The organism is Methylobacter sp. S3L5C (genome assembly GCF_022788635.1).
In the GTDB taxonomy this organism is placed as follows: domain Bacteria; phylum Pseudomonadota; class Gammaproteobacteria; order Methylococcales; family Methylomonadaceae; genus Methylobacter_C.
In genome coordinates, this window is the sequence record NZ_CP076024.1 from 4,438,781 (window position 1) to 4,495,061 (window position 56,281).

Sequence of the window (56,281 nt, forward strand, 5' to 3'; positions counted from 1 at the left end):
TTGCGAAGGAAGATAGCCCATTGGCAATTTTCCGGAATATCAGGCGTCTGACGCATGATATCGACGATAGGATGTCGATCTTCCTGAGCGATGGCCATGTACATCCTTGGCATCAGCGGAAAATGATAGGCCATCTGGCATTCATCGCCGTCACTGAAATAGTCGCACACATCTTCAGGCCACTGGTTGACTTCAGCGAGAAACACCACATTCGGATAATCTGCATCAAGCACCGCGCGCATTTGTTTGATAACCGCGTGAGTTTGGGGCAGGTTTTCGTTTTGGGTGCCCTCTTGCACACACAGATAGGGGATAGCATCCAGACGCATTCCGTCCACACCCAGATCCAGCCAAAAGCGCATCAGCCGGATAATAGCCTTGACCACCTGCGGGTTATTGAAATTAAGGTCGGGCTGATGGGAGAAAAAACGATGCCAGTAATAGGCTTGAGCCTGTTCATCCCAAGCCCAGTTGGACTGCTCGGTATCATTAAAAATGATGCGGGTTTCGGGAAATTTCTGCTTGCTATCGCTCCAGACATAAAAATCCCGCTTACTGGAGCCTTCCGGCGCCCGACGCGCCTCCTGAAACCAGGGATGCTGGTCGGAGGTGTGGTTAATGACCATCTCGGTGATGACCTTGAGGCCACGGCGATGAGCCTCTTTTATAAATTTCTTGAAATCAACCATCGTGCCGTATTCGGGATGGATGTTGCGATAGTCGGCGATATCATAACCGTCGTCGCGCATTGGCGAGGGATAAAAAGGTAATAGCCAGAGCGTATTAACCCCCAAGTTCTGTAAATAATCGAGCTTTTGTATCAGCCCGGCAAAATCTCCGGTGCCGTTATTATTACTGTCAAAAAAAGCTTTGATGTGTAGCTCATAAATAACCGCATCCTTAAACCAGAGCGGGTCCTTCATCCAGGTGGTATTGTCTGTGAGAGCATGAGTTGGCTCGCCGGGTTTGGATTTGTGCATGGTTGCCCCTTACAAAAAATAATCGAAATCGTGTTCGGTACGAATTCGCCTGCGCAATTTAAAAATATGCGCGGGCGCTACCTGGGGATTTATGTCTACGAAGTTACGCGGACCATTCCACAAAAAACCTGCGGACGTCAACAGATCCTGTACCTGATAAGAATGTTCTGCATCCAGACCAAGACTCGTCAGCGGCAGGGTGACCCAGCCGGATTGACTATGCTGCGGATCCAGATTAGCGACCACCAGAATTATTTCTGGCGTTATCCGGCGTCGTCTTTGCGTAACAAAGTAGGTTATCGTTGTCCACATGAAAAAATTGCAGGCTCTTATTCTGTTGCAGTACCTCATTTTCCTTGCGTATCCTGTTTACACGAGTGATAAAATCTTTTAGCGTATCTTCACGATCAAGCTTCCAGCTGCGCACCTGGTATTTTTCGGAATCAAGATAGTCTTCTGATCCTGTATCGCGCGGGATCGCCTCCATCAACTCGTAAGCCGGGCCGTAGATGCCATAATTTGCGCCCAGGGTAGCAGCCAGCACCAGACGTAACATGAACGCCGGGCGACCGTCAAACTGCAAGTATTCAGGCAAAATATCCGGTGTATTCGGCCACAGATTGGAACGGAAATAGTCCGAGACTTCGGTGCGGGTAAGTTCGGTGAAATAGCTGACCAGTTTGCGTTTAGTATTGCGCCAAGAGAAATAAGTATAGGACTGGCTAAAACCAAGCTTAGCCAGACGGTAAGTGACTTTTGGACGGGTAAAGACTTCAGCCAGAAAAATCGTCTCGGGGTGCTCGCGTTTTACTTCGGCTATCAGCCATTCCCAAAACGGAAACGGTTTGGTATGCGGGTTGTCAACACGAAAGATGCAAATCCCTTGCTTGATCCAGAACAAAAATACCTCCAGCAATTCTTGCCATAACTCATTCCAGTTATCGCATTCGAAATTGAACGGGACTATGTCTTCATATTTCTTTGGCGGATTTTCAGCATACTGGGTGCTGCCATCTGCCCGGTGGCTAAACCATTCCGGATGCTCGCGCAGATAGGGATGATCAGGAGAACACTGAAAGGCGATATCGATGGCAATAGCTATACCCAATTCCTTAGCCCTGCTAACCAGGCTCTTGAAGTCGTCCAGCGTACCTAGTTGCGGATGGACTGATTTATGCCCGCCTTCTGCGGAACCTATTGCCCACGGACTGCCAACATCGCTTTTACTGGCGAGCAGTACATTATTTGCTCCCTTGCGTTTGCTCAGGCCAATAGGATGTATCGGTGGTAAATACACCACGTCGAAGCCCATTTCGGCGACATAGGACAAGTGCTTTTCGCATGCCGCGAAGCTACCATGATTCATGTCGTCGCCGACGCAAGAGCGAGGGAAAAATTCGTACCAGCTGCTGAATTGCGCTCTTTTCGGCTCTGACCACACGCTCAACTGCGTAGGATAATCCGTTGTCAGACTGCGATCCGGATAATGCTTCATCAGGCTAGACAGGGTTTCGGACAGTGCCAGGGTTGTTGCTGCCTCCACGTTGGCGCTGCGCAGTTTCTTAGCCAGTTTCTGGAGCTGTAATTGATACTCGACATCGCTAAGCCTCGCCGCTTCTTCGACCAGCTTGGCGCCGCCCCGTAACGCTAAGGTAATATCTTGGGCATATGTTCGGGCGACAAAATCATGCTGCCAGGGGAAAAAATGATCGATCCACGCCGTAATCGTATAGACATAGCATCCAAGTTCGGTCAGAAGGAATGATGCACTCCAGCGATCACTTCCCAACGGCAGCATTGCTACTTCTCGCCATTCGTTTTCCGAGTGGTGACGATAACGTAGCACACAAGATATTCTATCGTGACTATCAGCGAACGCATTCGCCATTACTTCCACGTTCTATCCCAATACCCGCTTGAGTGGGAAGCGCCCGTCATCGATTTCAGGTTGCACATTTTCTATGACCACACGACGTCTGCCATCGAGTCTTTTCGGAATTTTCATAATCCACTTCCCTGCTTAAAGAACAACACACCGAGTGGCGGTAACCGAAGCATTACTGAGTGATACATTTCACCGATAGAGACAAGGTCAGCCTCAACACCGCCAAAATTGCCTACGCCACTGCCGCCATAGAGTTCAGTGTCACTGTTCAGTACTTCAAACCAGTAGCCGCCTTCGGGCACGCCGACCAGGTAATTCTCGCGGACGACAGGCGTAAAATTACACACCACCAATAGCGTATCGTCAGGATTGTGACCACGGCGCACAAAACTGATCACGCTCTTTTCAGTGTAGTTACAATCCATCCATTGAAAGCCGTCGCGACTAAAATCCTGCTGATATAGCGCAGGTTCAACCCGGTAAAAGCTATTCAAATCCTCGACCCAGCGTTTTAGTCCCGAGTGTCTGGACGAATACAAGGCCCCCCTGCGTCAGAATAGTTGTCGCCTCAACTTTTAAGAAAAAATAAAATTTGAGAGTAGAAATGAAAAAATATAAAAGGTATTCAGTAGGCTTCAGAGAGCAGGCCCTGGTAAAAGTATACAATCGTAGTAATGACCAATCAGTTCAGTCCGTCGCAAACGAATTGAATATCCATTTAACAACCTTGAAGGCTTGGATGAAACAGAAGGAACAGGACGTCAAACTTGCACCGCTAAAATCAAAGCGTCCCGAAGATTGGAGCTCTGAAGAACGCTTTACTGCTTTACAAAAAACCTATAATTTGATCGGTGAAGACTTAAATGCCTGGTGTCGTGAACGCGGCGTTTTTATTCATCAGTTGGAACAATGGAAAGCTGATTTCTGCCGCCAGGATGACTTAGTAGACAAGCGTGAAGAAGCGCGGGTCCTGCGTATATTGAAAGAAGAAGTCCAAAGCCTTGAGCGCAATTTATTGCGTAAAGACAAAGCCTTAGCAGAAGCCGCAGCGCTGTTGGTACTGCAAAAAAAGTTCCGGGCGCTCTTGGGGGGAGAGGTCGAATGACTGGCCACGAAGAGCGCGAACAAGTGATTGCTTTACTTAATGAATCAGTAACTGCGGGAGCACGTCAAGCTAAAGCCTGTGAAGTATTAGGACTTAGTGAGCGTACCTTACAACGCTGGCAGACAGGTGAGACGATTCACTGCGATCAACGCCCCTTGCGTGACTATCAACCGCCACACAAACTAACAGCAATCGAGCGTGCCGAGGTGCTGATCGTCGCTAATTCAGATGAATTTGGTCATCTGCCACCGAGTCAGATCGTGCCACGACTGGCCGACCAAGGTAGCTATCTGGCGTCTGAGTCGACCTTCTATCGCATCCTGCGCGAGGAAAAACAGCTTACCCATCGGCGTAGCGAACGTCCGGCTCAAACACGAACAAAGCCACGCGCGGCATGTGCTACAGCACCTAATCAACTGTACAGTTGGGACATTACTTATCTGCCATCACTGATCCGTGGACAGTTTTTCTATCTGTATCTATTTGTTGATATTTTCAGCCGAAAGATCGTCGGTTGGCAGGTGTATGAAGAAGAAAACAGCGCCTTGGCTGGCGAATTGTTACGTGATCTCTGTCATCGTGAAGGGATACAGGCAGAACAGCTTATCCTGCATTCTGACAACGGCAGTCCGATGAAGGGATCGACTATGCTGGCGACCTTGCAACAACTGGGTGTCATGCCTTCGTTTAGTCGGCCATCGGTTAGCAACGATAATCCGTACTCAGAATCGTTGTTTAAGACCTTGAAATATCGTCCTAACTATCCGCTAAAGCCGTTCGCCGATGTTACGGAAGCGCGTCAGTGGGTCACAAGCTTAGTGGAATGGTACAACCATGAGCATCGTCACAGCGCTATTCGGTTTATTACTCCAGCGCAACGCCATGAAGGCTTGGACGACAAGCTTCTGGATAACCGTAAAGTCGTCTACGAAGCAGCACGTGCTAAACATCCGCAACGCTGGACTGGAAGTTCCCGTAATTGGGAAAAAATCCAGACAGCCCACCTTAACCCAGACAAGGTCTAAACAAAAAAATGCTACCAAGGAAGTGATTATTTAGAAAACAAACCAGAGTAAGATTTAACCGTCGAGGCGACAACTACATTGACAATTACCGAAGGCCTCCCAGTCCAGAGCTGCTTCGTGCTGCCACTCTGCTTTTTGTCCGAATTCGCAGCCCATGAATAACAATTTCTTACCGGGATGGCCCCACATATAACCATAGAGCAAGCGCAGATTGGCAAACTGTTGCCATTCATCACCGGGCATTTTTTCAAGCAGCGAACGCTTGCCGTAGACCACTTCATCATGGGACAAAGCCAGCACGAAGTTTTCCGAGAACGCATACCATATGCTGAAAATAAGCTGGGCATGATGAAATTTCCGGTTCAGTGGATCTTCTGAAAAATAGCTCAGCGTGTCATGCATCCAGCCCATATTCCACTTCAGACCAAAGCCCAGTCCACCTTGATTAACAGGACGGGAGACCATAGGCCAAGACGTTGATTCTTCGGCAAAAGTCTGGGTATCGGGATAATCACGATAGATAGCCTCGTTTAGATTGTGCAGGAAGGTAATCGCATCCAGGTTCTCGCGGCCGCCCAAGCTGTTTGGAATCCATTGATCTTCCTTGCGCCCATAATCCAGATAAAGCATCGCCGTCACTGCGTCGATGCGTAGTCCGTCAATATGATATTTATCCAGCCAGTACAACGCACTACTGGTCAGAAAAGCGCGCACCTCGTTTCGGCCATAATTGAACAGCAAACTATGCCAGTCCGGTTGAAAGCCTTGGCGTGGGTCAGCGTGCTCGTAGAGAAAAGTGCCATCAAAATGACCAAGGCCATGCGCGTCATCCGGGAAATGTGCCGGAACCCAGTCCAGAATCACACCTATACCTTGCTGATGTAGGGTTTCGATCAAAAACATGAAATCCTGTGGCGTACCGTAACGTGCTGTGGGCGCGAAAAAACCGGTGGTTTCATAGCCCCAGGAGCCATAAAAGGGATGCTCTGTGACCGGCATGAACTCAACGTGGGTAAAATTCATTTCTGCAACGTAACGCGGCAAGTATTCTGCCATCTCGCGATAGGTGAGGGAGCGGTTGCCATCTTCAGGAACTCTGCGCCAAGAGCCCAGATGCACTTCGTAAATCGAGCAGGGTGAACTGAGCCGATTTTTTTCACCACGCTGCGTCATCCAGTCCTTATCGTTCCAGGAATAATCAAGTTTCCATACACGGGACGCCGTTAATGGCGGCAACTCCCCGTAGAATGCAAAGGGATCGGCTTTGTCGGCGGTGTTTCCGTCGCGGGCAACGATGCGGTATTTATACAACGCCCCTGAGCTGACCTCGGCCACAAAGCCTTCCCAAATCCCCGATTCGTCGCTGCGCAGTTGTAAGGCATTCGTGACTGAATCCCAGTGATTGAAGTCACCGATGACCGAAACCGCAGCAGCATTGGGTGCCCATACAGAAAAGTGAGTGCCTGTTACGCCATTGACGTTAATAAGATGCGCCCCCAATTTTTCATACAGACGAAAATCGTTGCCTTGTTTAAACAAAAAAATATCGAGATCCGTTAGTAGTCCGCTTGCGGAGTGTGCGATTTGAGGATTTGTTAAGGTGGACATTGGTTAGCCTTCATTGTTTAGTTTTTTTCGGATTCAACTTTTAAGACCCGAACGATTAGCATAGACATGTTGAGCTTCTGTGGTTGCGGACAGCTCCTCCTCTTGTTGCCGCCTACGAAGACTCACTTTCGCTTTGGTAACCGATTGGCCCCCGCTTGCTTCAGATTCCTAATTAGCCCTCAATCACCGCGCTTCCCTGTTGGGTAGCTATCCAGAGTTTCTTTGGACACTCTTGCCTTCACCTATATTCTTCATTCTCACACAGGAGGGCAAGGCAATGGCTGGACTTCCACCAGTTAGTTGACTACCATGCCAGTCGCACCATGATATTCAGAGAACGGTGGGACCATAAGCAACGACCTTAAGATTTTTTCGATAATATAATTTTGGCAATTCTTAATCAATTACCCCCACGCTTTTTAGTTTGTCGTCTATTTTGTTAAGCTAGCCCGATAGTCCGACTGGCGATCTTATCGACGGATCCATGGGCGACATGAGAAGCTTAGTCTGTGCTTCTCATGAGGTTTTCTTCTTTATTTAAGACGCATGTCATTCTTGACCGAACTCACGCCAGGGATACTGCGTGTGAGTTCGAGTGCTTTATTGATGGCCACACGGGATGTTACAAAGCCGCTTAATTGAACCACGCCCTTGAAGGTTTCAACGTTAATTTCGGCAGCGCTCAAGATAGGATCTGCCAGGATGGCCGTTTTTACCCGGGTGGTGATAACTGAGTCGTCTACATACTCACCGGTGCCTTCTTGCTTTTGTATCGATGCACAACCTGAGGCAGACAGTAAGGTCAGTGCCAAAAAAAATGCAGAACAAAATTTAATTAGATGTTTCATGGGTAAATTTCCAGTAATACATTAAGAAAATAAGAAAGATTTGTATAACTAAATCGGGACTAGGGTTATTTTTAGCTTTGAGCATATTTTAAGCATAAAACGGGAGGGAGTATGTACGGTGCCGCACACAGGGAACTGATGTATCAAAACTTCTCCGGACACAAAGTTAAGTAGTTTTTAGCTGTATTTCGTAGTCCACTGGCGACAAATAGTTATTCATACGATCACCACCTACTTGATGTCATTGCAAGAGACCACTGCGCTGGTGTGCCAGTTGAAGCGCATGCTGCGAAGTTGGGCGCACTACTTTCAAGTAGAGACGGTCAATCACGCATATCGTGCGCTCAAAAATTACGCTGCGGCGCGATTGTATAGGTGGTTGCGCAACTAGTATAAAGTTAGGCGGCGTGCGGACGGAAGCTATCCACCTTCGTACCGTTACGGGACTTTGGGTCTTGTGCGCCTGCATGGCACTATTTCATTCGCGCATATACTCTTCAATACCGGTAGTCGATAGCATCGCTAAGTGGATGTGTTCCGGTACGCACCAGAAGCAATAGGTGGTAGTGGGTGAAATCTGTAATTTTCAATATACTTGAAGTTATGACATTTCGATTAAAACCCATAATATTGACCATGACCTGTTATCAACAAGTTACCTGTCGCCAGTGTAACAGCAACCATATTTCGTCAGCCGGATATAATGCGCACGGTGAACAACGTTACCGTTGCCGAGAGCCAGATTGCCCAACTAAAACCTTTATGCTGAAATATCGTTACCGAGCCTGCGAGCCAGGAATAAAGAAGCGGGTGATTGATATGGCAATCAATGGCAGTGGTATTCGTGATACGGGTCGTGTGCTAAAAATCGATAAGAATACGGTTATTAACACCAATACCTTCGCCAATTGACATGAGTAATTTATAGATGTCGGAGGAAGGAAAAAGGTCAGAGAAGGTAGAATACCGCTTCTAACAGAGCATTCGCACCCAAACTGACCATGAATGAAATCATAGCAATACTAAACACCGCACCGTGAGTCCACACTTAAAAGCCCGCACGCTAAAGTAGTTGACCCTGCTTATTGAAGCCATGCTGTCAATGACGGGGCGAGTAACCATGCTGAGTTTGTCGCGTTGGACTGAAAAGGGTGGCAGCTATCGGACGGTACAGCGTTTTTTAAAGAAAAAATAGCGTGGTCGGCGTTACGTTGGCAACTCATAAAGCAACATACACAGGAAACTAAAGGTATATGGTTGCTGATTGGGGATGAGGTCATGGTGACCAAATCAGGGAAAGAAACGCATGGCTTAGGGGTTTTTTTTCTTCGATTTACAACAAGCCATTGCCTGAGCTGTGTTTTTTAAACCTGTCATTGTTATCTGTCGAAACGCGTACGGCTTACCCTTTAATCACCGAACAGCTGGTGCGCGGCGATGTTCAAGCCAGTGCGCCCAAGGCCGTTATACCAAAAAACTCGAAACCTGGCAGGCCTAAGGGTAGTGTTAACAAAAATCGGAAAGTTGTTAAACTATCGTCTTTTCAACGACAGTTGCAAGCCTGTATTAATGCGGCATTAACGCTGATAGGGTTGAATTTGGGAATCGTCTATTTTGTTTACGATGGCGCGCTGGGCAACAATGCAGGCCTACAAACCGTTATACAAACGGGGCTACACCTTATTTGCAAGCTACGCCATGATTCAACGCTTTACTTGCCCTACTCGGGCGAGTATTCAGGAAAAGGTAAGCCGCGTAAATACGGTGAAAAACTAACACTGGAAACATTAACGGACGCGCATCGGAAATCCGAGGCCGTGGAAAAAGGCATTCAAACGTGTATCTATCAGGTGCACGTTTGGCACAAAAACTTTCCTGAATTGCTCAATGTCGCCATCATTGTAAAGACCAACCTAAAAACAGGACGGATCGCAAAGGTACTGTTGTTTAGTGATGACCTAAAGCTTGCCAGTGAAAAATTGATCAGCTACTACGCTTTGCGGTTTCAAATCGAGTTTAACTTCCGCGATGCCAAGCAATATTGGGGGTTGGAAGATTTTATGAATGTCAAAGAAACGCAAGTCAATAATGCGGCTAACTTCTCCTTGTTCATGGTCACTTTTTCACCGCTTTTATCGGCAAAAATAGAGGGAACCAACAAGGGCAGTATGCTGGATTTAAAAACCATCTTCAGAGCCCGAAAATACACGCAGCGGATTATTAATTCGTTGGACAAAAATGATGACACATTTTTAATCGACGACCGTATCTTCCAAGCCGCAGAAATTGGCAGGATTCATGCAAGAGCTGCTTAAATTTTGGCGAATGTACTGTAACACGTTGAGAAATAAAGCCGTCAGTCTTGTTCAGGTTAATCCCAAAATATTTGAGCTGAGTGCCAGCGGCGAACTGAACGTCAGGCTAGAGGACGCAGGTTGTGAGGAAGAACTCGACGAACAGTGGTCTTATGTCGGAAATAAATCCAACCAACGTTGGCTCTGGCACGCTGTTGACCACGCTACCAACACCGTGCTTGCCTATATGTTCGGCAAGTGTAAGGATGTGGTTTTTCAAAAACTCAAAGCGTTACTTGAACCATTTGGCATCAAGCGGTACTACACAGATAATTGGGGTGCCTATGAACGCCATCTTGATGCCGATAAGCATGAAATTGGTAAGCGCAATACCCAAAAAATAGAACGTAAAAATCTAAACTTTAGGACGTGGATTAAACATCTGGTACGCAAAACAATTTGCTTTTCGAAGCTGGAATTGATGCATGATACGGTCATCGGATTATTAATCAATAAAGTTGAGTTTGGACTTGATATTTACATATGATTACAGATTTCACCCACTACCAATTTTTGATCCATTTCTGATTTAAGTTTCCAGAAAAAAACCCTTTATTCACAATTTCTTACATCCTTGGTAGTGATTATCAATAGTTTCATTTTATTGCCCATCCCATGATTCAGTGGTTTTAGGAAGCCGGCCAAAGTCATCAACTACCCGAGCTGCATTCGGTGCTGAAGCAGACCATTGCCATAAAACCAGGTTTTGGTTTTTGGCTGTGCAACCGGGTGCAAAACTTCGGACCAATACCCCCACAATATCAAAGGTGCGTAATCGTTCGGCTAATCGCCATGTCGGCGGTTCAAGCTGTTGAGTCGCCAAATCTTCCCAAGAGCAGCCCAATTCTTGTGACGAGCTACCCATATTCGCCACGACGCGACCTTCGTCTCATCAGATTCATCACCGGAAAGCGGTTAATCAAATCCTATTCCTGAAAGCGGCCGTTCGTCACTGAGTTCAATCGATCCACAGCTGTCATTCGCCCTTAATTTTCGGATGACAGATTGCTCACGAAAAGCAGCCAGTCCATTTTAGCGAATTAGTTAGCACGATCATGCACAATGTGTATAAGATCCGTTACCAATAGTAAATATGAAAAAACATGCATTTTTGACCACTCACAACTTGCCTATACTAATCTGCAAAATAATATCTTGTAAAGTTAACGTTTGTAATATAAGTTAAAAATAAACCTTATTTTACACGGTATAATGGGATCTGACAGGTGCGAAGTGAAAAAATGTACACTTCATTTATGTTTTGTATTACTGAATTATTATGTTTTATTTGGTGGTGAATTTCGGTTTACCTATCGAAACTTCATGACCATAAAGACCACTTCGCCTGAGTCAGGACTAAAATAGCAATCAGTGCATTTGTCGTCATGTGAGCAACGACCGCATCGCCAAACTGCTTGCGGTGGTAAAGAGCCAAGGCATAACCCATTCCTGCAAAAATTCCAGCCATCCAACGATCATGTAATAATCCGAAAAGCACTGACGTAAGGATAAATGAAAACCATGAAAATTGCCCGAACGGTACATTTTCAAAGTCTCTCTCAATAAATTTGCGCATTAAGTAACCTCGGAAGGCAAGCTCTTCGGCCAAAGGCACAGCGATTACCGACCCAAGCACACGGAAAACTATCCAGACTGCTGCTGCTCCACTGGTAAGTTCGGCCAACCCTTGAGATAACGCCGTCTTGCTGCTATCAACATTTGGCTCTAATAGTATCCATATCATGAATACCGCTGTCCCGATTGCTGGTGCTTGCCAAGTCCATTTCCAATCAAGGCCATTATAAGACTTGCGAAAATAGTAAATTACCATGGTAATAGCCACAACACGTAGGGGATATAGGATGTCAAAACTGCTGGAGAATGCTGATGTCAGCATGATGGCAGCCATTAGAACCAATAAAGGAACGAGCAAAGCGGCAGCAAGAGGTTTGCTGCTCCTAACAACTGAAAAATCCGGTTTGGTAATGGTAAAGAACTGCATCCGGTTCGACATGGCAATCGCACCAACGGCAATTAGAGTAAAGGCTATCCAGCCGGCTTGTTTATGAAAACCCTGTAGCGCTACTTCAGGCGAAAAGGATGACCCGATTGCAATTAGCATTGCGATACGCACGGTATTGGCTAGCCAAATAATAATTATTCCAAAAGGAAAAAGCCAGAAGGCTTGCGGAAAACGCAGTTCCTTACGGAACAGCCAAAGATAGATCGCAAGAAATATGGTAATCAGGGAAATACCTTCTAGACCGGAACAAGAGGAAAAAATTTCAACCTGGAAAGAGACTGTACCCAATAAGAAATTTTCCGGTTGATAGACAAGGTCCGAATAAAACCAACTGAGAAGTAAATAGACAAGCTGCATTGTGGGTTTAGCCAGATTGTTCCAGAATTCTTCTTGGCCGAGAGGGTTTTCTTGTCGCTCGAGCATTCCTATCAGCATCCAGGCGCATATTCCCAGTACACATCCCATGAGCAATGCCGTGTACTCCTGGCGAATCAGTCCTAACCAAAAATGACCTGGAACTAGAGCAAGCAACCATAGCAGTAGTGTTACGCTGGTCAGCCCAAACCAACCGGCAAACCAGGAGGCCGAGAGACGCGCCGGATTGGCGGGTATGCCGAATATGAGTTCAGTGACAACTGCGAATGCCGCGAAAGCGAGGAGGTGGAATATCAGCCAGGACAACCAGCGATGTTCGCTCGACTGCTCCTGTAAATCGCTGAGAATCACCTTAAGCCGAGGGCTGAGAATAAGGAGAAAAGCGCTAATAATCCACAAACTTGCAGGCCAAATCTCTTTCGAAAAATGAAACAGCCACATTGACCAACTGATATTATTCAGCGAAAGAGGCGAAAAGAGCTGAGGCGCTTCATGCCGAGTGGTTATTACTATAATTTCCAGTGCCAGAATCGTTATAAGCAAAATCCAACGAATCTCTAATTGCTTTGAGGTTGTGAGTATATTGAAACGCATCAAATATTAAGCAGCCATTTATTATATGAATTTAACCAGCCTTTTTAAATAAGAAAACTGGATGAGTCTTTAAGATTAAATTCCTGACAATATTCAAAACCCATAAAACCGCCCAAAAGGACGGTTTTATTAACCTCAGATTAAAACCAGATATTGTTGTGTTTAATGTTAAAAAATACCCTTCAACGCTAAAGCTTAGTTATTCATCAGATTTAGATGAACGTTTAGACCGAACTCTTTCACCTGCCAGCAATAAAACGCCACTTAGCAGAGCAATTGCAGTCGTTCCTGATGCTGCATCAATTTCGGGTGCTTGCCGGTAATTGTCAATGTAGTTGTCGCCTCGACGGTTAAATCTTACTCTGGTTTGTTTTCTAAATAATCACTTCCTTGGTAGCATTTTTTTGTTTAGACCTTGTCTGGGTTAAGGTGGGCTGTCTGGATTTTTTCCCAATTACGGGAACTTCCAGTCCAGCGTTGCGGATGTTTAGCACGTGCTGCTTCGTAGACGACTTTACGGTTATCCAGAAGCTTGTCGTCCAAGCCTTCATGGCGTTGCGCTGGAGTAATAAACCGAATAGCGCTGTGACGATGCTCATGGTTGTACCATTCCACTAAGCTTGTGACCCACTGACGCGCTTCCGTAACATCGGCGAACGGCTTTAGCGGATAGTTAGGACGATATTTCAAGGTCTTAAACAACGATTCTGAGTACGGATTATCGTTGCTAACCGATGGCCGACTAAACGAAGGCATGACACCCAGTTGTTGCAAGGTCGCCAGCATAGTCGATCCCTTCATCGGACTGCCGTTGTCAGAATGCAGGATAAGCTGTTCTGCCTGTATCCCTTCACGATGACAGAGATCACGTAACAATTCGCCAGCCAAGGCGCTGTTTTCTTCTTCATACACCTGCCAACCGACGATCTTTCGGCTGAAAATATCAACAAATAGATACAGATAGAAAAACTGTCCACGGATCAGTGATGGCAGATAAGTAATGTCCCAACTGTACAGTTGATTAGGTGCTGTAGCACATGCCGCGCGTGGCTTTGTTCGTGTTTGAGCCGGACGTTCGCTACGCCGATGGGTAAGCTGTTTTTCCTCGCGCAGGATGCGATAGAAGGTCGACTCAGACGCCAGATAGCTACCTTGGTCGGCCAGTCGTGGCACGATCTGACTCGGTGGCAGATGACCAAATTCATCTGAATTAGCGACGATCAGCACCTCGGCACGCTCGATTGCTGTTAGTTTGTGTGGCGGTTGATAGTCACGCAAGGGGCGTTGATCGCAGTGAATCGTCTCACCTGTCTGCCAGCGTTGTAAGGTACGCTCACTAAGTCCTAATACTTCACAGGCTTTAGCTTGACGTGCTCCCGCAGTTACTGATTCATTAAGTAAAGCAATCACTTGTTCGCGCTCTTCGTGGCCAGTCATTCGACCTCTCCCCCCAAGAGCGCCCGGAACTTTTTTTGCAGTACCAACAGCGCTGCGGCTTCTGCTAAGGCTTTGTCTTTACGCAATAAATTGCGCTCAAGGCTTTGGACTTCTTCTTTCAATATACGCAGGACCCGCGCTTCTTCACGCTTGTCTACTAAGTCATCCTGGCGGCAGAAATCAGCTTTCCATTGTTCCAACTGATGAATAAAAACGCCGCGTTCACGACACCAGGCATTTAAGTCTTCACCGATCAAATTATAGGTTTTTTGTAAAGCAGTAAAGCGTTCTTCAGAGCTCCAATCTTCGGGACGCTTTGATTTTAGCGGTGCAAGTTTGACGTCCTGTTCCTTCTGTTTCATCCAAGCCTTCAAGGTTGTTAAATGGATATTCAATTCGTTTGCGACGGACTGAACTGATTGGTCATTACTACGATTGTATACTTTTACCAGGGCCTGCTCTCTGAAGCCTACTGAATACCTTTTATATTTTTTCATTTCTACTCTCAAATTTTATTTTTTCTTAAAAGTTGAGGCGACAACTATTCTGACGCAGGGGGCTTGCGCTGTCTGCCCTCCACCACAACTATTACCTTGGCAGTTATTACCTACGCCATTATTACCGTTTACCCCACCTGCCCAAGCAGGCATTGTCGCTAGCAGCATAATTGTTGCGCCAGTAAATGCTATTTGTCGTATATTCATAGGGATGGCCTCATTTTATAATTACCGAATAGAAAAGCTGTACGATCCGCTGCGTATTGACACTGTTGCATTCGGTTCCTAGGCTTTCCTCGACTCGCTTCATTCCATCCAACGCTTTAAGCCAGTAGATATAGCATATCAAAACCTAATCCACGAATGAAAAGCTTTGGAATTGTAGAAACATCTATAGGGTAAAGAAAAAAATTATTATTACAATTAGTACAAATACGTATTCGGATGAAAATGTGAATTCGATGGTCATAAGCCCTGTTATTTGAAACATTTTTGTAGTTGTTGAAAGGCCGCTTTCTCACGTATTGCAGACGTTGGTTGAGAGTATCCGTCGGACCTCATTGGCCGTGATCTGACGATCAATTTCAACGAAAATCAACACACTCCGAGATAGGCTTGATGCACAACTTGTTTCCATTGATTAATGGCCGAACAGGTCCAAAATGGCTCAATTCTATTGGCCATTGACAGGGTGTGAAAATAGCAAGAAAAGTGTAGCATCACACCAGTAAAATGTAATAATCGTACACAAGAGTATTCATGGGAAATAACCACAAAACACAAAGTGATTCAAGCGAGATAATCGTGCTGTCGATCATTAACTCATCGGTTTGCTCGGAATTAGGATTGGTAATGAGAGGTTGCGGTAACCTCACGGTAAAATCGTTATATCCACACAATCCACTGGCTACAATCGTTATAATTTCTCAAATAAAGGCACAAAGCTGTACGCTATTTGACGCTTTGTCGAAAAACTATCCTGAGAGTTGATGATTATCAATTCACTTATACCCCGCCAACTCAACATAACCCTGACCAGAAATAAGCTTGCCGTTTTTAGTGCCTTTAATGCTGACAGCGCCTTCCCAATACCGATAACTAACATTGAGTTCCTGATCATTTAGTAATGGAATAATTTCAATCTCAAGATTCTGATTCGGAATACTCAAATGCCAACGCGATGGATAAGTGATTTTTGAATGGGGACTTTTCCAGTTATCGAGAATTTTAATGGCGACATCCCTCTCTTTCAAGGGTATTTTTGCGTTGTCCGCGCGCACAAAAGAACCTGAACTGTTGCTATCCGGTTGGCCGTCTTTACGCCGCAATTGATAAAACATTAACTCGCTGTTATCGGACAATTGCAAGGCAAACCAGTCCCAGCCGCTTTGCTCCTCTGACAAGGCGCTGGTGCTCCATTCCCTGTCCATCCAACTGGCACCGGTTACTGAAAATTGTTCACTGGCAATTGTGACAGCACCTTTAGTTTCCAGTCGCGGGTAGGAATAATAATACGAGGCATTGCCTGGTTTCAAGCTTTTCTGGCTTAAGCCTTGGTCGCCTTGTAAAATGTAACTTTTTTGTGACGTTAATAATAAATCAATACCAAAGTCATCTGTTTTGGCGTGTAACCGCAACGGAAAATCTGCGTCACCTTCTGTTTTTGCCGACCAATCATACAGCCAAACCTGATATTTTTTAGTTAAGGCACCGGCAAGATCATTGCCAGCCCGGCTAAATCGCTCATCCGTATAAAATCGGCTCTTCTCTACATCGGTCAAGGTTAAGTGCGCCATGTATAGTTGATTGCTTCGCCAGGCAGATTTTGATTCCGGTGTTTCGGGGTTAAGCGCAAAACGAAAAAATGTCAGCTCGTAACCAAATTGCCGACCTTGGGTGTTTTTTAAATTACCGGTAAAATACCACCATTCAGCCCGATAGGGATTGTGTGGGCCGTGGTCGATTGGGAAGGTAAACTTTTGCGGTGTTAACGCCCTCGCAAAACCAGGATCATCTTTGGATAAAAAATGACTAAAAGCGTCATCTTTTTTAGCAAGTGTGGTGCTAAAAAATCGCTCAGTAATCCGTTTTATATCAGAAGGCGCTATAAAAAATTGCCACCCAACAATCACCAGTAAAAGCATCAGACCTAAGGCAACCCACCCTTTCCTTTTCATTCGATACGCAACGCTTCGGCGGGTTTGGTCCGTGCCATTTTTATAGCCGGAAAAACACCGGCAAGCAACGCGGCAACAAACGCCAGGGCCACACCTTGATACAGAACGCCTGCATCAACATAAAAGGCCATAGTCCAGCCGAATGAGCGTTGATAAACTACAAAAATCAACACATAAGCCACGATAAAACCAACCGGAACAGCCAGCAATCCGGCAACCAGTCCCATCAATCCGGTTTCACTGATAATCAGTACCGTTAACTGGCGGGAGGTTATCCCTATTGCCCGTAAAATACCCAACTGGCGTGTCCGCTCAAACTGCAAGGCCATTAAGGCACTAAACACACCCACAAAAGCAATGCTGGCAGACAGCCAGCGCAAGGTTTCGGTAATGGTAAAGGTTTGCTCAAATATTTCCATGGAGGCTTTATAAATAGCCTGATCAGATTTCACGGTTTGCTGTGCCGCCAGTAGTTGACTGACCCGACTCTCCAGTTGCTTTAAATCGGCGCCTTGATTGGCATAAATCCCAATACCGGAATAACCCAAATCGGGCCAATAGTGCTGGTAATTCTGCCGACTTATCGCCAGATGACCTTGATCACCGCTGTAATCGGCATAAATGGCGATAACTTCAAACGCCTGTTCGCCTTGACCGGTTCGTAATAAAATCTTTTGACCTGGCTTGACTGCGTGATGATAAGCATAAGGTTCGGTTACCATGACGGTCTGTTGGTTTTCAAACCGGTGCCAAAGGTCGTCGTTCACTTTATGTTTAAAGATAAAGCCTTCTTTAGATTTTTCATTGAGTTCAAATACCGATAGTTTGGTCAGTTGATCATCAACAATTAACTGGGTGTGCAAGGCACTGCTGAGCATTTTTACCCCGTCAAGATTAGCTATTTTTTGCTTCAACTGATGATCTGCCAAGGCCTTATCGGCAGTCATTTTATCACCTGGCAAGGACACATAAAGATCGGCTGGCAAACTGGAATGGACCCACTGCGCAACCGTTTGGCGAAAGCTGCCTATCATTAAATCCATCCCGATGGTAGCCGATACGGCAATCATCAATGCCGCTATGGCAATACCTGTCCTACTGATTTCAGCCGAGACCATGCGTGCCGGTAAACGCCCCAAAACGCCTAAAAACCGTGCAAATAACAGTTCAATCAGTGTCATCAATAACAAAGTAATCACAGGCGTCAATAAGCCAAAGCCAAACAATATCAAAAAAATACTGGCCAAGCCCAAGGTGATGCTTTTACCAGAAAAAAACGCTAACCCCAAGCCACAGACTATCAAGGCTGCACTAATTAAACCCACTTTTTTGATTAACTGACGACTGCCCGATTCCAGTTGCGATCGTGCCAAAATCTTAACCGGCGACAAGCGCGTCGCTTCAAATGCAGGTGGCAATACCGCCAGCAAAGTCGCACTGATGCCCAGCACCATACCCTTGCCGATTTGTAACGGGGTAATCATTAAAGAAGCGGCGTCGATACGAAAATAAATGGCGTTAATGGTTCCCGAGATTAAATACAGCAACCCTTGCCCCAAGACGATGCCAAGCGCGATACCCAGTAAAGTGCCGATTATCGCCAACACCAACGCTTCACCAATAATGAGTTTAAAAATCTGCTGCCGGGTGACGCCCAATAAACGCAAACTGCCGATTAAGCGCCGCCGTTGGATAACCAGAAAGGTCATCGTGTTATAGATTAAAAACATGCCCACCAACAAGGACAGCAAGCCCAATGCCTTTAAGTTGATAGAAAAGGCCCGCGTCATTTCCCGCATGGATTCAGCCTGACTATCGATAGATACCACCACTGCATTACCGGGCAACGTCTTTTTTATCGCCGCCAACGTTGCCGGAGCATCTTTCTCAATCCGCACTTCAATAGAACTCAATTGACCAAAATACCCCAATACCTCTTGGGCTGTGGCAATGTCGGTAATAATCAACTTAGCCACTACCTGTTCTGAAACGGCGTCATCAAACGTAAGCAAACCTATTATTTTGAGTGCTTGCATGCCTTGGTCAGTAATAACCGTTAGCTGATCATTGACTTGCAAATGCAGACGCTTTGCAGTTTCTTCACTCAGTAGTGCAGAATTGGGTTCGGTAATCAAACGGGTTAAAAAATCCGGGACAGACTTGTCTTGTTGCTGACTTTGCCAACCCGAATGTAACGCTTTTTCAATAAACGGATCAATACCGATTAATTTAAAACTCTCTTGATTGGGTTGTGCCAGCTTTACATAACCGGTTACCACCGGTGATAAATGGGCAATGCCCTGCTCTACCCTTAATTGGGAATACAATCTCTCATCAAGCCCGCCATCACTGGCAATAATACGATGCGTTGCCGAGCCGGAAAAAGCCTTGCCCGCCTGATTAAAGGATTTAAGTGAACTTTCCATTGCCAAATCAATAGCAATAACAACTGCCACACCCAATGCAATTCCCACGATAGCCAGTACCAATTGCCACGGATGCTGCCATAAAAAATTGCGGCTGGCGCGTTTAAGAAAGGAATTCATGTGTTAGCAATAATTTGTTGCGGATGGATAAAACCCGGTCAGCCTGGCCGATAACTTCCTGGCTATGGGTCGCCATAATCATGGTTTTACCTGACTTCCTGACTAAAATATCCAGCAACGCCAATACCTGTTCGGCGGTATCCAAATCCAGATTTCCGGTGGGTTCATCCGCAAGAATAACATCCGGATCGTGAATTAAAGCACGGGCTATCGCAACCCGTTGTTGTTCACCGCCGGATAAACGATCCGGATAACTGTCAAGCCGATCCGATAACAATAATTTTTCCAACAATTCGGCGACCTTGTCACGATCGGCGCGAGTTACCCGTTTGATTAATTCCAATGGCAACAGAAGATTTTCCACAACCGTCAACGTAGGGATTAAATTATAGGACTGGAATACAAAACCAATATGATGACGTCGAAACAGCGTGCGGTCATGCTCGGAAAGTCCAGTAATATCGGTACCATTAATAAGAATTTTGCCGCTATCCGGGGGATCAATACCACTGACCAGATTTAAAAAAGTAGACTTGCCTGAACCGCTACGGCCCAGTAAAACAATAAATTCACCACGACTCACCTGCAATTGCAAGTCGCTAAAAATCTCATGCTGCTGCCCCGATTCTTGATAACTTTTACTTAGTTGTTGAATTAATATTGCGGGTTCTGTAGTCATCCAGGCGTCATCATACAAGTTTCTAATAGGGGGATGTAGTCCGCGTCTTGCTGTAATTCTACTTTTGCATCACCGGTGTTGCCAGGTTTTGCACGACGTTTCCAAACAAGCGTTGTAATCAATTTTTCAGCCCCCCCCCTTTTTCCTGTTACTGGGTCGGCATGAGTTTTTTGTACTGTAGTTTTGCATAGCGTAGATATACGGTACTTTAATGTTTTAACTATTCATTGGAGTTGTTAGCCTTTCCGCTTTTAATCTAACCTACCACCAGAAGTACCATCAATTTATCGTGAATTTCTAGCAGGGTTGAATGCGGAAGGTTTGGGGACTTTGCTCAAGGATTATAAGACGAAGCTGTTGAGATCTACGTTGCACTGCTGATAATGTTAATCACATCTTCATGGGAAATTCTGGAAACAATTGAATTATTATCCATATAACCACACAAGCTATAACCGATAGTGTAGTTATGATGTTTTTTTTTGCTTCTTTATTATTTGTATTAAACATAATTCTCACCTTTCAATTTCAGCATCCCAAATTAGTTGGTATAGGCGTTAATTTTAATGCTTCTTGAACTCTAATTTGAAACTATTCGTAGGTAAAACTAGAGTTGATCAGATTGGCACTATTAAAAACAATCTGATCAATTTTCTTGCTTGTAAAACTATTCTCCCCCTAAACATATAACCGAGCATAGAATAAAAGCAAATAATGTTGCTTGAAAAATTCACCAGACTTTTTATCCATTTGACAATCAGTTTAATTCAGATATTTTAAGTGAATAAGAGACATCTTTCGATCCTCGGTTTACACTTTTTGCAATTACAGTCACGTAGATCAGGTTAGCGACAGCGTAACCCGACAGAGAATATCATCATTTTTTTTGATAAACAAAGTGTGGACTACTATAAAGGATGTCAAATAATAACAATACAATGGAATTTGAAAATGACACGATATCATGGTTTGGGGATGGTTTTTTTAATGTTGGTAGCTAGTCATGCAGAGGCTTACGGTGTAGGGGATAATAGTCGTAGTGGCAGTGTAAATACGTGTACTAAACCTCGATTTACGGATTTTGTTCCAGCAGATAAAGCAGTCGTTGCGCCAGGTTCCAGCTTCTCTTTTAGGGCTTCTGGAAATACCCATCCGGAGACGATTAAAGTCACTGTTAAAGGCATACCTGCTACTATTGAAGTTGGGCCAAAAACTCCCGGAACCAGTGTGACTGTTCATGGAGCGCTACCCGCTGAATTAAAAAATACTTATGCCAAAATTCTTATTGATGCTCAAAGTAATTGTAAGGGTAGTGGTAGTTGGTTAGTAAAAATAACAGAATAGCTTAATAAGCTGGCTGGTTTAGGTTCTTGAATGATTTAACTCAAACTTTGTTTATACTTATTTAACTTGTTTTCGATGTGCATAAAAAAGCTATTTGAGAGCAGTGCGGGATACAGTGACAGCATAATCACCGGAAACCAGCGTAAATGCATGCTCAATAATAGACTTAAATGAAATAAAACGCCTATTACAATAGTCAATCTGCGGGTATGGGGGTTGAGCAGTAATATGGGAAACAATAACTCCCAGTTTCTGATAAACCACGCAATTCCTGCTAATACTATCTTTATTAAGGGATAATCAATAAGCAACCAACCATCCCAGCGTGAATATTCGGGATGAATTAAAACATATTGGATAATTGTGCCGTCTTCCCATTCAATACTATGAAATTTAACCCAGCCCGAGACAAAGTAAACCAAGGCTATTTGAAACTGTATCAAACGTAATGGCCAAACTATGACTTGTTGAGGTGTTTTCTGTAAACAGTCATCAACTGACCAGCAATTTCCGCAGGGTGATAGCATTAAATAAAAACACATCATTTTAAGTATCGCATCATCTCCATCCATCATTAATGGATTTCGATTCCACAAAGATACCCATACCAGCCAAGTTATAAAGGCGGTGCAACGACTTTGCCAACCTATCATCATAAGAAAAGCGGCTAATATCCCTATGCTAATAATGGCATAAGCTAATAGCGTGAGCTGCCAATCTGTATGGATAAAAAAAATAGACCAACTACCACCATTCTGACTAGCGATTTGTTGAATATCGCCCAGCCAACCTAAACGACTAAACTGGCTGTCCACATAAGGCAAAAATCCTAAGAAATAATTGCATGATAAGCCACCAAATAAAATCCTTAAGGCCGCATATTGTCTGGCATCAATTAACTTAAACCATAGATTGTTCCATCCAGTCTGCATTAATGACTCTCCCAAAATATCTTATCTGTTCGGTAACCTGATTTAGGTATATCTTTAAGGTTCGGGTAGAGTTCAAATTGATGAACCAGTAGTTGAGCAGAATCATTATTAGAAAAATCGTTAGGTTGACGAGTTTGGTAATATTGCGTAAAAGCCTGTAACAATTCAGGATCGTTTAAATTGATCAAGGTTTCCGTTAAGCGATAGTAACGACTGCTATTGCTAAACATCGTAAAAGTATCAAAGTTATCTTTTAAATTACTAAATAAAATTGGGCCTTTACAGCTTGTTTCTCCAGACTTTTTTTCCCTGTAAAGGTTATTACAAACTGATAAGTACTGATGAAACTTTGGACTCTGTGGCGCAAAAAAATCCCAGTATTGTTGGGAACCGGTTATATCAATATAATGGCTTAATAAGAATGCTGGCCATCTGCTTTCAGAAAAACTTAGCCATTTAAAAAGTTTAGTTTCTATAGTCGTTTGATTAATATCTTCTGCGACCATACCTGCAAAATTGTGTGGTAAAGTCCACCAGAAAATCGCTGTCATGTGCAACAGGCAAAGAATAGGAATAGCTATTTTTTTTATATTAGCCAGGTTCTGTTGATGTTTCATCTCAACCACAGAAGAACCGATGAAAGATCAGATAAAAAGGGATGAAAATGACAGCATCCCCATGTAATTAATGGATTTTTTCTCATATAGAGTGGTAATTCTGCAGTAGTGTTTGAGTTTGCCAAACAGGCATCGACTCCATGCGGCTCCTTATAATGCTTAGTTTCAACAGGTAATTCCATGCTGCATTAACAGCGTCAGATGCTGGCAGTAAGGTTTACAAAATAAGGTTCGTTGGTCATCTTAGCCTATTCCTTATACGTACGTTATCCATTTCATTAGCCACTACACTCATAAAATAGTTTGATAGCCTTTTTTCTGTTTAGCCTAGCATAATTTTTGTCCTGCTATCTGCGCTTCCATCTCGGTATCGAACCAATCCTTACAGACAGTTCCGGGCGAACCTGCCCTACCCAACTCCTTAACCAGCGACCAATTACCCAATTTTTCCGCTACCTGCTGCCGCTGCTTTCATTGACAGTCAATATGACAGCGAGCAACGCGCCACTGATGGATCAAGGCATACAAATCGGCGATCCGGAACCAGGGCGTGCTATAATTTGGAGTCGTTACGACCGTCCGTCCCGATTGATGCTGAAGTATGCCTTCGATGATCAGTTCATCAACGCCACTACTATCCCCGGACCTTACGCTATAGAAGACAGCAACTTTACTGCCCGCAAAGACTTGGCAGGTCTTCCCGAAGGCAAGCATGTTTACGTTAAAGTCTGGTTTGAAGACCTCACCAACGCTCGCGGAAAAAGCGACTCGGTCACCGACCATTTTCAGACCATCGGTAAACGTGATGACATCCGCTTCGTCTGGGGAGGCGATACTGCGGGTCAAGGTTGGGGCATTAACAAAGATTTCGGCGGCATCAGAATCTATGAAGCCATGCGTCAGGTCAAACCGCAATTCTTTATCCAAAGTGGCAATAGCGTCTATTCTGACGGCCCCATCCTATTCATTTGGTTACAATGGATGAAGTGTTGTTTTTTAGCAAACCAGCCAAAAAAATCATTAATAATCATGTTTTTATAAAAATGAGCGAACCGAGGATTAAATGTTAATAATATATCAATCAGCGGATATATATAATTGGTGACAAGCTATAATGACCGGAAATAAGCATATTGCTGCCATTGGTGGATCAGATAATGCGGTGACCGCAAAGGATCGATAGTACCACTTTGCCAATAACCGGTAATAGGAAGCTTAAATCCATGTCCGAATGTCTCTTCAGGGTCGTTAGCGCCCATTGAACAAAGATCCAAGTCCATTAACTTTTTTATCAAACTTGGCGGTCCCAGTTCGGTAAAATTCCTTAACGGGGTATTTGCTCCCAATTCCGTGTCGCCCCCTACGTTGAAATGCCTGTGATTTTTGGGTTAATTAAAGTTTGATGATTGCCCACAAATTGCTTTCATTTGGCATTTGAAACGCCCATCAAGTCAATTTTTGCTTTAAGTTTGGTTCAGGGTTTGAAGGTGACAACACGCCGGGCAGTTATCGACATATCTTCGCCGGTTTTCGGATTTCTTCCGGGACGGGCAACTTTGTCACGAAGCTCGAATTTGCCGAAGCCGGATATTTTGACAGATTCGGCACGTTCCAAAGTTGTTTTTATTTCCTCAAAAAACAACTCGACCAGATCTTTTGCCATGTTTTTTTTAAAGCCCAATTCATCGAGCAGTTGTACAGCAAAATCTGCCTTCGTTAGTGCCATGCTTCCTGCCTTGATTTTCTCATTATTATTATAGGTTAAGAGCCGGTACCAGCAGGCTCTTAACCTGTTATCACCAATCGTTAATGGTTAACGGCGTCTTTTAAGGCTTTGCCTGGCTTAAAAGAAGGGGTATTTGTCGCAGCAATGGTAATTTCTTGGCCGGTTTGTGGATTACGGCCTTTACGTTCTGCCCTTGCTTTAACCTCGAATGAGCCAAAACCAATCAATGTTACCGGACTTCCAGATGCCAAGGTGGTTTCAATGGTTTTTAGCAAGCTATCCAGCGCACGGTTAGCATCAGTTTTGGTTAAGTTGGCGTGTTCAGCGATGGCGGTAATCAACTCTGATTTATTCATAAAAACTCCTTAAAATAGTAGTGAAAAATAGTAATATTAGTTTTTTGTGGTCGGAAAAATATAGTCGTAATTACCGTCCTATACAAAAATTTTGCGTAATTTTAGTTTGGTAGCCCGGTATCAATCATTGTTCATTACCTTTGCATATCGCCGTTCGTTATAAACAGTGCGCGTCGTACCGCGTGTCAATTTAAGACGCCATCACGTTCAAGTTCGGCGACAATCATCACCAAATCAGGTGGTGATCGCCCCACAACCTGTCTAATCACCAAACTACCAAGGTATCCCCTGCCCTTAATCCTTTACGGCATTACTCAAGTTCAAGCCGTTCCGTATTTTTGCCACTGGCTTTTTCTTCGTAAATAACATCACAGCCGGCTATTTTTAAGGCATCGTTTTGGAGGTAAAAATGTTGATCATCGGTCGATACTCTGGCGTAACCAATCTTTTGATTCATGAACACTTTACTTGTTTTGATACATTGACTGTTATATTAAAATTTTTACCCCTTTTTCACTATCCAAAAAGGGTGTTTTTTAGGTTGCTCATCAAACCTCCGTTTGTTGAACAGTGGCAGACGGGGGCGTATCAAAACCCGAACACGCGCATATAGCGAACCAGTATGTACGGAAAACTCCATAGGATATATTTCCAAATAGTGAAAATGGCCAGATTGAATCCGACAATAGTTTTCGTACATTATTTGATGTAGAGACAGGGGTAGATCAGATATTTTTTGGCGATTTATCGGCTTAACGGAAGACTAAGCGGAAAACACTTGTTTTACGTCATTTCAAAGACCAATTATAAAATCGCTTTGACTGCCTCCCCCGGTTTTTAATGCACAGTTAAGTAGAAGCTATATCCGGCGTCAACTATCCTGTCCGGACAGAGTAATTGTCGCCGAACAAATCTAACATACAATTTTTCCGAATTCTACGGCTACCCCTTGTAGGAAAAAAATTTATTGACAAAATATATGACCGGTCGTATATTTTGTACCCACTATGAACAGCAAGCTATCAAAACGCACAAAATTACTAGATCAGGGTGTTTATCTGATGATGAACCAAGGCTATCATGCAACCGGTATTAACGAAATTGTAAATGCCGTACAGGTGCCCAAGGGTTCATTTTATAGCTACTTTGATAGCAAAGAAGAATTTGCTGCTCAAGCCATTACCCATTATATAGAACCCTTTATACAGCTATTAACGAGGCACCTACAACACTCACAAGTCGACCCGCTATCTGCTTTAAAAAACTACTATGCAGAGCTTATTGTTGCAGTGGAAAAGAATGGATACAAAGACGGATGTTTATTGGGCAACCTGATGGGGGAAATTGGCGATACCAGTGAACTGTGCAACCATGCGTTAAAGTCTGCTGTTGATCGCTACAAAGTGCTGCAATATAAAGCGTTACTGCAAGCACAAAATAAAGGCACGGTACGTAATGATAGGAGTGCCGAAATCATGGCTAACTTATTGATAAATAATTGGCAAGGCGCGTTGTTACGGATGAAAATCGAACAGTCCGTGCAACCTTTGCAAGAGTTTTTCGATACCTTACTGAATGATTATTTTGTTGTCTAGTCGATTTTAGATTAGGAGCAAGGTAAAACGACACAACCGCCGGTTGTCCGGGTATTTTTTTACGCCCAATAACAAGACATCCGGTCATATATTAATCATGGGATTTTGATATGAGCGAAGAAAAAACCTTAATGGATTTTGTTAAACAAGCAAAATCACAAATACACGAAATAGAGGTATTAAGTGTTAAACCTCTCTTGGATGAAGGCTATCAAGTACTGGATGTGCGCGAACCTGCCGAATTTATGTCAGGTACTATTGAGGGTGCGTTAAATATTCCGCGTGGAACACTGGAAGCGGCGGCAGACCGTCAATACGCAGGTCGTCGTGAAGAATTAATGGATCGCGATAAAAAATGGCTACTACTTTGTGCCAGTTCGGGGCGCTCTGCAATGGCGGCGGCTGTGATGCAACAAATGGGTTTTAAAAATATTAGGAACATTAATGGCGGCATTGCAGCCTGGAAAGCGGCCGAATTAGCCGTGAACATTCCACCACAAACTTAAGAATTAATCATTTTAAAAAACTGTTTAACTAACAAACTTTTAAACGATATCGCCATGATGGCCTATATCGTTTTTTTTAACAACCAACTAAATACGACTGGTCGTATAACAGCATAGGAGACAATATGCCTAAATATATTATTGAACGAGAAATCCCTAATGCAGGCCAATTAACTGCGGCAGACTTGCAACAAATATCACAAAAATCTTGCTGCGTTCTGAACGACATGGGGCCGCAAATTCAGTGGGTGGAAAGTTATGTGACAGACGACAAAATCTATTGCATTTACATCGCCCCCGATAAACAAAGCATTAAAACACATGCGGAACGTGGTGAGTTTCCGGCAAATTCTATTGCCGAAGTAAAAACCATGATTAATCCAACAACAGCTGAAAATAGCAGGGGCTAAGCATCATGAAAATACAGTGGGATAAACAAAAATGCTCTCATTCTGGCAACTGTGTCAAATCACTGCCTGAGGTATTTAAAGTGGTAGACGGACAATTTATTATCGAGCCTGATAAAGCGACTTCTGCTGAAGCCGTTAAAGTTATCAATCAATGCCCTTCCGGCGCACTTAAACGTATCGACTAACTAATTAAAACGAATCTTCTTGTACTTGGCGCTATATTTTTATGGTTAGCATGCTTCTGCAAGTTGACTCTTTAATGAATAACCTATTAAAGGAGTCATTATGACTAACACAACCAAACGTATTATCGTTGTTGGCGGCGGGATTGGTGGCACGATGACCGCTAATAATTTAGTCGTTAAATTTTATCCGGAAATTCTAAAAGGTGAAATTGAGATTATGATGCTCTCAAATTCCCCCAACCATATTTACAAACCTGCCAATATGTATGTGGCTTTTAATGCCTATCATCCCCATGAACTGGTGCGTAAACAACGTTCGTTATTACGCCCGGAAATTATTTTTCATGTCGATGGTGTGGAAGGCTTTGAATTTGAGCAAAATCGCGTCCTCTGTGAAAGCGGCAAACGCTATGATTATGAGTATCTTGTTATTTCAACAGGCTGTATTCCGGCACCAGAACGTATCGAAGGGCTGAAAGAGGCAGGCGATCATTTTTATCAGACTAAAGCGGCCCAACAACTCGCGCATAAATTACGCACCATCGAAGAGGGTCGCATATTTATTACGGTCAATTTCCCTAAAACGCCCAATGTACCTCATCAATGCGGCATTGCCCCTATCGAAACCACGTTAATGCTTGATGAATATTTACGTAAACGCGGCGTGCGAGAACGTGTAGAGATTATTTACAGCTATCCAACCGTCTCTCAATTATTGCGTAATTGTTTATTTTTACAGAAACCAACCTGCGATGTATTGCCTACCATTTTCGATAGTAAAAATATTAAATATCAACGCGGTTTTACTTTAGATAAGGTCGATCCCGAAGCAAAAATAGCTTATTCGGAGGAAGGTAATTCTCAAGAATTCGATATTTTAATGGCCACTCCACCTATTCGCGCAGTAGATGCCGTCATTAATTCAGGGAAGTCACAAGCCCAAAATAATGAAGGATGGTTACCTACCGACTTTGAAACCTTGAAAATGTACGGTACCGATAATGTCTATGTGATGGGAGATACCGTTGATTTGCCGGTTAGTAAAGCTGGTGGCACTTGTCATAACCAATCACCTGTCGTCGTGGAAAATATCGCCTCGGAAATTCGTCGCGGTTACACCTCTGCTATCTATGATGGGAAAGTACAGGCAATCGCTCAGATGGGATTGGAAGCCGGCATGCCACTCTGGTACGACTATAAGCATGATGTACAGATCGCACCACCTACCAAGCTCGGGGGATTAATGCGTAAAACGTTTAATCGCGGCATTTATTGGGCTGTTGCGCGTGGAATAGTTTGATTACAGAGGAATTACTTATGTCTGAAGAAAAGCAGTTAAATACAAATGTAGAAAAACTTATGTCGGATACGGCTCTTAATGACCCGGCAACCATCGATGGCATTAAAAATCTAATCGATAAAGCCACCCCCCTAGTACAAGCCGGACGCTTCAACAACATCATCGATTTATTGTCAATCATATCCGACAATATTGAATTTCTTGATGAAGCGGCACTTGAAAAAACCACTAAAGTAGGCGAAGAAATTTTAGCAATGGGTTGGACAGCCGGTAATGCCGTGCGTATGGCGCATGCTCAAACAGAAGCATTAGAAAAGCCACCCGGTTTGTTTCAATTAATCAGCTCCCTAAACGACCCGGATGTCCGCCGTTCATTACATTTTTTTATCGGGACCATGCGTATTATTGGCAGGCAGATGAAAAATGATTAATCCCTGAGCACGACAAAAAATCTCAACAAAACAAAAGGAATTGATTTGCAATATATGAGTATCTTGCATAGGTAGGTTGGGTAGGGCGTTAGCGAAACCCTTCTTACCGTCTTAATCGTAACTTATTTAACAGGTCATTAAACCTTAGTAATCCACTTACGATTGTTCACTCAGTTATGCAGACTAAAGAGCCTCTCGTTTCACAGATTACTGTTCTGTAGAGCAACTCTTTAACCTGTTGATATTATTTTTCAGCAAACTTAATTTATAAACACGATTATTTTTATGAGGATTTATCTATGCTAAATGGTATTGATGTTGACGCACTAAAAAATATAACAGACCAAGTTACAAAAAACCCGCGGCAAGGCATGACCTCATGGGGCGCAACAACAACATGGCAGGGTGGCACTCGCTCAGATACACAGATTAATGCTTTTTCAGTGGGTGGTGAAACGGTTGAAAGAAATTTCAACCTTAAAGTGGATGAGCCTTCTGAATTTTTAGGCACCAATCAATTTGCAAACCCTCAAGATTATCTATTAACCGCTTTGAATGCCTGCATAATAGTTGGGTACGCGACACTTTGTGCCGCTGAAGGAATTAAAATAGATATTTTGCGCATAGAAACAACTGGAGATATTGATTTACGGGGTTTTTTGGGAATAGACCCCACTGTCAAGAACGGTTACGACACAATAAAATTTACTGTTTTTATAACAGGAGATGCGACAGCCGAACAATTTCAAAACATTCATGAAAAGGTTAAGGCAAGTTCTCCCAATTTATTTAACCTGGCCAACCCTATTAACTTTGAAACATCATTAATCGTAAAGATGGCAGACCGTCCTTTACCCTATTGAAAATAAAAGTGTAGCTAACCTGCCCTAATTCAATAAAGAAATGTTTATGAAAAAAAATCACAATTGGGTGGTCAAGTGAATGCAATTACGCATTTTTATATTGGTAGATGAACGAAAATAGCCATCTAAGATATGTTTGACAGGGCATTCTCCTGCTAACCTCAGGGGTCATGAATTCTATAACATAGTTAATGGCTATATTATTCAATAACTTATTAAAAATATATCAGTCGAATTTAAAGTCGATATTCCGGCTACAAGCCACTGATACTAAGGGTTACAGGGGGGGGGGCGCGAGACAAACCGTTCTTTTGGTTATTATCCAGTGTCATATAATTCGACTAAATTGGAAGTTTCAATCAAACGCTTGAGGCGGGCTGAATAAACCCACCTCGCTGCGTCGTTCGTGATGAATCACTCTGCTAACCCAGCATCAAATCCACATTATGCTCGATAACATACATGAACCGAACAAGCGTCTCGCGCTCGGCATGGTCCTTGAACCAGCCATTCTCGGCCATGCGGGCTTCGCACAGAAAGGCGTTGCCTTCGGCCGCAAACTCGGATTGAAGCGTCCGGGAGGATTCGTAATTCTTGATCCAGTGATTGCGGACATTCGGTGTGAAATCGTGATAGACATAGCGGAATGACAATGTCTGCAGAGCCTCATCCATGCGGGTATGCCCAGGCAGCAGGATCGTGTCGGGATCGCTATCTTCTTTAGCCTGAAACGCTGCGATGATCATGTGGCCGCCGGGTCGAAGCTTGGCGTTGAGCTTGGTTAGTGTTTTGTTGTAATCGCCCGTGAAATAAATCGAATCGATGGCCAAAAGGACGTCATAATCGCTGCCGGGCAGCTCGTCCTGATTCAGATCCTCGCACTGGAAATTCAAGGTGGCGGCTTTATCCCGGGTTCTTTCTTGCGCCTGGGCAATGGCGGTATCGGCATAATCAAGACCCAGGATGTCGCAGCCTGTCTTTTCATGGAGGTACTCCGTGATGTGGCCATTGGAGCAACCGACTTCCAGCACCTTCTCGCAGGGCTTAAGCAATGAAGCCAGAAAATCCATCTCGTCGATGTCCATCATGCCGTGCTGGCATAGGTCCTTGCCATAAACGGCCTTGCAGAAGCGCGAATGCGCGGGGCTTTCGGCCGCACGCCGGAAATATTCGTTGTACCACGCCTTGGAAAACATTTCTGCCTGGCCCATGTCGGTCGTGTGGTTCATCAGTTCATTCATGCTCTGTTCCATATTTGCCTCTTGCCCCCGTGAATTATTAAATTCACCATTTTCTAGTATATATGGCCGACCGTAAAGATTCGTGCGTAAATAGGTAATAGTGACCTGTAACCAGCAATTATATAGACTGATTAGGTAGATTCAATGTATGTAGGGTTATTCTGCATAAAGGTACGTAACGCACCATAGGATTTGCTGAAAACCCTTTCATAGCCATATTTACCGGTGATTTTACGGCCACCAAATTTTATTAAAGTGTCCCCAAAGGGGCAATAAAATAGCCGGTATTCGATGAGCATAATAGTTTCATAAACCTATTGCGTTAATGTTTAATTATTCAATAGGTTTGTGCATCATGGAAAGCCACAAGCGACGTAAAGGTTCGCTATGTTGCGCAAATAAACGTTTGCGCAACGCTAGGTAACGCGAATTAAAGGCAGAGTGTTAGGTACATTTACCGCTCTCTGTCCTCAAGATTCCTAAAACAGTTGATGAAAAAATCTCCAACGGGGCTGAAAATGTATTTTGAAGTCCTATGGTGCGTTACGTACCTTTATGCAAAATAACCCCGCATGCTTAAAGTGACTATTTAACTGTCCCAATTGAAGCTAACTTTAATTGGGACATATTTTTGTCTACGCAGAATGCGGGTTACAGGGCTGCTTTGCGAACAGGGTTCAACTGGGACATTAGCGTCATTGATTAACATTGCTAATGACATTAAACCTACAAGCCATATATGACAATGGTTACAGAGCGACTTTACGCGTTTACGAAGGAATCCTTAAGGTCGGCCAAATTGCTCGTGTCTTATACAGTGTGTATGACTGTCAAAATGATAACCTTTTAACGACCGTTATTTGATATACAAATAATTGCATATGTTTATCAATATATTACGAATATTTTAATGTCGTTCGGAAATTTCGGCGGCTTGGGCGTACAACCCCGATATAGTGTTCAGCAAATTTCTATGAAACTTTAGAGCCTTTTGTTTATTAACACCCGTAATTGGAGTTGTTGCAAACGTTTACTTTTTCTAGGGGATGGGCAAAAATAGCCAAGATCGCTATCAGTCAACTACTACCCATGCACCACCATATATCCGGAGACGGCCAGCAGCAGGAGTGTCACCAATTGCTGAAATGTCTCACTCGGCAGTCGTTCGACGATGCGCTTGGCTGACCACGTTCCAAGCACCATCGCGCCACCCATAAGTACAGCCAATAACCAGAAGCCACGCTCGAATTCGATGAATCCTTGGTAAATCACCGTTTTTACGCTATGCATGACCAGTGCCGTGACTGCCTCACTGGCGATATAGGCAACCGGAGGTAGGCCGAGAGAAAGAAAGATGGCGGCTCCCAGAGGCCCGGCGCTACCGACCAGTCCCGATAAAAAACCGACTAGTCCTCCACCTACAACCAACAACACACGGTTATTTTTGAACGTCAGGATGTTAAAATGCTTCAGCGTGACAAAGGCAAAAATAGCCACGCCGATGGCACGCGTGGCTATCAGCTCCGGCAAATTAACAAAAGCGTGCGCTCCCACAATACTAAGCGGCACCGCGCCCAACAGAAACAAGCCAACGGGTTGCCATTGAATCTGCTTGAATCCGAAACCTGCACGTGAGAAATTACCGATTAATTGTGCGATGGTGAGCAGTGGTATTGCCTGGCTCACACCGATGCTAGACACCAGTAGTGGCAACAGTAATAATGCCCCGCCGAAGCCGGCAGCACCCGAGATGGCTGCAGTCAAATAAGCAGCGACAAAAAGCGACAAATATTCCACCATATCTGTTTTTTCTCCGTTAATGCACGTGCTGAAATGTCTTGATGGCCGAAACCAGCAAGACTTGTAATGGTCAAGTAAAACCGGACACTTTCTTAAGCAGTCTTCTTGTAAAATTCCCGTTCAAATTCCAGCGGGGATTGGTAGCCTAATGTTGAATGCAATCGTTTGCCATTATAAAACGCCAAATAATCAATAATACTCAGCTTTGCCGCCTCTTTAGCTTTGAATTTTTCGTAGTTTCGTTGCTCATGTTTTAAGCTTCGAAAAAATCGCTCGGTCGGCGCATTATCCCAATAATTACCTTTACGGCTCATGCTCTGCTGCATCTTCATTATTCCTAAATGACTTCGGTATTCATGGCTAGCATACTGGCTACCCCGATCCGAATGATGCACCAAGCCTGGTTCAGGTTTTCGCCGCCAAAACGCCATTTGTAAGGCATTAACACACAGTGAGGTACGCATGTTATCGGCAATGGACCAGCCCACTACTTGCCTGGAAAATAAATCAACAACAATCGCGACGTACAGCCAGCCTTCAAGAGTCCAAACGTAAGTAATATCGGTCGTCCAAACCTTATTAGGCGCAGCAACATCAAATTGCCTGTTTAACAGATTGGGAGCAATCGTCTCATTATGATCGCTGTCTGTAGTCACTTGGAAGCGTTTGGGGTAGCGTGGTTTTAAGCCCAATTTTTTCATCAATTGCCTTGCTTTATAGCGCCCGACCTGAATATCTTCTTTTATAAAAGCTTCCGATAAACGGCGAGAACCGTAAACGTTCTTGTTTTCTCCAAATAGCTCAACCGCCTTAGCTTCAAGCTGTTTTTGCCGTATTTTTTTGTCAGTATCTTTAGGCCTTTTCGCCCACGCATAAAAGGCGCTGGTACTAACTTGCATTACTTTACATAGCACGGTAACTGGAAAAGTCTTCTGTTGCTCTCGAATAAAACCGTATTTTATTGAAGTTCTTTCGCAAAGAAGACTGCGGCCTTTTTTACCCTAAAGGGCACCTTGTAATATCTCGCGCTCCATTCGCAATTGTTCAACTTCTTTGCGTAAGCGCGTTAACTCATCTTGATTGATTAAGTTCAAAACGCTTTTCTTGATCGCCGATGGTGACGGCGATCCTTGTTCGGCTCTCACCCATCGCCCAATGGCGCTAAGGGAAATACCTAGATTATCGGCTGCTTGCTTTTGTGTATAGTCTTTTTCATTAACTAACTTGGCCGCATCTTGTTTAAATTCAATCGTGTAATTGGGTCGTTTTTGCTTAGTTTTATTACTCATATTCACCTCTGTTGACATTATAAAGCTGTCTTTAGAAGTGTCCTGTTTAATTAAACCATTTCACAGTCAACTTTAGTGAATACAAGTAGCACCACTGATCAATAATGACAATGGCAAGGTGGGTAATCTTCATCTGTTTTTAACGTGTTTAAAGTAGTCAGTATACTTTGAGTAAAAGTAAAGCCGCTTCTTTATCAAGTTAGTGCTTATAGGTATTCATACAAATTGATTTTTATCATTTTAAATAATATCATTCTCTATGAATTCTTTGGCACTTATGGGTACTAATCAACAAACAGCTCTAAAGTTCCACGGAATATACTGGCAAACTTGTTGTTAATAATCATTTTTTACAGGATGACCTTAAGTATCATCTGATACCGGTTTACCTTTTGTTGATTAGCACCCAATAATAATGCGTCCAACTGGAGTACCTCATGACAAAAGCCAATAAAATAACCAAACCTGACGCCGTAAGCCTGTTAAAAACCCCGACAGGCATCAAGGGTCTCGACGAGATTACCGGCGGAGGCCTGCCGCAGGGGCGTCCGACCTTGGTCTGCGGCGGCACCGGCTGTGGCAAGACTCTACTGGCTATGGAGTTCCTGGTGCGTGGGGCGACGCAATTTGACGAACCCGGTGTGTTCATGTCGTTTGAGGAAAAGTTCGGCGAGCTGTCGAAAAACTTCGCCTCTTTGGGTTTCGATTTGAATGAGTTGGTGAACCAGAACCAACTTGCCATCGACTATGTGCATATCGAACCGAGTGAGATCGAAGAGGCCGGTGAATACGACTTGGAGGGGCTGATTATCCGCCTTGGCTACGCCATTGACAACATAGGCGCCAAACGCGTGGCGCTGGACACCATTGAGGCACTGTTTTCCGGGCTGACCAATGAGAACATCTTACGCTCGGAACTCCGCCGCCTGTTCCGTTTCCTGAAAGACAAGGGCGTCACTGCCATCGTCACCGGCGAACAGGGCGAACGCACCTTCACCCGCTTTGGTCTGGAGGAATACGTCGCCGACTGCGTCATTTTCCTCAACCACACTGTCGACCATCAGGTTGCCACGCGCCGCTTGCGTATCGTCAAGTACCGGGGCTCTGCCCATGGCACCAACGAGTACCCGTTCTTGATTGACCAGCAGGGCTTCTCGATCATGCCGCTCTCCTCTCTCGGCCTTGATCACCCCGCCTCTACCGAACGGATATCCACCGGCATTGGGCGGCTGGACGCCATGCTGAGCGGCAAAGGCTACTACCGGGGCAGCTCCATCCTGGTTACCGGCACCGCCGGCACCGGCAAGTCCAGCCTGGCTGCGCATTTTGTCGATGCGGCCTGTAAGCGCGGCGAACGCTGCCTGTATTTCGCCTTCGAGGAGTCGCAAAAGCAGATCATCCGCAATATGCGTTCCATTGGCATCGATCTGGGCCAGTGGATCGACCAAGGTTTGCTGCAATTTCAAAATGCCCGCACCACTATATACGGCTTGGAAATGCATCTGGTCGTGATGCACAGGATGATTGAAGACTTTAATCCTGACATTGTCGTTGTCGACCCTATCTCCAACCTGGTGGCGGCAGCCAGCAAAGCCGAAGTTAAGTCGATGCTCTCGCGCATGATCGATTACCTGAAAATAAAACAGATTACGGCCTTCTGTACCGATCTGACCTCTACCAGCGGCACTTTGGAACTGAACTCAACCGACATTTCGTCGCTGATGGACACTTGGCTGTTGTTGCAAGTCATTGAAACCAGCGGCGAGCGCAATCGTGGCCTGTATCTCCTCAAGTCCCGAGGCATGGCACATTCCAATCAGATCAGGGAATTTATCCTCAGCGACAGCGGCGCGCAACTGCGGGATGTATATATCGGCTCCGGCGTCGTGTTAACCGGTTCGGCCAGGATTGCGCAAGAAGCGCATGATAAAGCTTTAGCCATGGAATGCCAACAGGAAATCGAACGCAAGCAGCGCGAGATCGAACGGAAAAAAACCTTAATAGAAGCGCAGATTATCGCCCTACACACTCAGTTCGAGTTGGAGAAGGAGGATTTGGACCGGCTTATCGTCAGGGAAAAGCTGCGGGATGAAACGTTTGCTTTTGACAACTTGGCGATGTCTAATGTGCGGCAGGCTGACGAACTGGTTGAAGGCTTGACCGACAAAGGAGTCCCTCTATGACAAACACAGTGGACAACGAAATAGAACCGGTAACCGGCGAGGACAAATGGACGCTCAGGCTTTATGTCGCCGGACAAACCCCCAAGGCCATCACCGCCTATGCCAATTTGAAAAAAATTTGTGAAGAGCATTTGCAGGGAAGCTACCAGATTGAAGTGATCGACCTGCTGGTCAACCCAACCCTGGCCAAAGATGACCAGATTTTGGCTTTACCGACGCTAGTGCGCAAACTTCCGGAACCGATAAAGAAAATAATCGGTGACCTCTCCAATACAGAGCGGGTTCTGGTGGGTCTGGATATACGGCCTATTCTTTAAAATCACATCATTGGGGCTACCATTATGAGCCATAATAAAGACACTAAAACCCCGCCGCTCCAGGATGCCTCGGCGGCATTTGAACAGGCGTTGCAGGAAACGGATCAAGAACACTATATCCTTCGATTGTACGTGGCGGGCATGACTCCTAATTCACAACGCGCCATCGCTAATGTGCAAAATATTTGTCAACAACACCTGCAAGGGCGCTTTGAACTGGACATTATCGACATTTATCAGCAACCTATTTTCGCCAAAGAGGGGCAGATCGTCGCCGCCCCTACGCTGGTTAAAGAGCTTCCCACGCCGCTACGTAAATTTATCGGCGACCTGTCGCAAACCGAACGGATACTTGCCGGGCTAGATTTACGCAAGAAAGATTAGGTTTTATAATTAGTTAATCATGGATAGAAGCAGGACTCCCGCATCGGAAAATAATTAAATGGCAACTGATAACCGAACGTGCTCGGAACTCTTAAGCGAAATCGAAACCCTCCGGCTTCGCCTTGAAGAAGCCGAAGAAACTCTGCATGCTATTTACAGCGGCGAAGTGGACGCCCTCGTCATTTCCCGTCCGGAAGGGGAGCAGATTTTCACCTTGCAGGGGGCTGAGCATCCTTATCGCATCTTGGTGGAAAGCATGAGTGAGGGTGCGGCTTTCCTAACATCGGATGGCAAGATCGTTTATTGCAACAAACAACTGGCTGACCTACTGCAAGTTCCGATAGAAAAGCTCATCAGCTCGCCGTTGGTTGACTGCGTAGCACATCAAGACCAAGCCCTGTTCACAGGCCTGCTCAAAAAAACCAACATCAAAACTAATCGAGGCGAAATCACTTTAAACACCGGGGCGGGAAACAAGCTGCTGGTCATACTTTCCTGTAGCGTTATCAACCTTGCAGACAATCCGGGTGTGGGCGTGGTGGTCACCGACATAACCGAGCGAAAAAAAATGGAGGACATTAGCAATACTGCCTATCAATATGCCCGCAGTCTGCTTGAAGTAAGTCTTGATCCCTTGGTGACAGTCAGCGTCGATGGCAAGGTTATGGATGTGAACGAGGCCACCATAACGGTGACAGGAATCGAACGCGACCAACTTATCGGCAGTAATGTCTTTGCTTATTTTACCGAACCTGAGTTAGCCCGGACAGGCCTTAAGAAGGTATTCTCACAAGGCACTGTTACCGATTATCCGCTGGCTATCCGCCATGTCTCCGGCAAGGTGACAGACGTGTTGTACAACGCCAGTATTTACCGCAATCCGCAGGGCGAAGTCGCCGGGGTGTTTGCGGCGGCACGTGATGTAACTGCCGGTAAGCTGGCGGAAGCGAAACTGCAAAACATAGCACTCTACGCCCGTAGTCTGCTTGAAGCGAGTCTTGATCCCTTGGTGACAATCAGCGTCGATGGCAAGATCATGGATGTGAACCAGGCCACCTTGGCGGCGACGGGAATAAGTCGTGAACAACTTATCGGTAGTGATTTCTCTGCTTACTTTACCGAGCCGGATTTAGCCCGGACAGGCTATCAGCAGGTATTCTCACAAGGCACTGTCACAGATTATCCGCTGGCTATCCGCCATGTTTCCGGCAAGGTGACAGACGTGTTGTACAACGCCAGTATTTACCGCAATCCGCAGGGCGAAGTCGCCGGGGTGTTTGCGGCGGCGCGTGATGTAACTGACCGCAAGCTGGCAGAACAGCGGTTGGAAACCAATCTGTATTACACCCGCAGCCTAATTGAGGCAAGTCTGGATCTTATGGTGACCCTTAGCCTGGAGGGTAAAATCATATCCGTCAACAAGGCGACAGAGCAGATGACTGGTGTAACCCGCACCCAATTAGTCGACAGCGATTTATCTCTCTATTTTGTCGAGCCTGAGAAGCTACTCGCAGCTCACCAGGCAGCATTAACCCATGGGTTTGTCGTCGAATATCCGCTAACTATCAAGCAGGGATCAGGAACTGTTGTCGAGGTGCTCTATAATGCCAGCCCCTACCGAAACCAAAGCGGTGCTATTGAGGGTTTACTGGGAGTCGCGCGAAATGTTACCGAACACAACAAAACTGAAGAAAAGCTTCGTCTCGCCGCCAGCGTCTTTGACCATGCCTGGGAAGGCATCTTGATTACTACCACTGACGGCACGATTGTCAATGTCAATGAGGCCTTCACTCGTATTACCAGTTACAGCCGTGACGAAGTACTGGGGCAGAACCGGTAATTGTCAATGTAGTTGTCGCCTCGACGGTTAAATCTTACTCTGGTTTGTTTTCTAAATAATCACTTCCTTGGTAGCATTTTTTTGTTTAGACCTTGTCTGGGTTAAGGTGGGCTGTCTGGATTTTTTCCCAATTACGGGAACTTCCAGTCCAGCGTTGCGGATGTTTAGCACGTGCTGCTTCGTAGACGACTTTACGGTTATCCAGAAGCTTGTCGTCCAAGCCTTCATGGCGTTGCGCTGGAGTAATAAACCGAATAGCGCTGTGACGATGCTCATGGTTGTACCATTCCACTAAGCTTGTGACCCACTGACGCGCTTCCGTAACATCGGCGAACGGCTTTAGCGGATAGTTAGGACGATATTTCAAGGTCTTAAACAACGATTCTGAGTACGGATTATCGTTGCTAACCGATGGCCGACTAAACGAAGGCATGACACCCAGTTGTTGCAAGGTCGCCAGCATAGTCGATCCCTTCATCGGACTGCCGTTGTCAGAATGCAGGATAAGCTGTTCTGCCTGTATCCCTTCACGATGACAGAGATCACGTAACAATTCGCCAGCCAAGGCGCTGTTTTCTTCTTCATACACCTGCCAACCGACGATCTTTCGGCTGAAAATATCAACAAATAGATACAGATAGAAAAACTGTCCACGGATCAGTGATGGCAGATAAGTAATGTCCCAACTGTACAGTTGATTAGGTGCTGTAGCACATGCCGCGCGTGGCTTTGTTCGTGTTTGAGCCGGACGTTCGCTACGCCGATGGGTAAGCTGTTTTTCCTCGCGCAGGATGCGATAGAAGGTCGACTCAGACGCCAGATAGCTACCTTGGTCGGCCAGTCGTGGCACGATCTGACTCGGTGGCAGATGACCAAATTCATCTGAATTAGCGACGATCAGCACCTCGGCACGCTCGATTGCTGTTAGTTTGTGTGGCGGTTGATAGTCACGCAAGGGGCGTTGATCGCAGTGAATCGTCTCACCTGTCTGCCAGCGTTGTAAGGTACGCTCACTAAGTCCTAATACTTCACAGGCTTTAGCTTGACGTGCTCCCGCAGTTACTGATTCATTAAGTAAAGCAATCACTTGTTCGCGCTCTTCGTGGCCAGTCATTCGACCTCTCCCCCCAAGAGCGCCCGGAACTTTTTTTGCAGTACCAACAGCGCTGCGGCTTCTGCTAAGGCTTTGTCTTTACGCAATAAATTGCGCTCAAGGCTTTGGACTTCTTCTTTCAATATACGCAGGACCCGCGCTTCTTCACGCTTGTCTACTAAGTCATCCTGGCGGCAGAAATCAGCTTTCCATTGTTCCAACTGATGAATAAAAACGCCGCGTTCACGACACCAGGCATTTAAGTCTTCACCGATCAAATTATAGGTTTTTTGTAAAGCAGTAAAGCGTTCTTCAGAGCTCCAATCTTCGGGACGCTTTGATTTTAGCGGTGCAAGTTTGACGTCCTGTTCCTTCTGTTTCATCCAAGCCTTCAAGGTTGTTAAATGGATATTCAATTCGTTTGCGACGGACTGAACTGATTGGTCATTACTACGATTGTATACTTTTACCAGGGCCTGCTCTCTGAAGCCTACTGAATACCTTTTATATTTTTTCATTTCTACTCTCAAATTTTATTTTTTCTTAAAAGTTGAGGCGACAACTATTCTGACGCAGGGGGGAACCCACGCGTTCTTAGTTCAGGCCGTCAAGGCAACGACTTCTACACTGAGCTGTGGAACAGTTTAGCTGAGAAAAGCCATTGGTATGGCGAAGTCTGGAACCGGCGCAAAAACGGTGAAGTGTATGCCGTAATGGAAACCATCAGCGTGGTACACGATGTTCAAGGTAAAGCCAGTCATTACATCGCTATGATCTCCGATATCACCCTGCTCAAGGAGCACCAAAGTGAGTTGGAGCACATCGCTCACTACGATGCGCTGACCAGCCTGCCCAACCGTGTTCTGTTGGCCGACCGCCTGCGTCAGGGAATGCTTCAAACCAAGCGCCAGAAGCACGCACTGGCCGTGGTATTTATTGATCTGGATGGCTTCAAGGCCATTAACGATAACTACGGGCATAAAGCTGGCGACCAGTTGCTGATTGCAGCGGCTGAGAACATGCAGCAAGTCCTGCGTGAGAGCGATACTCTCGCCCGAATAGGCGGTGACGAGTTTGTCGCCGTGCTGCTGGATCAGCCCACTATGGCTGGTTGCGTGTCCTTACTTAACCGCCTGCTTGCGGCCGCGGCCAGACCGGTGCAGTTTGGCAAGCTCAGTCTCCAGGTTTCAGCCAGTATGGGGATAAGTTTCTACCCGCAGGAAGAAGTCATTGATGCGGAGCAACTGCTCCGCCAGGCCGACCAGTCCATGTATCAGGCCAAGCAAGCCGGCAAGAATTGTTACCACTTTTTTAACGTCGAGCTTGACCGGAACCTCCGTGGCCGTTACGAGAGTCTGGGGCGTATTCGTCGCGCTCTCGATGACGGCGAATTCGTGCTGTTTTATCAGCCCAAGGTGAACATGCGTACCGGTGCCATCATCGGTGCCGAAGCCTTAATTCGCTGGCAACACCCGGAAAGAAACCTGCTCCTGCCAGGCGAATTTCTGCCGGTGATTGAGGATCATCCGCTGGCCGTTGATATAGGCGAATGGGTGATCGACACAGCACTTGCCCAGATGGAAGTTTGGCAAGCTGCCGGACTGAACATACCGGTCAGTGTCAATGTGGGTGCACGCCAATTGCAGCAAGTAAACTTCGTCGAATACTTGAAGGAGACGTTGGCAGCGCACCCCGACATCAATCCAGGCAATTTGCAATTGGAGGTGCTCGAAACCAGTGCACTGGAACTGGTCGGTGCTACTCAGGTCATCAAAGCGTGCCGGGAGCTTGGCCTGATGTTTGCTCTGGATGACTTTGGCACGGGCTATTCCTCGTTGACTTATTTAAAACGCCTGCCCGTTACCGAGATTAAGATTGACCAAAGCTTCGTGCGCAATATGCTCGACGATCCCGATGACCTATCTATTCTTGAGGGCGTACTCGGCTTGGCCAACGCTTTTCGCCTCCAGACTATCGCCGAAGGGGTGGAGCAGATTGAACACGGCACCGTACTGTTGCAAATCGGCTGTGATCTGGCACAGGGCTACGGCATTGCCCGCCCTATGCCCGCACACCTGTTGCCCGGTTGGTCGGCAGCCTGGCGTCCTGATCCAGCCTGGACCGAGTCGCCTTCTTACAGCCACGACGTATTGCCGCTGATTTTTACCGGCGTTGAGCACAGAGCGTGGGGGATAGCCATCAGAAGTTACCTCAAGGGCGAGTCTGAAGCCTCGCCATCCCAAAATAACCTTTCGTTCTGTCGCTTTTGTCGCTTGCTGGAAACCAATATGTTGAGCCGCTTTAGTTCGCAACCCGCTTTTGAGGCTATTGGGCCCTTGCACCTACAAATGCATGCCTTGGAAAAAGAACTCTGTGAGCTTCATGATTCTGGCCGCACCCATCAAGCCTTGGCGAAGCTAAAAGCATTCTATGATCTACGGGATGTCTTTCAGGAAAAATTGAAGGAATTGGTACAAAAATACCAGCAATAGCTGGAAAAAGTTGAGGCTATCCACTTAACCCCGGACAGCTTAATGAGGACATAGAAGTCAGAGTAAAAGACAAAGGTCTCGGGATTCCTGAAGATCAGCCGCAGCAGATCGCTATTTTAACCTTATCAAGGCCAAATTCTATATCGACTATTTAGGAAAGATGTCTATTGTAAAGACCAACCTAAAAACAGGACGGATCGCAAAGGTGCTGTTGTTTAGTGATGACCTGACACTGGCCAGTGAAAAATTGATCAGCTACTACGCTTTGCGGTTTCAAATCGAGTTTAACTTCCGCGATGCCAAGCAATATTGGGGGTTGGAAGATTTTATGAATGTCAAAGAAACGCAAGTCAATAATGCGGCTAACTTCTCCTTGTTCATGGTCACTTTTTCACCGCTTTTATCGGCAAAAATAGAGGGAACCAACAAGGGCAGTATGCTGGATTTAAAAACCATCTTCAGAGCCCGAAAATACACGCAGCGGATTATTAATTCGTTGGACAAAAATGATGACACATTTTTAATCGACGACCGTATCTTCCAAGCCGCAGAAATTGGCAGGATTCATACAAGAGCGGCTTAAATTTTGACGAAGGTATTGAGCTATAGATACTGTGTAAATTCATTTGACAATAGGGGGGTAATTAACCCCAATAGGCGTTAGGTGTTCGGCGACAATTACCCTGTTAGGTCGGCAACAACTATTTTGATTTGTTTTTGTGTTGACAATCGCAACACATTAAGTTAATTTTGCATAAACAATCTATTTAACAGATACAAGCCGATGAAAACGCAACACGCTACTGCCGAAGTAAACATCCACTTGCGTGCTCGTGCACATGATAAATTGCTTATTGACCAAGCAGTCGAATTGCTTGGTTTAAACCGCTCACAATTCATGATGGCATCCGCACTGAAAGAGGCTAAGAACGTAATTCTTGATCAAACCTCAATTTATGTTGACAACCAAGCATTTCAAAAAATCTTGGACTTGCTAGACACGCCCGCACCACAAGAACAAATTGATGGCATGAAGCGTTTGATTACAACCAAATCTCCATGGTCGCATGAGTGAAAATAAAAGGTTTTGCTCACCTGCTTATCTAACCGCAAGGCACGATTTAGAAGACTTCCAATCAGGCGAGGAAGCGTTAGATAGCTGGTTACGAGATCGAGCACTTGATAATATGGCGACGGGAGCAAGCAGAACCTATGTCATTTGTCCATCGGGTTCGCTTAAGGTTATAGGATACTTCGCTATTTGCATGGGCCAGATTCTTAATCAGGACGTTACTGGCTCTATGCGCCGGAATATGCCCCGACAAATTCCGGCGGTCATTCTTGGACGCTTAGCCATCAATAAAAAATGGCAAGGCGAAGGCTTAGGCAAAGCCTTGCTGAATGATGCTGTTCAAAGGTCTGCCCGTGCTGCTCAGGAAGTATCTGCTCGCCTTCTGATCGTTCACGCCATTTCCGCCCAAGCAGAAGCCTTCTATTTGCATCACGGTTTTATCCGCCTTCCAATTGAAACGCCTACTTACGCCATCGACCTCATCAAGTTTGCCAGTCTCTCAGAATGAGGGGCCTAAGCCCAGAGACTAAATACGGGTGCCCTCATCTATTAATTTATTGACAATTTACTTACTTTGATAAGTTGACGGGTAATTTAACGCTTTTTAGCTAAAAAAAGACGTAAAAAACTATCTTTCTAGACTGTCCAGAAAATGTCCGTTAAATGGACACTATTGGTAGCCGCAAAATAGAAACCTTGTAACTAGCAGTACAAATAGGTTGTCGCGAAAATTAGAATTTGTACGGTACATCCCAAACGGTTAGCTGACATCGACTTTGAAAAATGGCAGTGGAGACAGGGGCAGATCAGATATTTTTTGGTGGTCTATCGGCTTAACGTAATACCACGCGGAAAACACTTGTTTTCCGTTACCTAAAAAGTATGGTTCTGACTGCCTTCCCCGGTTTTGCATGCTCTCTAGCGTTGTCATAGAGGCCACTTCAAAAAACGGACAACACCGTACGCTAAGACCGGCCGCTACTGCCGGAAATTACTGGTGCCCGACCTGCACGCTCTTTCCGGCAATCGTTCTGGTTAGCTGACATTTAACATGATAAAATATTAACCTTTGAATAGATCAATTCAAACCTGACTGAGGACGGCCTCGGTTTAGCATTACATCAAAGGGACGGCCCTACAATTCTAGCGGAGTCCAGAATGACCGACTTTCTTGCCCTCGTCCGTGCGCTTACACACCAGCTTCCCGACCAGCCCCGATTCCTAACTGCTCGTGGTACCCCGCCATACTGCATTGAGGCAGGCACAATAACCATCCATGTCATCACCAGCCTGACCAAGCTGGTCAAGCGGAAAGGCAGGACAAGTCGCGTTCTCCCCTTTGCAATTGCCCACGTAAATGGGAGAGAAAGCCAATAAAACATCCTGGACTGCAGCAAATCATTCCGCCAATAACATGGCTAAGACTAATCGGGTCGTGGCTGATCGTAGGGATTTTTATGCTTTTTGGCGCGGACTGGCTTGGCGAATCACTGAACACAATGATTGCTGCCGGCGTCTTTATCGTGCTCTTTATTACTATCCTGACTGCGTCATTTGGCGTTGTGCGCGAAGCCGACCACTTGGCTTATCAACTGGGCGAGCCCTATGGAACACTGATTCTTACGCTGGCGATCGTTTCTATAGAAGTAATCCTGATTGCATCAGTGCTGCTTGGCCCCGGAGAATTTCCGACCATCGGGCGGGATTCAATTTTCGCCGTGATGATGATCATCCTGAATCTGGTGATAGGCATCTGCTTGATTGCCGGTTCGGCTCGTCATGGCGACCAGGAGTTTAATGCCCAAGGTGCGGTCACCTACCTCTCAATGATTGTCCTTCTCACCAGCATCGCCCTGGTGCTACCCAATTACACAAGCATCGCAGGAGAGTTTTCAGCGAAGCAGGCGATTGGCATCTCGGCACTGACCGGACTATTGTACGGAATTTTCCTGTGGATGCAGATGCGCAGTCATCGACGGTACTTCGTCCAGCCGCCGCAAGGATCGATGACAATCAAGACTATTAGTCCCTCACAGACAGAGCAGGATCCCAGCATTACTACATCCGACTCACACTCTACGTGCACCCTCGTAATTCGCTCTTGCGTTTTGCTGGCCCTGATTTTCCCGGTTGTTCTACTTGCTCACTACCTCGCTATTGTCACGAACTATGGCATTACCGCCACCGGCGCACCTATTGCCGTGGGCGGGGTTCTCATCGCCATCATCGTATTTACGCCAGAGTCGATTACAGCGTTCAAAGCCGCTATGAACAATGAGACGCAGCGGGCCATCAATCTCTGTCTGGGTGCCTTCGTGTCCACCGTTGGACTCACCGTTCCGGCGGTTCTAGTCATTGGTTTGATCACAGGGAAACAGGTAATCATGGGAATCACCAATACGGAGATCGTGCTTTTCATCACCACCATAGCCTTGAGCATGCTGACCTTCAATGGGCAGCGCACGTCACCAATTCAAGGGTTCATCCACCTCACCCTGTTTGCTATATTTGGTCTGCTGCTGTTCTATCCATGAATCGGCTGCGCCTATCCAAGGTATAGTCAGGTAAGTCGTACTTACGTTGATAGATATTGAGCTCCAATACTGTCATTAACAGGGCGGCTGCCTCATCATCAACAGTTTCTGGTTGCATGTTGTTGCTCAACAAATCCTTTACCGAAAATTAATGACCACTTTAAATTAGTTCCAGAATTTGCTCTATGGATCTACACCAATAATCGTGCTGTTAGTCATTGTAAAATTAGTTGTTCGGCGACAATTACCGGACAATTAGTATTTAACACCGGGGTTGCTTCGTTAATGACAAACCCCATTTAAGACACTTTTCTTTTTATGCCACAAACTCAAAACAAAGACATTTCAGATAACAAGATAAACACTCTCGCTGAAATTCATACCGATATTGATACTCGCGTAAAGGCTATCCGAGACGGTCATTCTGATTGGCTATGCGGTCTGGGTTGCGACGGTTGTTGCCACCGACTTTCCGAAATACCATTACTCACTGAGCCGGAATGGGATTTACTAAAAGAAGGGCTGTCGGCTCTGCCTTCGGAGCAACTTCGGGAAATCGGTCAGAACATCGCGGCATTGACCGAGCAGACATCGCGTCCTATTATCTGCCCGATGCTGGATCGGTCGGCAGGAGCCTGTCGGGTTTATGCTCACCGCCCGGTAGCTTGTCGTACCTATGGCTTCTACGTCCAACGTGACAAAGGGCTTTACTGCAAGGACATCGAAACACGCGTGGCAAACGGCGACTGGGCTGAAGTAGTGTGGGGCAATCAAGATGCCATCGACCACCGTCTTAGCGGCCTGGGTGATACCCGTGAATTGACCGAGTGGTTTATACGCTCACCCGATCAATTTACAAGGAAAATTGATGCGAAAAAAAATGAATTCCTTGCCCCAAGTTGAACACTTGAAGTAAAAATTCATTTCCACCGATGCGTTAGGTTTTAGCTGTTCAAATTCGACCAGAATCAGTGTTTAAATTAATGAGAATACGCAGCTCGCCCAACCCATCTTCTGGTGTTAATCCAGTGACTTGCTCGCTAAATTTTCCGTGATTGTTTTTGCACTAGTGCAGCCTCAGAAACAACGGCTTTACCCTCAGCGCTATAGCTGATGCTCTTCGTCTCGCCGGATTCGGGCAGTTTTACAAAATCTGCCCGCTCATGGGTGATGTATTGCCCTTTCCCGATTTGTTGATACACCGTTGTTTTATCTGATTTTTAGATAAGGTGTTGTCAACTATATAACTTTCAATTAATTCTATGATTACATCAGATATCCCTTTTTGTAACAAAAAATATTTTATTGCAGGCCAACAACCGATTGCTGAAAATAGCTCCAATTTATCAATCGCTGCGTTTATAGCACTAGAAAAGTCATTTATTTCTGGTGATGTATTTAGAAAAATATTCTTGATATTTCCTTTATTCTGTAAGATGAACATTAAGTAAAATTCATTGAATTCAATTCTACAATATTCATCCTGAATAAAATTAGCCGCTTTCCAAACAAATAAAGACTCATTATTATCCCAAATAGAGGTATATATTTCGTTGTCTTCTGATTGCATGCAGTATAAAGAATATTCGAACACGCCTGTTTTTTCGGATTCTTCCTTTTGTGCTATCAAGTAAATGTTATCAAAATTAAATTTATTTGATTTATATAATGAATCGGCCAATTTTTCACTAACATTCTCTAGTTTCAATAATGCCTTATCAAAATTTTCAAGCGCATAGGTGAAAAAATCAATTTTTTCTTTTTTTGGTTCATTTGATATTTCTTCTAACTCTATTAAATCTAAGCTATCTATTAATTTATTAAGTTCTTCTTGATCTGCAATCGCCTTTTTTTGACGGTCAATTATCTTTTTTTGACGGTCAATTACCATCTGTTCTACTGTATTATTTTTATCTTCAAAAATAGTAACTACTCTTTCAATTAAGTTGTCGTCTAGTATTTCATTACGACCTACATTGAAACCAATTTTTTTAATTTCATTGATGACTTGATACACTGCAAAATTAAATTTAGCAGCAATATCGACTGCTGTTCTTAATTGTTCGCCTTCGTTAACACTCATCTAATGGACTCCTTCATAATTAAATTTCAATACAATGTTAAAAAGCGTGCAAAATTTGCTAGTTTTGTGAGAAAAGAGCGTCAAAATTAAACAATAGACTTAGCTATGCTGCTGCTTTTAAAATACTCAATGCTCTACTTCACTGAAAAGCGGGAGCTGAAAGTGGCAAATATTGGAAGCTGTTTAACAGTTGGGTCTTGATTCATTTACAGACTCGCCCGGATTGTCTGAATAATCCTTCCAATGCCTGATATGCATTGATCAAGGAACCATAGTAGCTCTTCATCAATTTCCGTAAGCGAAATGTAATACGAAACATACTCTCCAACCCCATCTTCTGGATATTCAGAAAGCAGCATCAACGGAGATCTTACGAAGCTAGTTCCATCTGATTTCTCGAGGCGCATGACGGTAATGCCATCCTCCGCACGCTCAAGAATGGTGCGCAGACCTTCCCTGGATGAGACAGCAAGATTCTCGTGTTTGCTCTGATTACAAAGAGTCGCAAAATCAGAAATCCAGCCATTTTTCGGCGATGAAAATGGTTGGAAGGATGCAAAAGTGTCGATCAATTCAGGATGCAGGATGATTGATTGCCACGCCCGGCATTAATTGTCCAAACCGACCTTTGAAGTCCTTAGACGCAAATGTCTTGCCAACAATGGGAAAATAAACAGGCTTGTTGCTCAGCGGAGAAGTACGTTCCACCACGTCGCGGGCTGTATAATCTAAACATGATCGCAGGTGATCGAATATTTCCTTGACGATAATTTTCAACTCTAGCTGCACTTCCCCGGCTAGCAGTGAAGCCTCATAGGAATCACCATGATCTCCGATCTCACTTCGATGGAATTGCGCTCTAGCCAATAGAGCGTCTGCCATATCAATCCTGCAAGTCATAATGGTCGTACTTAAACCCCCAAAGTAACATATACGACATTAAGTGCCCAATAATCCGATGCATTTGTCGTATAACTCCAGTTGTTTGTGTTTAAGCAATTGATTTAATAGCTATCCTTAGATTCAACACCATAAGTTGTGAGAATAAATACGACATTCAAGCGAAAATCAAGAAGAACTATATCTTCTATGAAAACCAGATTTTAGGCAATAAATTCAGAAATGCTCTTCGGTTTCTATTAGTTTCTCTTGTGATGGTCTGCAATGCAATACTGACCTGCCAATCAAAAAGCTACCCGATAAGGCAGTTATGGGTAGGGGCGTTGGACTTACTTTAATATAGCTGATTTGAATGGTAGCTATCCGGAATTAATTCCAGCACGAAACGAATAGTTACAATCGGCCACTATATGTATGTAAAACCTAACTATGAACTCACGGTTCGCCCATTTTTAAAGGCAGTTCGAAAGATTGGTATTATTTGTTGCATAAAAAAGACAAAATCACCCGCTTTAAATTTTAAATATCATTTTTTTAGATACAAGACATGAAGTTTCTGACATCAAATCATCGCCAAGCGATAATTTTTTATAAAAACTTCTGAAAACACTATATGTAGTGTTTTTAAATCCTGCGAACCACTAAAAAAAATGAGCGAACCGAGAGATATTATTTATATGGAGCTAATGACGAAAATCCAACAGTGATCCACTAAAGAAAGCCACCTCAATTTAGAATAAACATATCGTGCTTTAAATTGTATTAAGCCCAATATATAAAGGATATAACACTTATAATAAAAGTAACTAATTGCATTTTAGCTTTTCTAACAACTTAGCCAACTAACTTTCTCTATTTACATAGCCTCATGCGTAAAACGACATAAAGAAGTAGCCGAATAAAACCTACTTTTTTGCACCTGAATTGCTGGCAAATGTTGCGGTGATTTATTTACTCAACAAATATAATTTTTTGGTAGTTATATTGAGTAAATGCGGTTACAAACTGGTTACATTTTAGAATTGTCAAAATTTTAAGCAATAAAAAAGGCCTTCGATTTCTCGTAAGGCCTTAATTTTATTGGTGGGGTGTCGGGGGTTCGAACCCCGGACCTATGGATTAAGAGACATCTACTTACTTAACAAGAGCTTAAAAATCAATTACTTGCAAGGCTTGCCCGGCCATTATCCAGTTCATACATACCCTGCCCTACGTGGGTTGTCTCATGTAGTAGTCACAGATCTACTACATGATTCCAGGCATTAACCCTGTTTGTTTACCAAAAAGGCTACCGTGCCTTTGGGATGTTTTTTACGGATTTGTTTTTTTGTAGAATCCACAAACGCTTGAGCGGTGTCACTAAGTACGGCCCTTTGGTCAGAGGGTAAGTTTTGCCATAAACGCGCAAATTCAATTGCTTCATCAGTTAAGTCCTCCCTGTCATTGGCCGCACCAGTCAATTCCTCATGGTTATCGTCTGTTTCGCCATATAACTCAGGATGCACATTATCAAGCCAACCTTTAGGCTTATTAAATGCAGTTTCTATTTCGCACGCGATCTTGTTACCAATATTTTTTATTGGGCTTTTACCGATCAAACTACTAATTTGTGATTGTGATTTACCGGTCTTTTCAGCAAAAGAATTAATGCCACCGACAGCAGTCGATAGATGCCGCGCATTTTTTCTTCTAATTTCTGTTATATCCATTATATCCATTTGTCCATTGTACATTAATTATTACCTTTAAGGGAATATCTGCAAAAGCGTAGAGCACTAAATTTTATTTACAATATTACTTTTTTGGTGATAATATCGCTGTATAAATTATTATCTTTATGGTAATATATGGCTTGTTTTATTAGGGGCTATTATGTTTAAAGAATATTTTTTAGGGTTGACAAAAGAGGCGCGTGAAGACTACGCAAGCCGTGCGGGTACAACTGCATATTATATTCACACACACTTAATCAATCGGTACAAAATTCCACGCAAAAAGTTGTTACAAGGCTTGGCCGAAGCGAGTAAGGGGGCAATTACAGAAGAAGAACTTATTAAGTTCTTTTATCAGGGGAAAAAAGTAGCAGCATAATAAGCCATAAAGTCTATTTTTAACCATGTCAAATCCACAAACCGAAAACGGATACACCCGTATAGTAAACGAACTTCTTGAAGCACTTTATCGCTTTGAATTTAGTAAATGTGAATATCAGATCATATTGGCCATTATACGAAAAACTTACGGATATCATAAAAAAGCAGACAGCATAGGCAATACACAATTAGCACAAATGACCGGTATTGAACGAAGTAATGTTGCGCGAACAATAAGATCCTTAATTGAAAAAAATATCCTGCTCCGTAACACTGACACATACACGCATACAGTCGGGATTAATAAACATTATGACGAATGGAATTTAATGGAAAAAAGCAGTAGCCAGAGCAAAAAATCAAAAAAAACTGTGGTCACTGGTGACCACAGTCTACAAGAAAGTATGGTCATCAGTGACCACAGTTTACCGGTAAGTATGATCATGGATGACCACACTTTAAAGACAAATACAGGTATAAATAATCCGGTTTTTGAGCAAAGTGTGGTCAAAAATGGGGATTTTTCAGAACAAAGTGTAGTCACCGGTGACACACCAAGTGTGGTCAAATTTAAGCGTTTTATTGCTAAAAGTGTGGTCACCCGTGACACATACAAAAGAAAAGTAAAAGAAAGTGAAAGAAAGACCACCACGACTACAGCTTTTGTTAATAACACCGCGCAAAAGAAAAACAGCAGTGGTGGTAGTGATGATTTTTCTGTGTCAGGAAAAAGCCAATTACCAGAAAACATAACGGAAGTATTGGTTTTTCCACGGCAATTAAGCGCTATTGAGCAGCAGGCCGCACGGCAACTTTTAGTTCCGTGCGGCGCACAAGCACAGGATGTATTGGATGTGTTGGCGGCAGCAATCGGGGCCGGTAGAGTGCAAACATCACCGCTTGCCTTGCTTGGAGGTTTGGTGCGGCGTTTAAATTCCGGTGCTTTCGACTCAACACCCGGGCTTAAAATAAAAATTGAACGGGAAAAAGTAAACAGATCACAGCAACCGGCAAAACCAAAAGCACCGATAGACAGAGAAAAAAACAAGCAAAATTTGGCAGCTTTCAGGCGTAATACGCAACTACGCTAAACAAAATCAGGGTTAACAAGAATTTTAAGCGGATTTTTTTAACATGAAACTCTCAACAGAAATAGCTTTACCAGTGCTGACTTACTTGTGGGTTTGCGGGTTATCGTTGTTGTCAGGCATGGCCACCTACTGTAACCGGATCTGCAAGGGGGAAACTTTGGGCTCGCCGTATAGCAGTTTTTTTCTGGATATTTTTTATTGCCAGATGGCCGGCTTAATTACCTATTTTCTGGCGGTATCGGCAGGCACCGAGGGCTTTTTAACGGCGGCACTGGTGTCCACCGGGTCGCACATGGGCGCACGGCTGATTTTTGCGGTTGAATCCTTGGTGATGCATACCGTGCATTTACACGAACAAACCCGGGAGAAAGACTAATGGCCACCGTCAAAGGCCCGTTGTTTTCGGTCGCGGCCACCGGCAAATTTAATAATCTTCTGGAGTTTCGGACCGGCAGCGGTAAAACTACCGTGCATGGTATCCGTGCCTGTCCTGCCACCCGATCACAGGCACAACAGGCGCAGGCGTTACGTTTTGGTCAGGCGGTTAGCGGCTGGCAAGCCTTGAACACTGCCCAAAAAAACGTCTGGAAAGCGGCAGCGGTTTACACCGGCCACAACGGTTATCAGCTGTACATTTCCGAATACCAAACCCAAAACATCAATCCACCACAACAGCCGGTCGTGCCATGAAATTAAAAATTATCAAGCTACCAGAGCAAAGCCGTTGTCATTGGCGGCGTTTTCAGGCCGAATGGGACTTTGAGACCGCTTGTGGCCATTATTTTCAAACTGAAACCGGTAACGGCATGACCGATATCGGTTTTCAGTTTTGCCCGTTTTGTGGCCGCCAAATAACCGAGCAGGTGTTGGGCGCCGAACTGGAGTTCAGTTAATGCCACCGTTAAGCGGTTTTCAGGTTGCCGAGGCCAATATCCGCTTATTGTCGGGTGATGACTGGGCACCGTGGTTTGTGCAGCAAGTCGATCAGGCGTTAACATCCATCCATTTGTCGATTTACATGATTTCCGACCATTGGCGTTCACCGGAAGTCGGCAAGTTAAATCTGGTCGATAGCCTGGTTAAGGCCGGACTGCGTGGCTTGACGTGTCGCTGTATCATCGATCAGCCGCACAACCTTAACCGCCGGATTCCCTTCAACACCAAGGCGGCGCGTAAGTTACAGGCCGCCGGCTGGAAAATCCGCATCATGCCCACCGGTAAAACCCTGCACGAAAAAATCCTGTTGCTGGATAAGCAACTGGTCGTTATCGGTTCGCACAACATCAGCAAAGCCAGTGCCATCAGTAATTTTGACACCTCACTGGCCGTTGATTCGGCGGCGTTGGCCGAGCGGATTTACCGGCAATTTTGGCAGCGCTGGCGGGTCGCGGTGCCGTTTGTGGCGGATGTATGGCTACGGTAAGCCATCAACACATCCCGCCCAGTTTGTTGGCTGGTTACTGCGCATTGTTAACCGCACCCGAGGAACATGGCGGGTTAACGCCGCGCATCGGCTTAAAAGCCAGTGTACGGCAAGCGCAACCACCGGCGGCTCTCGATCCTGCGTTAACACTACGCCGCGATGCCGCGCGTTGGTTGGTTCAGCAATGGCAACCCAATAACCCGAGTTTGTTTTATGCCGAGCGCTTGGCCGAGATCAGAAGTTATAATTTTAAACCTGCCTATTGGCATACCTTAACGCCAAGTCGTGACCGCACTGAATACGGCGAGCCGGTCATCAAGGCCTATGAGCGCCCGGTTAACGGTTTGTATGCCGATCCCTTACGCCTGCAAACCGATTGCGTTTACACAACCTGGTCAAAAACCTACCCAACACCGGCAGGCGATGGCACGGCTTTACAACCGGCGCCCGGCTGGCAAGGTGAAGTGATTGGCGGCGTGTGGCGGGATTTATGGTTTGCGCAGCGGCGCTTGACGTTTTTCTTACCGGTTGTTGTCAATAAAACCGACACGAGGCCGGTTTTACTGGTTTTGGCCAGTCAGGTTAAAGCCGTCGCCAGTTTCCGGGTCAACACTGCCTGGTATGCACGGTGTTGCTGGCCGTATTTTTTCCGGGAACCGGCAGGCGAGCTTCAGCCAAAAAATTATTTACTCACCAACTGGCAAAAAAGCGATGTCTACCCGATGGCACTGGTCAGTGAAACCGAACATAACTGGCAATGTACCAACCACTTGCAGGTATTACGTAATCCGCGCCTGGGCGACACCTTCAAACAACCCACCAACTGCAACCGGTTAGGCGTGGTCATCACCACTCCGCCCGGTCGTGGTGTGTACTTTGCCCGCAATGATGCCGTCAAAGTCACTCATCACGAAACGGTAACGGTTTATGTTGGCAAGGCACCCGGTTAACACGCCTTACACAGTTCCCCTCTTTGGCAAAGAGGGGTTAGGGGAGATTTTTAAACCATCAGCAACCTTCCCGATACCATCCCTTCAAGGGCTGTTATCGGTTGAGTATTACAGAAAAAAGAGCCGATTTAATGCACAAGCATCTTCCCGATACCATCCCTTCAATGGATGTTATCGGTTGAGTATTACAGAAAAAAGAGCCTATTTAATGCACAATAACCGCAATATCACCGAAGAAGACGGCAATAATGGTTAAAGTCATCCGCCCGCTATTTTCAGATTCAGCCAAAGGCAACCTTGGCAATATTGGCGCGTTTCGCCAAGGACAAACCGGGCCACAGTTTATCCCGTTAAGCGTACCAACCGACCGGAAAACCGCCAAACAGCTACGCCTGCGCGCCTGTTTTTCAGTGGCCAAAAAAGCCCATGCCGCCATCCCGAGCGGATCACGGCCCCGGTGGGGCGTTTATTGGCGGCAATACTTACAGGAGCATCCGGGATGCCGACAGTAAAAAAACCTGTGCATCAAGTCACCGTCGCCGTTACCGGCAAATTCCATGACGGCTACAACCCGTTAACCGGCAAACCCTTCAAACTGGTTTACCAGCGCGTCCGTAAAGGCTTGGGCAACATAGAAAATCGGGGCCGCATGGATTTACAAATCCGCATCCAGGTCAGTATCCGGGACAAACAATCACCCACCCAATTACAAAGCCGGAAGCGCCTGGCAGCGGCAACCGCCGCCTATAAACACCTGGACAACACGGCAAAAACCGATTGGTGCCGGCAAGCCGCCAAATTACGCATGACCGGTTTTAACCTGTATATTCGCCGCTATTGCAAAGCCCATCCCTTAACGGAATTTTAACCATGGCCAAAGTCACCACCCCGTTGTTTTCAAAAACCGCACACGGCAATATCGCCAAGGGCGGGATGCAATACCGTTCCGGCCAGTGGGGCAGCCATGTTTACAAACCGCTGGCACCCGGCAAACAAAACCAACAAGCGCCATCACCGGCCCAGGCTAAACAACGCGAGCGCTTTAACGGCATTTGTACCGCCTGGCACTTGTTAAGCAAGCAAGAACAAGACGATTAC

At 45.1% G+C, this 56,281-nt stretch carries 60 protein-coding genes and 5 pseudogenes (2 of these 65 cut by a window edge); 34 read left to right on the forward strand and 31 right to left on the reverse strand.

Annotated features, from left to right (window positions below; translation table 11 throughout):
* The 5 genes and pseudogenes from treS to KKZ03_RS19970 all read right to left on the reverse strand — a co-directional run.
* Positions 1–923: the beginning of a maltose alpha-D-glucosyltransferase gene (treS, locus tag KKZ03_RS19950; RefSeq protein ID WP_243218502.1), read on the reverse strand. The gene continues 2,368 nt to the left of window position 1, outside the view; 923 of the gene's 3,291 nt are visible here — the first part of the coding sequence; it begins with the start codon at positions 921–923; the stop codon falls past the left edge of the window.
* A gap of 66 nt (positions 924–989) precedes the next feature.
* The gene (locus KKZ03_RS19955) at positions 990–1,226 is read right to left on the reverse strand and encodes a hypothetical protein (protein WP_243218503.1); all 237 of its coding nucleotides are present in this window, start codon (positions 1,224–1,226) and stop codon (positions 990–992) included.
* Positions 1,216–2,475 carry an alpha-amylase family glycosyl hydrolase gene (locus KKZ03_RS19960; RefSeq protein ID WP_371744910.1) on the reverse strand — a complete coding sequence of 420 codons (1,260 nt, stop codon included), beginning with the start codon at positions 2,473–2,475 and terminating at the stop codon, positions 1,216–1,218. The genes KKZ03_RS19955 and KKZ03_RS19960 overlap by 11 nt, the downstream gene beginning before the upstream one ends.
* Positions 2,470–2,985 (reverse strand): annotated as a pseudogene (locus tag KKZ03_RS19965) (maltotransferase domain-containing protein); the annotation flags it as partial. The gene KKZ03_RS19960 and the pseudogene KKZ03_RS19965, both read right to left, overlap by 6 nt.
* Positions 2,982–3,404 (reverse strand): alpha amylase C-terminal domain-containing protein, encoded by a 423-nt coding sequence (locus KKZ03_RS19970; protein WP_243218504.1) that lies wholly within the window; start codon positions 3,402–3,404, stop codon positions 2,982–2,984. The pseudogene KKZ03_RS19965 and the gene KKZ03_RS19970, both read right to left, overlap by 4 nt.
* Positions 3,405–3,469: 65 nt before the next feature.
* On the opposite strand from KKZ03_RS19970, the pseudogene KKZ03_RS19975 reads away from it, so the two are divergent.
* A pseudogene (locus KKZ03_RS19975) lies at positions 3,470–4,995 on the forward strand (IS3 family transposase).
* A 54-nt stretch (positions 4,996–5,049) separates the two neighbouring features.
* Here the strand turns inward: KKZ03_RS19975 and glgB are convergent.
* On the reverse strand, positions 5,050–6,603 hold the full coding sequence (gene glgB, locus KKZ03_RS19980) for a 1,4-alpha-glucan branching protein GlgB (RefSeq protein ID WP_243218505.1): 1,554 nt from the start codon (positions 6,601–6,603) through the stop codon (positions 5,050–5,052).
* A gap of 533 nt (positions 6,604–7,136) precedes the next feature.
* A complete protein-coding gene (locus KKZ03_RS19985; RefSeq protein WP_243218506.1) occupies positions 7,137–7,451 on the reverse strand; it encodes a BON domain-containing protein in 315 nt (104 codons plus the stop codon).
* Between the two features lie 223 nt (positions 7,452–7,674).
* Here KKZ03_RS19985 and KKZ03_RS22130 point away from each other — a divergent pair, with 223 nt between their 5' ends.
* The 4 genes from KKZ03_RS22130 (at position 7,675) to KKZ03_RS20000 (ending at position 10,292) form a co-directional block, all read left to right on the forward strand.
* The gene (locus tag KKZ03_RS22130; RefSeq protein ID WP_371744911.1) at positions 7,675–7,842 is read left to right on the forward strand and encodes a group II intron maturase-specific domain-containing protein; all 168 of its coding nucleotides are present in this window, start codon (positions 7,675–7,677) and stop codon (positions 7,840–7,842) included.
* Between the two features lie 371 nt (positions 7,843–8,213).
* A complete protein-coding gene (locus KKZ03_RS19990; protein WP_243218507.1) occupies positions 8,214–8,363 on the forward strand; it encodes an IS1-like element transposase in 150 nt (49 codons plus the stop codon).
* Positions 8,364–8,782: 419 nt separating this feature from the next.
* A complete protein-coding gene (locus KKZ03_RS19995; RefSeq protein WP_256452035.1) occupies positions 8,783–9,766 on the forward strand; it encodes a transposase in 984 nt (327 codons plus the stop codon).
* A complete protein-coding gene (locus tag KKZ03_RS20000) occupies positions 9,750–10,292 on the forward strand; it encodes an IS1 family transposase (RefSeq protein ID WP_243218508.1) in 543 nt (180 codons plus the stop codon). The genes KKZ03_RS19995 and KKZ03_RS20000 overlap by 17 nt, the downstream gene beginning before the upstream one ends.
* Positions 10,293–10,406: 114 nt before the next feature.
* Here KKZ03_RS20000 and KKZ03_RS20005 read toward each other — a convergent pair whose 3' ends face one another.
* From KKZ03_RS20005 to KKZ03_RS20035, 8 genes and pseudogenes are all read right to left on the reverse strand, one after another.
* Entirely contained in the window at positions 10,407–10,679 is a 273-nt protein-coding gene (locus tag KKZ03_RS20005) for a hypothetical protein (RefSeq protein WP_371744768.1), read from the reverse strand.
* A gap of 447 nt (positions 10,680–11,126) precedes the next feature.
* Positions 11,127–12,797: an exosortase E/protease, VPEID-CTERM system gene (gene xrtE / locus KKZ03_RS20010; protein WP_243218509.1), complete on the reverse strand. Its 1,671-nt coding sequence runs from the start codon at positions 12,795–12,797 to the stop codon at positions 11,127–11,129.
* A 199-nt stretch (positions 12,798–12,996) separates the two neighbouring features.
* Positions 12,997–13,128, reverse strand: coding sequence for a VPEID-CTERM sorting domain-containing protein (locus tag KKZ03_RS22135; RefSeq protein ID WP_371744912.1), 132 nt, complete (start codon positions 13,126–13,128; stop codon positions 12,997–12,999).
* Between the two features lie 77 nt (positions 13,129–13,205).
* A pseudogene (locus KKZ03_RS20015) lies at positions 13,206–14,731 on the reverse strand (IS3 family transposase).
* A 15-nt stretch (positions 14,732–14,746) separates the two neighbouring features.
* Positions 14,747–14,938, reverse strand: a complete 192-nt coding sequence (locus KKZ03_RS20020; RefSeq protein ID WP_243218510.1) for a hypothetical protein — start codon at positions 14,936–14,938, stop codon at positions 14,747–14,749.
* Between the two features lie 794 nt (positions 14,939–15,732).
* Positions 15,733–16,908, reverse strand: coding sequence for a lipocalin-like domain-containing protein (locus tag KKZ03_RS20025; protein WP_243218511.1), 1,176 nt, complete (start codon positions 16,906–16,908; stop codon positions 15,733–15,735).
* Positions 16,905–19,454 (reverse strand): FtsX-like permease family protein, encoded by a 2,550-nt coding sequence (locus KKZ03_RS20030; protein WP_243218512.1) that lies wholly within the window; start codon positions 19,452–19,454, stop codon positions 16,905–16,907. The genes KKZ03_RS20025 and KKZ03_RS20030 overlap by 4 nt, the downstream gene beginning before the upstream one ends.
* Positions 19,438–20,133 carry an ABC transporter ATP-binding protein gene (locus KKZ03_RS20035; protein WP_243218513.1) on the reverse strand — a complete coding sequence of 232 codons (696 nt, stop codon included), beginning with the start codon at positions 20,131–20,133 and terminating at the stop codon, positions 19,438–19,440. Before KKZ03_RS20035 ends, KKZ03_RS20030 begins: the two co-directional genes overlap by 17 nt.
* Before the next feature lie 951 nt (positions 20,134–21,084).
* Here KKZ03_RS20035 and KKZ03_RS20040 point away from each other — a divergent pair.
* Positions 21,085–21,477 (forward strand): hypothetical protein, encoded by a 393-nt coding sequence (locus tag KKZ03_RS20040; RefSeq protein ID WP_243218514.1) that lies wholly within the window; start codon positions 21,085–21,087, stop codon positions 21,475–21,477.
* Between the two features lie 35 nt (positions 21,478–21,512).
* Here KKZ03_RS20040 and KKZ03_RS20045 read toward each other — a convergent pair whose 3' ends face one another.
* Together KKZ03_RS20045 and KKZ03_RS20050 are read right to left on the reverse strand one after the other, a co-directional pair.
* Positions 21,513–22,409, reverse strand: coding sequence for an HTTM domain-containing protein (locus tag KKZ03_RS20045; RefSeq protein WP_243218515.1), 897 nt, complete (start codon positions 22,407–22,409; stop codon positions 21,513–21,515).
* Complete coding sequence (locus tag KKZ03_RS20050) at positions 22,409–23,026, reverse strand: hypothetical protein (RefSeq protein WP_243218516.1); 618 nt, start codon at positions 23,024–23,026, stop codon at positions 22,409–22,411. Before KKZ03_RS20050 ends, KKZ03_RS20045 begins: the two co-directional genes overlap by 1 nt.
* Before the next feature lie 339 nt (positions 23,027–23,365).
* Here KKZ03_RS20050 and KKZ03_RS20055 point away from each other — a divergent pair, with 339 nt between their 5' ends.
* Positions 23,366–24,067: a PhoD-like phosphatase N-terminal domain-containing protein gene (locus tag KKZ03_RS20055; RefSeq protein WP_243218517.1), complete on the forward strand. Its 702-nt coding sequence runs from the start codon at positions 23,366–23,368 to the stop codon at positions 24,065–24,067.
* Between the two features lie 68 nt (positions 24,068–24,135).
* On the opposite strand, the gene KKZ03_RS20060 is transcribed toward KKZ03_RS20055, so the two are convergent.
* From KKZ03_RS20060 to KKZ03_RS20075, 4 genes are all read right to left on the reverse strand, one after another.
* On the reverse strand, positions 24,136–24,372 hold the full coding sequence (locus tag KKZ03_RS20060; RefSeq protein ID WP_243218518.1) for a hypothetical protein: 237 nt from the start codon (positions 24,370–24,372) through the stop codon (positions 24,136–24,138).
* A 128-nt stretch (positions 24,373–24,500) separates the two neighbouring features.
* Positions 24,501–24,752 (reverse strand): integration host factor subunit alpha, encoded by a 252-nt coding sequence (locus KKZ03_RS20065; protein WP_243218519.1) that lies wholly within the window; start codon positions 24,750–24,752, stop codon positions 24,501–24,503.
* An 80-nt stretch (positions 24,753–24,832) separates the two neighbouring features.
* On the reverse strand, positions 24,833–25,108 hold the full coding sequence (locus KKZ03_RS20070) for an HU family DNA-binding protein (protein ID WP_243218520.1): 276 nt from the start codon (positions 25,106–25,108) through the stop codon (positions 24,833–24,835).
* A gap of 310 nt (positions 25,109–25,418) precedes the next feature.
* The gene (locus KKZ03_RS20075) at positions 25,419–25,565 is read right to left on the reverse strand and encodes a recombinase family protein (protein WP_243218521.1); all 147 of its coding nucleotides are present in this window, start codon (positions 25,563–25,565) and stop codon (positions 25,419–25,421) included.
* A gap of 550 nt (positions 25,566–26,115) precedes the next feature.
* Here KKZ03_RS20075 and KKZ03_RS20080 point away from each other — a divergent pair.
* The 7 genes from KKZ03_RS20080 (at position 26,116) to KKZ03_RS20110 (ending at position 30,398) form a co-directional block, all read left to right on the forward strand.
* A complete protein-coding gene (locus KKZ03_RS20080) occupies positions 26,116–26,703 on the forward strand; it encodes a TetR/AcrR family transcriptional regulator (protein ID WP_243218522.1) in 588 nt (195 codons plus the stop codon).
* 110 nt (positions 26,704–26,813) lie between these two features.
* Positions 26,814–27,209 carry a rhodanese-like domain-containing protein gene (locus KKZ03_RS20085; protein ID WP_243218523.1) on the forward strand — a complete coding sequence of 132 codons (396 nt, stop codon included), beginning with the start codon at positions 26,814–26,816 and terminating at the stop codon, positions 27,207–27,209.
* 125 nt (positions 27,210–27,334) lie between these two features.
* Positions 27,335–27,619 (forward strand): DUF4242 domain-containing protein, encoded by a 285-nt coding sequence (locus KKZ03_RS20090; RefSeq protein ID WP_243217444.1) that lies wholly within the window; start codon positions 27,335–27,337, stop codon positions 27,617–27,619.
* Between the two features lie 5 nt (positions 27,620–27,624).
* Entirely contained in the window at positions 27,625–27,804 is a 180-nt protein-coding gene (locus KKZ03_RS20095) for a (4Fe-4S)-binding protein (RefSeq protein WP_243217445.1), read from the forward strand.
* 100 nt (positions 27,805–27,904) lie between these two features.
* Complete coding sequence (locus KKZ03_RS20100) at positions 27,905–29,104, forward strand: FAD/NAD(P)-binding oxidoreductase (RefSeq protein WP_243218524.1); 1,200 nt, start codon at positions 27,905–27,907, stop codon at positions 29,102–29,104.
* A gap of 17 nt (positions 29,105–29,121) precedes the next feature.
* Positions 29,122–29,535: a DUF1641 domain-containing protein gene (locus tag KKZ03_RS20105; protein WP_243218525.1), complete on the forward strand. Its 414-nt coding sequence runs from the start codon at positions 29,122–29,124 to the stop codon at positions 29,533–29,535.
* A gap of 299 nt (positions 29,536–29,834) precedes the next feature.
* Positions 29,835–30,398 carry an OsmC family protein gene (locus tag KKZ03_RS20110; RefSeq protein WP_243218526.1) on the forward strand — a complete coding sequence of 188 codons (564 nt, stop codon included), beginning with the start codon at positions 29,835–29,837 and terminating at the stop codon, positions 30,396–30,398.
* A gap of 422 nt (positions 30,399–30,820) precedes the next feature.
* On the opposite strand, the gene KKZ03_RS20115 is transcribed toward KKZ03_RS20110, so the two are convergent.
* From KKZ03_RS20115 to KKZ03_RS20130, 4 genes and pseudogenes are all read right to left on the reverse strand, one after another.
* Positions 30,821–31,639: a bifunctional 2-polyprenyl-6-hydroxyphenol methylase/3-demethylubiquinol 3-O-methyltransferase UbiG gene (locus KKZ03_RS20115; RefSeq protein ID WP_243218527.1), complete on the reverse strand. Its 819-nt coding sequence runs from the start codon at positions 31,637–31,639 to the stop codon at positions 30,821–30,823.
* Positions 31,640–32,722: 1,083 nt separating this feature from the next.
* Positions 32,723–33,439 (reverse strand): sulfite exporter TauE/SafE family protein, encoded by a 717-nt coding sequence (locus tag KKZ03_RS20120; protein ID WP_243218528.1) that lies wholly within the window; start codon positions 33,437–33,439, stop codon positions 32,723–32,725.
* 92 nt (positions 33,440–33,531) lie between these two features.
* Positions 33,532–34,425: pseudogene (locus KKZ03_RS20125) on the reverse strand (IS3 family transposase); the annotation flags it as partial.
* A gap of 15 nt (positions 34,426–34,440) precedes the next feature.
* Positions 34,441–34,728, reverse strand: a complete 288-nt coding sequence (locus KKZ03_RS20130) for a transposase (RefSeq protein ID WP_243218529.1) — start codon at positions 34,726–34,728, stop codon at positions 34,441–34,443.
* Positions 34,729–35,165: 437 nt separating this feature from the next.
* Between KKZ03_RS20130 and kaiC the strand changes: the two genes are divergently transcribed.
* Genes kaiC through KKZ03_RS20150 form a run of 4 tightly spaced genes read left to right on the forward strand, consistent with a single transcriptional unit; the run spans position 35,166 to position 39,452 of the window.
* Positions 35,166–36,911, forward strand: coding sequence for a circadian clock protein KaiC (gene kaiC, locus KKZ03_RS20135; RefSeq protein ID WP_243218530.1), 1,746 nt, complete (start codon positions 35,166–35,168; stop codon positions 36,909–36,911).
* Positions 36,908–37,228: a circadian clock KaiB family protein gene (locus tag KKZ03_RS20140; protein WP_243218531.1), complete on the forward strand. Its 321-nt coding sequence runs from the start codon at positions 36,908–36,910 to the stop codon at positions 37,226–37,228. Before kaiC ends, KKZ03_RS20140 begins: the two co-directional genes overlap by 4 nt.
* A gap of 24 nt (positions 37,229–37,252) precedes the next feature.
* Positions 37,253–37,612 (forward strand): circadian clock KaiB family protein, encoded by a 360-nt coding sequence (locus KKZ03_RS20145; protein ID WP_243218532.1) that lies wholly within the window; start codon positions 37,253–37,255, stop codon positions 37,610–37,612.
* Between the two features lie 58 nt (positions 37,613–37,670).
* On the forward strand, positions 37,671–39,452 hold the full coding sequence (locus KKZ03_RS20150) for a PAS domain S-box protein (protein WP_243218533.1): 1,782 nt from the start codon (positions 37,671–37,673) through the stop codon (positions 39,450–39,452).
* Between the two features lie 85 nt (positions 39,453–39,537).
* On the opposite strand, the pseudogene KKZ03_RS20155 reads toward KKZ03_RS20150, so the two are convergent.
* A pseudogene (locus KKZ03_RS20155) lies at positions 39,538–41,063 on the reverse strand (IS3 family transposase).
* 195 nt (positions 41,064–41,258) lie between these two features.
* Between KKZ03_RS20155 and KKZ03_RS20160 the strand changes: the two are divergent.
* The 5 genes from KKZ03_RS20160 (at position 41,259) to KKZ03_RS20180 (ending at position 46,643) form a co-directional block, all read left to right on the forward strand.
* The gene (locus tag KKZ03_RS20160; RefSeq protein WP_243218534.1) at positions 41,259–43,037 is read left to right on the forward strand and encodes a bifunctional diguanylate cyclase/phosphodiesterase; all 1,779 of its coding nucleotides are present in this window, start codon (positions 41,259–41,261) and stop codon (positions 43,035–43,037) included.
* 160 nt (positions 43,038–43,197) lie between these two features.
* Positions 43,198–43,620, forward strand: a complete 423-nt coding sequence (locus KKZ03_RS20165; RefSeq protein WP_243218535.1) for a hypothetical protein — start codon at positions 43,198–43,200, stop codon at positions 43,618–43,620.
* Positions 43,621–43,821: 201 nt separating this feature from the next.
* The gene (locus KKZ03_RS20170) at positions 43,822–44,112 is read left to right on the forward strand and encodes a DUF1778 domain-containing protein (RefSeq protein WP_243218536.1); all 291 of its coding nucleotides are present in this window, start codon (positions 43,822–43,824) and stop codon (positions 44,110–44,112) included.
* Complete coding sequence (locus tag KKZ03_RS20175; RefSeq protein WP_243218537.1) at positions 44,105–44,617, forward strand: GNAT family N-acetyltransferase; 513 nt, start codon at positions 44,105–44,107, stop codon at positions 44,615–44,617. The genes KKZ03_RS20170 and KKZ03_RS20175 overlap by 8 nt, the downstream gene beginning before the upstream one ends.
* Positions 44,618–45,566: 949 nt before the next feature.
* A complete protein-coding gene (locus KKZ03_RS20180; protein WP_243218538.1) occupies positions 45,567–46,643 on the forward strand; it encodes a calcium:proton antiporter in 1,077 nt (358 codons plus the stop codon).
* On the opposite strand, the gene KKZ03_RS20185 is transcribed toward KKZ03_RS20180, so the two are convergent.
* Entirely contained in the window at positions 46,612–46,761 is a 150-nt protein-coding gene (locus KKZ03_RS20185; protein WP_243218539.1) for a hypothetical protein, read from the reverse strand. The two genes, KKZ03_RS20180 and KKZ03_RS20185, sit on opposite strands and share 32 nt — an antisense overlap.
* A gap of 200 nt (positions 46,762–46,961) precedes the next feature.
* Between KKZ03_RS20185 and KKZ03_RS20190 the strand changes: the two genes are divergently transcribed.
* Positions 46,962–47,546 (forward strand): YkgJ family cysteine cluster protein, encoded by a 585-nt coding sequence (locus KKZ03_RS20190; RefSeq protein WP_243218540.1) that lies wholly within the window; start codon positions 46,962–46,964, stop codon positions 47,544–47,546.
* Between the two features lie 241 nt (positions 47,547–47,787).
* Here KKZ03_RS20190 and KKZ03_RS20195 read toward each other — a convergent pair whose 3' ends face one another.
* From KKZ03_RS20195 to KKZ03_RS20210, 4 genes are all read right to left on the reverse strand, one after another.
* The gene (locus KKZ03_RS20195) at positions 47,788–48,726 is read right to left on the reverse strand and encodes a hypothetical protein (RefSeq protein ID WP_243218541.1); all 939 of its coding nucleotides are present in this window, start codon (positions 48,724–48,726) and stop codon (positions 47,788–47,790) included.
* A 206-nt stretch (positions 48,727–48,932) separates the two neighbouring features.
* On the reverse strand, positions 48,933–49,298 hold the full coding sequence (locus tag KKZ03_RS20200) for a hypothetical protein (protein ID WP_243218542.1): 366 nt from the start codon (positions 49,296–49,298) through the stop codon (positions 48,933–48,935).
* A 1-nt stretch (position 49,299) separates the two neighbouring features.
* Positions 49,300–49,608 (reverse strand): hypothetical protein, encoded by a 309-nt coding sequence (locus tag KKZ03_RS20205; protein ID WP_243218543.1) that lies wholly within the window; start codon positions 49,606–49,608, stop codon positions 49,300–49,302.
* Positions 49,609–50,888: 1,280 nt separating this feature from the next.
* Positions 50,889–51,335: a hypothetical protein gene (locus KKZ03_RS20210; RefSeq protein ID WP_243218544.1), complete on the reverse strand. Its 447-nt coding sequence runs from the start codon at positions 51,333–51,335 to the stop codon at positions 50,889–50,891.
* Positions 51,336–51,498: 163 nt separating this feature from the next.
* Here KKZ03_RS20210 and KKZ03_RS20215 point away from each other — a divergent pair, with 163 nt between their 5' ends.
* From KKZ03_RS20215 to KKZ03_RS20260, 10 genes are all read left to right on the forward strand, one after another.
* Positions 51,499–51,717 (forward strand): hypothetical protein, encoded by a 219-nt coding sequence (locus KKZ03_RS20215; RefSeq protein ID WP_243218545.1) that lies wholly within the window; start codon positions 51,499–51,501, stop codon positions 51,715–51,717.
* A gap of 25 nt (positions 51,718–51,742) precedes the next feature.
* On the forward strand, positions 51,743–52,810 hold the full coding sequence (locus KKZ03_RS20220) for a replication protein (RefSeq protein ID WP_243218546.1): 1,068 nt from the start codon (positions 51,743–51,745) through the stop codon (positions 52,808–52,810).
* A gap of 43 nt (positions 52,811–52,853) precedes the next feature.
* Positions 52,854–53,186, forward strand: a complete 333-nt coding sequence (locus tag KKZ03_RS20225) for a phage holin family protein (protein ID WP_243218547.1) — start codon at positions 52,854–52,856, stop codon at positions 53,184–53,186.
* Entirely contained in the window at positions 53,186–53,500 is a 315-nt protein-coding gene (locus KKZ03_RS20230) for a hypothetical protein (RefSeq protein WP_243218548.1), read from the forward strand. Before KKZ03_RS20225 ends, KKZ03_RS20230 begins: the two co-directional genes overlap by 1 nt.
* Positions 53,497–53,703 (forward strand): hypothetical protein, encoded by a 207-nt coding sequence (locus tag KKZ03_RS20235; RefSeq protein ID WP_243218549.1) that lies wholly within the window; start codon positions 53,497–53,499, stop codon positions 53,701–53,703. Before KKZ03_RS20230 ends, KKZ03_RS20235 begins: the two co-directional genes overlap by 4 nt.
* Positions 53,703–54,233: a phospholipase D-like domain-containing protein gene (locus tag KKZ03_RS20240; RefSeq protein ID WP_243218550.1), complete on the forward strand. Its 531-nt coding sequence runs from the start codon at positions 53,703–53,705 to the stop codon at positions 54,231–54,233. Before KKZ03_RS20235 ends, KKZ03_RS20240 begins: the two co-directional genes overlap by 1 nt.
* Positions 54,221–55,183, forward strand: a complete 963-nt coding sequence (locus tag KKZ03_RS20245) for a hypothetical protein (RefSeq protein WP_243218551.1) — start codon at positions 54,221–54,223, stop codon at positions 55,181–55,183. The genes KKZ03_RS20240 and KKZ03_RS20245 overlap by 13 nt, the downstream gene beginning before the upstream one ends.
* Before the next feature lie 248 nt (positions 55,184–55,431).
* The gene (locus KKZ03_RS20250) at positions 55,432–55,695 is read left to right on the forward strand and encodes a hypothetical protein (protein WP_243218552.1); all 264 of its coding nucleotides are present in this window, start codon (positions 55,432–55,434) and stop codon (positions 55,693–55,695) included.
* A complete protein-coding gene (locus KKZ03_RS20255) occupies positions 55,683–56,051 on the forward strand; it encodes a hypothetical protein (RefSeq protein ID WP_243218553.1) in 369 nt (122 codons plus the stop codon). Before KKZ03_RS20250 ends, KKZ03_RS20255 begins: the two co-directional genes overlap by 13 nt.
* Before the next feature lie 2 nt (positions 56,052–56,053).
* On the forward strand, positions 56,054–56,281 hold the 5' portion of the coding sequence (locus KKZ03_RS20260) for a hypothetical protein (protein WP_243218554.1). The gene runs 153 nt beyond the window's last position; only the first 228 of its 381 coding nucleotides appear in the window; it begins with the start codon at positions 56,054–56,056; the stop codon falls past the right edge of the window.

What these genes read in the sequence shown, in the direction of transcription:
- KKZ03_RS20070 (WP_243218520.1), bottom strand. Translation starts at nt 25,108, where the DNA reads ATGAATAAATCAGAGTTGATTACCGCCATCGCTGAACACGCCAACTTA.
- KKZ03_RS19960 (WP_371744910.1), bottom strand. Translation starts at nt 2,475, where the DNA reads ATGAAGCATTATCCGGATCGCAGTCTGACAACGGATTATCCTACGCAG.
- KKZ03_RS20230 (WP_243218548.1), top strand. Translation starts at nt 53,186, where the DNA reads ATGGCCACCGTCAAAGGCCCGTTGTTTTCGGTCGCGGCCACCGGCAAA.
- KKZ03_RS20065 (WP_243218519.1), bottom strand. Translation starts at nt 24,752, where the DNA reads ATGGCACTAACGAAGGCAGATTTTGCTGTACAACTGCTCGATGAATTG.
- KKZ03_RS20040 (WP_243218514.1), top strand. Translation starts at nt 21,085, where the DNA reads ATGACACGATATCATGGTTTGGGGATGGTTTTTTTAATGTTGGTAGCT.
- KKZ03_RS20050 (WP_243218516.1), bottom strand. Translation starts at nt 23,026, where the DNA reads ATGAAACATCAACAGAACCTGGCTAATATAAAAAAAATAGCTATTCCT.
- KKZ03_RS20095 (WP_243217445.1), top strand. Translation starts at nt 27,625, where the DNA reads ATGAAAATACAGTGGGATAAACAAAAATGCTCTCATTCTGGCAACTGT.
- KKZ03_RS20195 (WP_243218541.1), bottom strand. Translation starts at nt 48,726, where the DNA reads ATGAGTGTTAACGAAGGCGAACAATTAAGAACAGCAGTCGATATTGCT.
- KKZ03_RS20045 (WP_243218515.1), bottom strand. Translation starts at nt 22,409, where the DNA reads ATGCAGACTGGATGGAACAATCTATGGTTTAAGTTAATTGATGCCAGA.
- KKZ03_RS19985 (WP_243218506.1), bottom strand. Translation starts at nt 7,451, where the DNA reads ATGAAACATCTAATTAAATTTTGTTCTGCATTTTTTTTGGCACTGACC.
- KKZ03_RS20035 (WP_243218513.1), bottom strand. Translation starts at nt 20,133, where the DNA reads ATGACTACAGAACCCGCAATATTAATTCAACAACTAAGTAAAAGTTAT.
- xrtE (WP_243218509.1), bottom strand. Translation starts at nt 12,797, where the DNA reads ATGCGTTTCAATATACTCACAACCTCAAAGCAATTAGAGATTCGTTGG.
- KKZ03_RS20145 (WP_243218532.1), top strand. Translation starts at nt 37,253, where the DNA reads ATGAGCCATAATAAAGACACTAAAACCCCGCCGCTCCAGGATGCCTCG.
- KKZ03_RS20160 (WP_243218534.1), top strand. Translation starts at nt 41,259, where the DNA reads ATGGAAACCATCAGCGTGGTACACGATGTTCAAGGTAAAGCCAGTCAT.
- KKZ03_RS20075 (WP_243218521.1), bottom strand. Translation starts at nt 25,565, where the DNA reads ATGAATCAAAAGATTGGTTACGCCAGAGTATCGACCGATGATCAACAT.
- KKZ03_RS20030 (WP_243218512.1), bottom strand. Translation starts at nt 19,454, where the DNA reads ATGAATTCCTTTCTTAAACGCGCCAGCCGCAATTTTTTATGGCAGCAT.
- KKZ03_RS20115 (WP_243218527.1), bottom strand. Translation starts at nt 31,639, where the DNA reads ATGAATGAACTGATGAACCACACGACCGACATGGGCCAGGCAGAAATG.
- KKZ03_RS20190 (WP_243218540.1), top strand. Translation starts at nt 46,962, where the DNA reads ATGCCACAAACTCAAAACAAAGACATTTCAGATAACAAGATAAACACT.
- KKZ03_RS20090 (WP_243217444.1), top strand. Translation starts at nt 27,335, where the DNA reads ATGCCTAAATATATTATTGAACGAGAAATCCCTAATGCAGGCCAATTA.
- KKZ03_RS20170 (WP_243218536.1), top strand. Translation starts at nt 43,822, where the DNA reads ATGAAAACGCAACACGCTACTGCCGAAGTAAACATCCACTTGCGTGCT.
- KKZ03_RS19990 (WP_243218507.1), top strand. Translation starts at nt 8,214, where the DNA reads ATGCTGAAATATCGTTACCGAGCCTGCGAGCCAGGAATAAAGAAGCGG.
- KKZ03_RS20235 (WP_243218549.1), top strand. Translation starts at nt 53,497, where the DNA reads ATGAAATTAAAAATTATCAAGCTACCAGAGCAAAGCCGTTGTCATTGG.
- KKZ03_RS20080 (WP_243218522.1), top strand. Translation starts at nt 26,116, where the DNA reads ATGAACAGCAAGCTATCAAAACGCACAAAATTACTAGATCAGGGTGTT.
- KKZ03_RS20250 (WP_243218552.1), top strand. Translation starts at nt 55,432, where the DNA reads ATGGTTAAAGTCATCCGCCCGCTATTTTCAGATTCAGCCAAAGGCAAC.
- KKZ03_RS20255 (WP_243218553.1), top strand. Translation starts at nt 55,683, where the DNA reads ATGCCGACAGTAAAAAAACCTGTGCATCAAGTCACCGTCGCCGTTACC.
- KKZ03_RS20150 (WP_243218533.1), top strand. Translation starts at nt 37,671, where the DNA reads ATGGCAACTGATAACCGAACGTGCTCGGAACTCTTAAGCGAAATCGAA.
- kaiC (WP_243218530.1), top strand. Translation starts at nt 35,166, where the DNA reads ATGACAAAAGCCAATAAAATAACCAAACCTGACGCCGTAAGCCTGTTA.
- KKZ03_RS20110 (WP_243218526.1), top strand. Translation starts at nt 29,835, where the DNA reads ATGCTAAATGGTATTGATGTTGACGCACTAAAAAATATAACAGACCAA.
- KKZ03_RS20205 (WP_243218543.1), bottom strand. Translation starts at nt 49,608, where the DNA reads ATGGCAGACGCTCTATTGGCTAGAGCGCAATTCCATCGAAGTGAGATC.
- glgB (WP_243218505.1), bottom strand. Translation starts at nt 6,603, where the DNA reads ATGTCCACCTTAACAAATCCTCAAATCGCACACTCCGCAAGCGGACTA.
- KKZ03_RS20215 (WP_243218545.1), top strand. Translation starts at nt 51,499, where the DNA reads ATGTTTAAAGAATATTTTTTAGGGTTGACAAAAGAGGCGCGTGAAGAC.
- KKZ03_RS20020 (WP_243218510.1), bottom strand. Translation starts at nt 14,938, where the DNA reads ATGAATATACGACAAATAGCATTTACTGGCGCAACAATTATGCTGCTA.
- KKZ03_RS20120 (WP_243218528.1), bottom strand. Translation starts at nt 33,439, where the DNA reads ATGGTGGAATATTTGTCGCTTTTTGTCGCTGCTTATTTGACTGCAGCC.
- KKZ03_RS20225 (WP_243218547.1), top strand. Translation starts at nt 52,854, where the DNA reads ATGAAACTCTCAACAGAAATAGCTTTACCAGTGCTGACTTACTTGTGG.
- KKZ03_RS20240 (WP_243218550.1), top strand. Translation starts at nt 53,703, where the DNA reads ATGCCACCGTTAAGCGGTTTTCAGGTTGCCGAGGCCAATATCCGCTTA.
- KKZ03_RS20085 (WP_243218523.1), top strand. Translation starts at nt 26,814, where the DNA reads ATGAGCGAAGAAAAAACCTTAATGGATTTTGTTAAACAAGCAAAATCA.
- KKZ03_RS20175 (WP_243218537.1), top strand. Translation starts at nt 44,105, where the DNA reads ATGAGTGAAAATAAAAGGTTTTGCTCACCTGCTTATCTAACCGCAAGG.
- KKZ03_RS20025 (WP_243218511.1), bottom strand. Translation starts at nt 16,908, where the DNA reads ATGAAAAGGAAAGGGTGGGTTGCCTTAGGTCTGATGCTTTTACTGGTG.
- KKZ03_RS20100 (WP_243218524.1), top strand. Translation starts at nt 27,905, where the DNA reads ATGACTAACACAACCAAACGTATTATCGTTGTTGGCGGCGGGATTGGT.
- KKZ03_RS20130 (WP_243218529.1), bottom strand. Translation starts at nt 34,728, where the DNA reads ATGAGTAATAAAACTAAGCAAAAACGACCCAATTACACGATTGAATTT.
- KKZ03_RS20165 (WP_243218535.1), top strand. Translation starts at nt 43,198, where the DNA reads ATGTCTATTGTAAAGACCAACCTAAAAACAGGACGGATCGCAAAGGTG.
- KKZ03_RS20140 (WP_243218531.1), top strand. Translation starts at nt 36,908, where the DNA reads ATGACAAACACAGTGGACAACGAAATAGAACCGGTAACCGGCGAGGAC.
- KKZ03_RS20000 (WP_243218508.1), top strand. Translation starts at nt 9,750, where the DNA reads ATGCAAGAGCTGCTTAAATTTTGGCGAATGTACTGTAACACGTTGAGA.
- KKZ03_RS20220 (WP_243218546.1), top strand. Translation starts at nt 51,743, where the DNA reads ATGTCAAATCCACAAACCGAAAACGGATACACCCGTATAGTAAACGAA.
- KKZ03_RS20105 (WP_243218525.1), top strand. Translation starts at nt 29,122, where the DNA reads ATGTCTGAAGAAAAGCAGTTAAATACAAATGTAGAAAAACTTATGTCG.
- KKZ03_RS20180 (WP_243218538.1), top strand. Translation starts at nt 45,567, where the DNA reads ATGCTTTTTGGCGCGGACTGGCTTGGCGAATCACTGAACACAATGATT.
- KKZ03_RS20210 (WP_243218544.1), bottom strand. Translation starts at nt 51,335, where the DNA reads ATGGATATAACAGAAATTAGAAGAAAAAATGCGCGGCATCTATCGACT.
- KKZ03_RS20185 (WP_243218539.1), bottom strand. Translation starts at nt 46,761, where the DNA reads ATGCAACCAGAAACTGTTGATGATGAGGCAGCCGCCCTGTTAATGACA.
- KKZ03_RS20245 (WP_243218551.1), top strand. Translation starts at nt 54,221, where the DNA reads ATGGCTACGGTAAGCCATCAACACATCCCGCCCAGTTTGTTGGCTGGT.